This is a genomic window from Exiguobacterium sp. s64 (assembly GCF_018618035.1).
Taxonomy (GTDB): Bacteria; Bacillota; Bacilli; order Exiguobacteriales; family Exiguobacteriaceae; genus Exiguobacterium; species Exiguobacterium mexicanum_A.
In genome coordinates, this window is the sequence record NZ_JACSLH010000003.1 from 187,156 (window position 1) to 243,136 (window position 55,981).

Below are 55,981 nucleotides of genomic sequence, written 5' to 3' on the forward strand. Positions count from 1 at the left end.
CGTCTCGATATGGCCGAGCCACACTTGCCAATTCTCCCCGACGTACACGCCGACAAAGATGAGCACCGTGTTCCAAATGAGCGTCCCGAGTGTCGTCAGCATCAAAAATTTGACGAACGGCATGTTCGACATGCCGGCCGGAATCGAGATGAGGCTGCGGACGACGGGGACGAATCGACCGAAAAAGACGAGTTTCGGTCCAAAGCGGTCGAACCAGCGATCGGCCATGCGGACGTCATCCACTTTCAAATAGAGACGTTTGCCGTAACGTGCGACCCATGACTCGAGACGCTCCTTGTCGAAAAATAATCCGACGCTATACAAAACGATAGCTCCGATGACCGCACCGACCGTCGCGGCGAGAATCATCCAGACGGGTGTAAGCGTGGTCGTCGTCGTGAAGAAGCCGCCGAATATTAAAATGAGCTCGGACGGGATAGGTGGGAAGACGTTCTCGATAAAGATGAGGAAGAGGACGCCCCAATAACCGAACTGCTCAATCATTTGTTGAATCCATTGTTCCATGAATCGGTTCTCCTTGCGTATATGACATCTCTGTCTACTTTACCCGACGGCAAGGAGCACGCCCATACGACTTGAGGTTGAATTTTGACTCAAATCGCACCGACGACCGCGTGTGGGATGTACGGTTCTTCGAGCGAAGCGATCTCGTCCGCTGTCAGCGTGACGGTCAACGCAAGGGCGGCCTCGTCCAAATGACGTGCTTTCGTGGCGCCAATGATTGGAGACGTGACCGTGTCTTTTTGAAGGAGCCAGGCGAGGGCGACTTGGGTACGAGTGATCCCCCGCGTCTCAGCGATGGCGGCGACCCGCTCGATGATGAGCCGATCGGCGTCCATCGTCGCGTCATACTTCGAACGTTGAATCACGTCCGTCTCGGAGCGGTGGGTCACGGTCGATAGGTCGCGGGTCAAGCGCCCCGAGGCGAGCGGACTGTACGGTGTGACCCCAATTTTCTCTTCCCGACAAAGCGGCAACATTTCACGCTCTTCTTCCCGATAAATCAAGTTCAAATGGTTCTGCATCGACACGAACCGGGTCCAGTTGTTCCGTTCCGCCACGTGGAGCGCTTTTTGGAACTGCCAGGCGTACATCGCCGATGCACCGATGTAGCGGGCCTTCCCGGATTTGACGACGTCATGGAGCGCCTCCATCGTCTCTTCGATCGGTGTGTCATAGTCCCAGCGGTGGATGATATACAGATCGACGTAATCGGTGCCGAGCCGCTTCAAGCTATGGTCGATTTCCGACAGAATCGCCTTCCTCGATAAGCCGCCACCGTTCGGACCGTCGTGCATTCGACCGTGAACTTTTGTTGCGAGTACGATCTCGTCCCGGTTCGCATAATCCCGAAGCGCACGTCCGACGTATTCCTCGCTCGTGCCTTTCGAGTAGATGTTCGCCGTGTCAAAAAAGTTGATACCGAGGTCGAGTGCTTGTTTGATGATCGGACGGGTCGCCGCCTCATCGAGTACCCAGTCGTGAATCCATCGGTTCGCGTCGCCAAAGCCCATACAGCCGAGACAGAGCCTTGAGACGTCGAGTCCCGTATTGCCAAGTTTTACGTATTCCACGAAAATGCCTCCTTCAAAGTTGATACGTGGAGAGGAACCGTTCGAACTCATCCACGGTGCTGTCGTCGTTGACGGTCAATCGTAATTCGGTATGGGTGCCGATTGGAAGCGCTAGCGCCTCGACAAGTGCCTCGGGCGTCGGTTCGAGTTGGAATGAATCGAGCCGAACCGCCACGTTATGGGCAAGCGCGTAATGCGCACAGCGGGTGAGAAATGTCGCGAAGCCGCGTTCGACCGTCACGTGATACGTCTTTTCCATGTCGATTCCCCTCCTTTGCCACCAGTATGACGCGAGATGTGGGGCGAGTGTTAGCGCGTTCATGTCGTGTTTTTGCCTAATCCTCTCAACAGGTTGGACAGGCCTCGTCCAAGAAAACGATCTACCGTATACTGAAGGGGAGAAAACTGAGGGAGGATGGACGACATCGAGACACGACTGCAACTGATTGACGTCATCACACGACACATACCGGGGGACGGGGTGCATCCGACGATCGTCCCGGCGATGACGTTCATCCATGAATCGATGGTGACCGAGCCGATCACTCGCGTCAATGAACCGTCATTTTGCCTAATCCTGCAGGGTGGGAAAGAGATGTTGTTCGGTGACGAACGGCTCGTCTACGAAGGCGGGCATTACCTCGTCGCTTCGGTCGACTTGCCTGTGACGGGACAAGTGACGAAAGCGAGCGCTGACGTCCCATACGTGGCGCTGAAACTTGAGTTGACGATTGACGACTTGATCGATGCCGTCGGGCACGTCGAGCTGACCGAACCGCGTGACGTGAGGCGGGGCATGTATATCGCCGATGCCGACGAGGCGTTGTTCGATGTCGCGCTCCGCCTCGTCGACACACCGGATCATGTGGCACTCGCACCGCTCTATAAGCGCGAACTCCTGTATTGGGTGGCGCAAGGGTCGAACGGGGAGATGCTGCGGCAGTTGGCGTTCGAGGGGAGTCAGGCGTTCCGGATCAAGCGCGTCATCGACCACATCATCGCGAACTTCAACGAGACGATTCGGAGTGAAGAGTTGGCCCGCGTCGCCAATATGAGCGTCTCAACGCTCCACCGTCATTTCAAGGAAGTCACGGCGATGAGCCCGCTCCAGTTCCAAAAGCAGTTACGGCTCCAAGAGGCGAGACGGTTGTTACTCATGCAGGCGACGGACGTGGGCGAGGCGGCGTTCCAGGTCGGCTACGAGAGTCAATCGCAGTTCAGCCGCGAGTATGCCCGGTTGTTCGGGCTGTCGCCACGGGCCGACGTGCGGCAACAACGACAGCTTTGACAAAGGAAATGTGCGAGCGGTATGCTTGAGGGGAAAACGACATACATCAGGATTGTTACTGGATGACCAGGCAAAACCTAAACTGGGCGCACATGTTGCGTCTAGTTTAGGTTTTTCTTGTGTTCAGGACAAAAAGGAGGACATTATGCAACACATCATCTTTCTAGACGTCGACGGCACGCTCGTCGATGACCACGGCAACATCCCGGAATCGGCCAAAGAGGCCGTCCGGAAGGCGCGACAGAACGGCCATCTCGTCTTCTTGTCGACCGGGCGCTCGAAGGCCGAGCTGTTCTCGGATATTCTCGACGTCGGCTTTGACGGCATCATCGGGGCAGCCGGGGGCTACATCGAGCTCGAGGAGGAAGTGCTGTACCATCAACAAGTCTCCGTCGATGATTTGAGTCATCTCATCTCGTTCTTCACCGAACACGGCATCGACTTCTATCTCGAGTCGAACGACGGCCTGTTCGCCGGCGGCAACGCCAAGGCACGGGTGGCGACGATGATCGACGAGTTGATGGCGAACAATCCGGAAGCGAGCGCGACGATTGAACGCGGCTTGAAGCCGTTTCATGACGCAATGATGGAAGGGGTCGACCTCGTCCGTCCCGACGTGAACAAAATCTCGTTCCTCGGCTCGTCTGTCCCGCTCGACGTCATCCAACAAGAGTTCGCATCCCGCTTCACCGTCATCCCGAGCACGGTCGCCGTATTCGGGGCCAACAGTGGGGAGCTGTCCATCCCGGGCGTCAATAAAGCGACGGCGATTGCGACGTTGCTCGAACATCTAGGGTTGGAGCGAGCGCAGACGTTCGCCTACGGGGACGGGTTGAACGACATCGAGATGCTCGAATACGTCGAGGTCGGTGTCGCCATGGGCAACGCCAAACCCGAGGTCAAGCGTGTCGCGGACGACGTGACGGATGCGTGTGATCAAGACGGGCTCGCGAATAGCTTCAAAAAATATCGACTCATCTGAAAAAAAGCCAAGCAACCTCTCTTCAGGTTGCTTGGCTTTTCGTTGCGACATCGTTCACGACATCGGAGAGGGTCACATGCTTCAATACCGATTCCATCGCCGATTGGGCGTGGATAAAGATCGGCTCGATCGTCGCTTGGATATGTTGGCCGACGGGGCACGCCGGGTTCGGGTTGTCATGGATACTGAACAGCTCGTTCTCCTCGACGACACTGACGGCGCGATAGACATCATAGAGCGAAATCTCGGTCAAGTCTTTCGTCAGTTTGGCTCCGGCGACGCCAGGCTTCACTTCAATCAAGTCGGCCTTCTTCAACATGGCCATGATTTTTCGGATTAGGGCCGGGTTCGTGTTGACACTGCCGGCCAAAAAGTCAGACGAGGTGACGCCGTCCTGATTGACCTCGATCAACGTCAAGATATGAATGCCGACCGCGAAACGGCTACTGATGGACATAGGCTACCACCTTTCTGCACAAGTCATGTAAGTGAATTGGTTACATCTTCAGTATAACAGGGAACAAACAATTGACAAACGAAGATGCTGTAACTATGATGGTTACATGTAACTGATTTAATTACAGGTTAAAAGGAGGAAATGATTCATGAAATACTTAGTCACAGGTGCGACCGGAAAACTCGGTTCGAAAATTGTTGATGTGTTGCTCAAGTCGGTACCCGCAAGTGAACTCGCGGTCAGCGTCCGCAATCCGGAGAAAGCGGAAGCACTGAAAGCGAAAGGGGTCGATGTGCGACATGGGGACTTCGACAAGCCCGAGACGCTCGATGAAGCGTTCAAAGGTGTCGAACGATTGCTCATCATCTCGGCGGACGGCGACAACGACACGCGCATCCGTCAACATGCGAACGCCGTCGAGGCGGCCGAACGCGCAGGCGTATCGTTCATCGCCTATACGAGTCTCGCCGACGCGACAGAGAGCCAAAACCTCATGGCACCGCCACATGTCGAGACGGAAGGCGCAATCGAACGGACGGGCATCCCGCATGCGTTTTTGCGCAACAACTGGTACTTAGAAAACGAACTCGGCAGCATCCAAGGCGTGCTTGCCGGTGCACCTTGGGTGACGGCTGCCCGTGATGGGAAGGTTGGTTGGGCGTTGCAAGACGATTACGCTGAAGCGGCAGCGAACGTGCTCCTCGCGGATGACTTCGAACAGAACATCTTCGAGTTGTCCGGCCCGCTCCATACGCAAGCCGAACTCGTCGAGGCGCTCAGTGAAGTGCTCGGGCGCGAAGTGATGCTTCAAGAAGTGAGTACCGACGCGTACGCTGACGTCATGCGCGGCGCAGGGGTGCCGGAAGGGGCAATCCCGATCGTTGTCGGCATTCAAGACAGCATCCGCAACGGATCACTCGAAGTTGAGTCGAACGATTTCGAGCTATTGCTCGGTCGTCCGGTGACGCCGCTCAAAGAGGCGCTTCAAAAGCTCGTATCGACGTTATAAACGATCGTGACGTCACGTTTTCGAACATCGAGAACGTGACGTTTTTTGATGAATATTAGTGATTTGTCTTCACATATTTGTGCACACGTCATCCCCATCCGGTATACTAACAATAAATGGATAATCATAGACGTACATAGGAAGAATCGATTACATGAAAAACGTGATGTTCTTAATCGGCGTTGTCTTAGGATTAGGATTATTGTTCGGGCTGAGATATGAATTCAATGTCATCGGGGATATGGGCTTTAGAATCGTGGCCATCCTCATGCTCGTATCGGTACTCATCATTCGGTCGACTGCAAAAATTTCATTCTTCAGCCATTCATAAAACAGACCGCGAGTTTCCACATTCGCGGTCTGTTTTTTTAGTTCGCTCGGGCTTCGAGCTGACCGGTCACGTCTTCTAACGTGCTCGCGGTCGAGGCGAGGCGGTCCGACATGTGGCTCAACTCTTTTTGGATGGCGACTTGTTCCTCGGTCGCGGCGGCGACGTGCTGAATCTGTTGCTGCAGTTCGCTCGCCGCTCGTTTCGTCGTCGCGAGGCGCGTTTCGAGCGTCTCCATCTGCGACGTCACGCGTTGACGTGTCTCTTGAATCGAACTGATTTGACCATCGATCTCGGAAACATCCTCGGTCAAGCGGTGGAAGACCGCTGTCACGTCGGCCGAGACGGTTTGGCAGTTCTCGGTCGCACGTTTGAACAACTGTGCCGAATCGCGGACGACGATCGTGTCATCCATCAGCCCGCCGAGGACGCGTGTCATCTCGGCTGCATAGTCACGTGACTGGACGGCGAGTTTGCCGACCTCAGAAGCGACGACGGCGAAACCGCGCCCGGCATCACCGGCCCGTGCGGCTTCAATCGAGGCGTTCAAGGCAAGCATGTTCGTTTGGTCGCTGATTGTCTCGACGTGTTGCAGGATGGCTTGAATCTCGGTTGATCGATTCGACATCGTCGCAACGACACGTTCGAGCCGCTCCGACTCACTGATGATCTCACCGACTTTCGTCTCCATCCGTTGCATGTCACTGTTCCCAGCGATGGCATCGGACGCGATGCGTGACGAGGCGGCAGCCGTCTGGGCCATCCGTTCTTGGATGAGAGCGGTGAGGGAGCGAATCGATTGAATCTCATCGGCCCCATGGTTCATCGACGTTTCTTGCTCGGTCGCGTGGGCGACAATCGGATCGACGGTGACGGCGATTTGTTCACCGGACTCGAGCGACTGGTTGGCCGCCGTCTCGAGCTCGGTCGCATGGTTTTTGAGTGTCATCACGAGTTGACTCGCATCGTTGACGGCTTGCTTCAGCAAACGGCGAGTCTCGTCTTCCTGTGCTTTGACACGCGACGACTCAAGGTTACGGAAATGAATCTGCGCGATGAGCACGGCACTCAGTAAGATGAGATAGACCGCATGGACGAGCAACAAGCTGAACGGATAGTCGGCCGTCCCACAGATGATTTCGGGGACGAAGAAATAGCCGGCCAGATGCTGCACGGCGAAGATAACGGTACTGTAGACGATTAAGTCGATACGACGCATAAACGACAGAATCGCCAAGACGACGAAAATCGAGAAGTGATACTCGACGAGCCCTTGCCCGCCGGCGACGGTCGAGATGCTCGAAAACGTGAGCGTGAGCATCATCAAGTGCGGGAACAGTTGTGGTTTCACACGTTGGCTGACGACCATGGCGATCAATAGCACGATTGGAACGGCGAACACGACCCATGTCGTGATGGGATATGCGTAACCGACGGCGCCGTTTCGGAGCACGGTATACGTATAGGCGAAATCCGTGAAGCGATGGAGCAGATGGACGGTGACAGACGTCAAGACGATGACGAACGTGGTGATCAGCATCAAGTGATTGCGTTTCGTAGAACTCATATAGATTCCTCCTGGTGATGGGTCAATATAGCTACTAGAGTATCGTCCGATTGACCCGAATGTTTATCGTTTTTACACGCCGAAGCAAAAAAAAAGAGAAGCGATTGCGCTTCTCTAGTCTGACGTGAGCCCGAGCCACCGTTTGACGGGTTCTCGGAAATAGTAAGTGACACCGATCAACGTGACGAAGACGAGGGCGGCGATGACGACCAAGGTGATGCTTCCCGAGGCGAGACTCGCACCGAGAAAACTGTAGGCGAGTGTCCCTGGAATCATGCCGAGCACGGTCGCAAGGAGAAACGACTTGAATTTGACTTTGGCAATGCCGCCGGCGTAACTGAGTAAATCGAAGCTGACGAGCGGGATGAGCCGCAAGACGAACACGTATAGGAAGCCACGTTGCTCCATCTGCGTGAACAGCTTCTCCGACCACGGATAGCTCTCGACCTTGAGTACGGAACGGCCGAACAGTCGGGCCATGACGTACCCGGTCACGGCCGCCGCCGTCGCCCCGAACAAGATATAGAGGACGCCGGGCCACACCCCGAAGGCGAGACCGGCCCCAAGTGACAGTACGGATGTCGGCAAGAAGATGATGGGGCCGACCGCATAGATGAGGAAAAAGACGACCGGACCCCACCAGCCGAATGACAGGACGATGTCGCGGACGCCGGATGGACGGAGTTCATAGTGGAAATGAGTAATATAGAAGATGCTCCCGAAAACAATGAGCATGAGACTAAGTTTAAGCCAGCGGGGCACGGCGGACACCTCCTTTCTATTGATTCTTTTGTTTATCGTATCGCATTCCGTCTTCGAATGAAGGTGAGCCAGCCTACAAATGCGTCGGCAATGTGCGATTATGGTCAACAGTATGGCTAAAAATGGAAATTTAGGTCAACGCATGTGTAAAGTTACTTCATTTCAAGCCTCTTTCCTACGATAAATCAGGTAGGGAGGGATCACGATGAAAAATTTGAAGATGTCCAAAAAGTTAATGGTACTGATTAGCGTATTTATCGGGACGCTCGTTCTCGTCGCCACACTCAGCCATGTCTTCATGGGACGCATGGCCGATGCGGGTGAATCGATTTATGAGGACCGGTTGTTGCCGATTCGCGCGCTCGGTCAAATCCGGACGGACAACCGTGCGCTTGACGGTTATTTGCTCGAAATGATGCTGACGGATGAAACGAATCGAATCGAAGAATTACAAGGCAGTGTCACTGAGCGTCGCGACAGCATCGGGAAGAACCTGGCTTTGTTCAACGAGACGTTCGCTTCAACCGACGCCGAGATGCAAGGACTCGTCGATGACTTGAACAGCCAAATCGAAGACTATTTGAAAGGGACAGAACTCGTGCTTCAGCCGGCCGCGCGCGCCGAGAACGCTGCGGCATACCGTGTCTATTTAAGTGACTTGCGACCGATTCGACAAAAGCTCGTCGAGACAGCCACGACGCTCATGGATGGGATCAACCAAGAGGCCGAGACGGCAAGCAAAACGATGCAGAACGATCGAACCGAATCCGTTACGTGGTTCTGGGTGCTCGTCGCCATTGGGGCATTCGTCTCGATTGGGCTCGGCGTCTACATCACGCGCCTCATCGTCCGTCCAATTCGAGAATTGAATGGACTCATGAGCCGTGCCGGGGCCGGTGATTTGAGAGTCGACAGTACGTACACCTCGCGCGACGAGATTGGTTCTCTCGCTAACTCGTTCAACGAGATGAAAGACAGCTTGCGTGACTTGATTGGAAACGTCACGACGACAGCGGGACGCGTCGCGACGTCATCAGATGATTTGAAATCGAACGTCGAAGAGACGACAAAAGCGACTGAGATGGTCGCAGTGACGATGGAGGAGATCGCCTCCGGTTCGGTCCGTCAATTGACGCGTGTGAAGGAATCGAGCAACACGCTCACTGAACTGACGAACGGGATTCATCACGTCTCAGACAGTGCCCAGCATATGACTGAACTGTCGGACGGGGCACTTCAAAAAGTCGGCACCGGCAACGAGTTGATTATGACGCTCGAGTCCCAGCTTGAGGCGATGAACGAAAAAGTGAAGGCGTTGCAGACGGTCATCGGTCAACTCGATGTTCGTTCGCAAGAAATCGGCAGTATCACCGGTACGATTTCTGGCATCGCCGAACAGACGAACTTGCTCGCCTTGAACGCGGCCATCGAAGCAGCCCGGGCCGGCGACCACGGACGCGGTTTCGCCGTCGTGGCCTCAGAAGTCCGGAAACTCGCCGAAGAGTCGGCCAGCGCGACGAAACGGATCTCCGGATTGATTGGGGATACGCAGACGGAGACGAAACAAGCCGTCCAGACGATGCATGTCGTCGAGAGCGAGATGGGCCACAGCGTCACGAACGTCCAACAGGCTGGGCTAGCGTTCGAGGACATCAAGCGGGCGATTGAAGAGGTCGGTCAAAAAGTCGAGGAAGTGTCAGGCGCTGTCCAAGAGATGGCAGCCGGGGCGACCGAGATTTTACAATCGGTGAACGAGATTCAAGGAATTACGGAGACGACGGCGACCGACACAGAGAACACGTCGGCGGCGACGGAAGAACAGATGGCGTCGATGGAAGAGATCACGGCATCGGCCCAAGAGCTGTCGAACATGGCAGACGAGATGCGCCAAATGACAAAACGATTCCACGTATGACGGACAGGCAGGTCGCCCATCGACCTGCCTGCTTTTTTAGATTGAACTCTGTTTTATAGAATCGTAGCAACTTAGGGACCCTAGGCGTTAGTCACATTAATCTATCAGGCGAGGGTCATTGAGTGGATGAATTTACCATAGGTAGTTCGTCATAATCGACTGAATACTTTTTATGTAAAATGAATCAAATTGTAATAATCTGTTATCGAATTGTTGAATTTAATGTGAACTATGCTAGATTTTATGTGTATCAACTCTTTGAATTTCAAAAATTTAACAAGAAAGAAGGAATGTGTGATGAACAAGAAGACAAAACGATTTGCGAGTTCAGCTTTAGTGGTCGGCGCGCTTTTAGTAGGCGCAGGGTCTGCCTCGGCAGCGACGTTCGGTACGGCATCTAGTGGGGCGTCTACAGAAGAATCATTCCAGATCAAGTACAATGGTGCTGCTTGGAACTACAGTAATTCAAAATACAAATCTACTTCGTTCAAATATACGCGCGACGGTAGAACGTTGTTAAGCAAAGTAGCCTACAGCACAAAAGTGACAGGCTCTGTTTGGGACGATTTGAGATGGGGAGACAAGTACACAACGAAGTTCAGCTGGGCTCGAGGCGCACTGAAATAAGTCTTCTGGTGAAGGTAGAGGGTGTGAATCAGACCCTATAGGTATGTTCCTACAGGGTCTGAATTCATGTCTACATGATGTGATGGATTTCTATGTTTAATGGAGTGGCAGCTTACTTTTTTAACTCATAAATTATAACTTACTGTTTTTTTTAGTTAGGTAGTTGGCATTTATTCATACGTGTTACCATAAATTTATAAATGCCATCTGTAAGGAGTAGGTCATGAAATATTCTTTATTTAGATTTAATGATGTGTTTGAAGCTTCTGCCATCTATCTCTTTTGTTTTGTCTCAAATTTGATATTGATGTATGTGCAGACTGTAGATTTAGAAGGTTCGTTTATCTTAATGTCATTCATTGAGAGCATTGTTGACTATCAATTGATCATCAGCATTCTTCTCACGTTTATTATGATGATCTTCCATTATCAATTTTTAAATCGGAGAAAAACAGAGATTTCTTGCCGCATCCTTGTCGGAGACACGAAACAAAAAGTGATTCGTCGCTACATGTTAAATAGTCTAGCGATCCTGGGGTTCAGTTTTTTATTATCCCTTTCATTGAACTTTTACTTAGATTTGAATGTAACCAGCAACCTTTATCTCGTCTTGCTGTTTATCGTATATATATTAATTAGTGCAGGTCAGGTGAAAAGAGAATGAGAATTTTACACTTTTTTATAACAAGAATATTTTTGAAGCGATGGATCCTTGTTCTGGGAATGATCTTATTACTTTTCCTAGCGAATTACCTCTCTTTTAGTGCCACGCGTTCCATTATTTCGACTGCTCAAGGCTATCAAGAAATTGAAACGTTCAATCGAGAAGGGAATTATATCGCCAATTTAAATCCAGAGAGTGAAGCCGATTTTGATCGAATCGACATCAAGGAAACGCGAAAGCTTTATGAGTATTTAAATAACAATCATACATATGCCTTACAAGCTGACGGCTTTACGACCTCTTTAGAGAATGAACATGATATGGAAGTGTCGTTTAATTACATCAATGAAGAGGCGTACCAACTCAATCAATTCAAGTTGGCGCAAGGCGATCAGTTGAACTTTGATTATCAATTTAAACAAGATGACATCCCGGTTCTGATAGGTGGAGGTCTGGCTTCAACGTATCCGGTAGGATCGAAAATCGAAATCACGGATCCGGTCACCCAACAAGCGGTCGATTTGAAAGTGCAAGGGGTCTTGGAGAAAAATACGCACCGCTCGAACTTTTATGCACCGAATTCAAAGAACTACTACAACTTTTCAGTCATCGTCCCCGTCAACGAGCCATTTATTCAAAACGCGGGTCTTGACCTCCACTTGAACGGTTTGATGGACATCGTACTGCTTGATTCGACGAAAGAAGAAGCAACGAAGTTGAATGAACAGATTCAGAACAATCTAGGGTTGGACTTTAACTTTTTTAGCCAACAAGAAAATTTTAAGTACTTTGAAGATTATTATGTAAGCTCTTTGAAGATGATTAGTGCGATTACGCTCGTGTTACTCGTTGTCATTGTGTGTCTGGCGACTTGGAATACATTAATCAGTGTTCGACTCATGATTAAAGATTTTACGGTCAATTTATTAGTGGGATTAAGTTATTCCAAACTGAGAACCATTTTTTACAGCTACTTTGCGATTTTGTTCTCGATCAACCTCGTCATCTTATTCGCAATCACTGCGTTCAATCGATACGGTTTTTGGATGAGAAAAGATTCGATTTTTGCCACGTATGGGGTGTTTGGCTTAATCAGTATGGATTGGATCGCCTTCTTAGGCGTTCTATTGATTGACGTGATTATCGGGGTGATGATTGTGGAACTGGCGCTCAAAAAAATCAAGGGTATTCCAATCTCGGTGGGGGTTTTGCAATGAGTAGCATCATCAAGTTAGAAATTCAGAAAAAAGCGTTCGATAAGAAAGGATTTTCCATCCTGCATGATTTTGAATTAGAGGTTCAACCGGGGGAAAAGCTCTCGATTATAGGGGAGTCTGGCGTCGGGAAGACCTCGTTGCTCAATATAATCGGGTTGCTGGATACACGCTACCAAGGGAGCTATGAGCTATTTGATTCATCTGTTCAAGGGCTGTCACGGGATACATTAGCGAAATGGCGCAATCAAAAGATTGGATTCGTGCTTCAGGAATCGGCACTCATTGATTCGCTGACCATCGAGGACAATATTAAGTTACCGCTTATGTATGCCAATCTTGAAAAAGACCCACGCGCCCAGGAACACTTCAAGCGGATTGTGAGTAAGATTGGAATCGAGTCCATTTTGAAGAAGAAACCGTTGGAATGTTCGGGCGGACAACGGTCGCGAGCTGTTTTTGCGAGGGCTGTCATTATGAATCCCCAAATCATTTTATCCGATGAACCGACTGCGTCACTAGACCCGGAAAACAAAGAGCGCATCATCGATTTATTGTTTGAGATGAATCGCGAGTTCAATACGACAGTGATTACCGTGACACATGATTTGGACGTGGCCAATCGTCACGAGCGAATCATTAAGCTGAAAAGGAGCGAATAAAATGGGATTCATCGCAATGGTCTTGTCCTTCCTATTCGGTATCTTCTTTACCGTGATTGGTGTGGTTCGTAGAAAACAAAACATGTTTTACAAATTGTTGATTGTCTTAGGGGTAGCTCTCCTAGTTGTAGCAGTATATCTGGCAAGGCCGCAATGAGGACGGACTCAATCCGTTTCCGACTATGGGAAAGCGGGGAAAATAAGGAATGCCAAACAGGCAGGTCGACAATCGACCTGCCTGTTTTAACGTGACTCGTACGCAGCAATCCATTGCTCCGGTGTCATCTTCGAGGCGAGTTCACCCATCAACTCATATGGGATATGCTTCACGTTTTTGAAGCGGATACAGCTCTTGCCCATGTCGAGCTTCGTCGGCACTTGGGCGGCGTATGACTCCTCGAACCAGCGGAGCAGTTCCGGGTCGCTATAGACGCCCATATGATACACGGCGACATGGTTCTTCTGGGCGATGACGCTCAAGAACGGGAGCGGGGTGCCCGGCGTGACGTGATACCCGGACGGATACGCCGATAGCGGGACGACATAATGGATGCCGTTCCCGTCGGTCGTCTTCTCGAACCCGGCCGGTAAGTTCGCATCGATGACGTCAATTAAACGGATGAAAGCGTCGAGCCGCTTGTCGTCGACGAGTGTCGTATAGTCCATTACTGTTCGCCTCCTCGTAAAATCTTCGCCATCGCCTTGCCTTTGGCCAGTTCATCGACGAGTTTGTCCAAATAGCGAATCTCGCGCATGAGCGGCTCCTCGACATTCTCGACGCGGACGCCGCAGACGACGCCTTTGATGAGGGCGCGGTCTTCGTTCATCTTGGGCGCAGCGGTGAAGAATGTGTCAAAGTCGACCTCGGCAGCGAGTTGGCGCTCGAGTCCAGACTCGTCATAACCGGTCAACCAGCGAATAATCGTATCGACTTCGTCTTTCGTCCGGCCTTTCCGTTCGGCTTTCGCGACGTAAAGCGGATAGACGCTCGCAAAGCTCGTCGTGTAAATACGGTGTGCCATGAGATCCCCTCGTTTCGTGGAATGATACCTCCATTTTCTCACATAATCAAAGTTCATATCCAAAATACTTTTTGTTGCAAATGCAACTAAATGGATTATACTAAACGTAACATATTGTAAATACAACAATCAGGAGGATTGTATGAGAGACCAGTTGCGTGAAATCGGGATGATTGCCCGCGCCCTCGATTCGATCAGCAATATCGAGTTCAAAGAGCTCGAGCTGACGAAAGGGCAATATCTGTATTTGGTCCGGATTTGTGAGGAGCCGGGCATCATTCAAGAGAAGCTCGCCGAACTCATCAAAGTCGACCGGACGACGGCGGCGCGGGCGATTCAAAAGTTGGAGACGAACGGGTTGATCATCAAGCAGGACGACCCGCACAACAAGAAAATCAAACGGCTCGTCCCGACCGAACAGGGGCAGGCGCTTTACCCGGTCATCATCCGCGAGCACGAACATTCGACGGACGTCGCGCTCGCCGGGCTGAGTGACCAGGAAGCCGAGCAGCTGCTTCGGCTGTTGAAGCGGGTCCGCCACAATATCGAAGGGGACTGGGATGCCGTGAAAAAAGGGAAGAAACGAGACTACTAGGGGGAACAATCATGATCACCATCAAAGCTTGTACAATCGAAGACGTTGACGCACTTCGCACCATCAGCATCGAGACGTTCACGGAGACGTTCGAAGCCGAGAATGACCCGGCGCATCTGGCCGCGTATCTCGAGCGGGCGTACAACATGGCGCAACTTAAAAAAGAGCTTTCGAATCCGGACTCGAGGTTCTTCTTCGCCATACTCGACGGGGAAGTGGCCGGCTACTTAAAAGTGAACGCCAACAACGCCCAGACCGAGGCCATGGGCGAAGAGGCGTTCGAACTCGAACGGATTTATGTGCGACGGAAGTTCCAAGGAAGTGGCGTCGGGAAGGCGTTGTATGACCAGGCCATCACGTGTGCGGGTGAGCTGAACAAACGTGAGATTTGGCTTGGTGTGTGGGAACATAACCATAAGGCACTCGCCTTCTATCGAAAGCACGGCTTCGTCCAGACCGGGGCGCACACGTTTTATATGGGCGACGACGCCCAAGTCGATTTGATTATGGCCAAGCCGCTTCGTCCGTGACCCATTCCAGTATCCCGGACAAGTCCTCATAGACGGCGTCAGGGACCAGGTCAAGCATATCGACCGGTTTGCCGTCGCGGTTGATCCAAGCCGTATGGAACCCGAAGTTCTTCGCACCGGCGATGTCCCATCCGTTCGAGGACAGGAACAGCACCTCGTCCCGCTTCAACCCGCTGTTCTTGAACCAATGCATGTAGGCGGCCGGTGACGGCTTGGCTTGTTTGATACCGTCGATGCTGACGAGCTCGTCGAACAGGTCGGTGAACCCGGCGTTGTGGATGAGCGCCTCGAGCATCGCGTCCGTCCCGTTCGAGAGAACGATAGTCTGTTTATGATGCAGCTGGTGCAAGACATCCGCGACCTCTTCATATGGTGACAGGTCGGCGTACGTGGCAATCAACGCATCCTCCGTCTCGGTCGTCCACGTCACTTCGGCCGCCGACAATGCATACCGGAGCGCGTCGCGCGTGACGACAGAGAAGTCCTCATAACGCCCCATGATGTGGCGGGTAAAGAAGTAGTCGAGCTGTTTCGTCCGCCACGCCTGGCTGATTTGGTCACCTTTTCCGGGGAACTGTTCGTCACACGCCGTCTTGACGGAATGGACGTCGAACAAGGTCCCATATACATCGAACACGAATGCTTTAATCGTCGGTTTCATAGAGATCCCTCCTTAGTTGAATCGCGTCATCTACTCTTTACCCTAGTTGGCATGAATTATACGGGAGGGCCAGTCAGTTGATGAACGAACTAGACAGGAGGAATACGATGTACGTCCCAAAACTTTACGCCGTGAACGATCCGAGAGAAGTGCACGATTTCTTGAAGGCGCATCCGTTCGGCACCGTCGTCACGTATGATGGCCAAAAACCGATCGCGACGCACGTGCCACTCAGTTTCCATGAGGAAGAGGGCCACGTCTGGTTCACGACACACATCGCCAAAAACAATCCACAGTGGCAAACGATTGAAGACCAGACCGTCCTCTTGATCGTCCAAGGCCCGGACGCCTATGTGTCGGCGTCGTGGTACGGGCATGAGGACGTCTCGACATGGAACTATCAGGCGGTGCATGCCTACGGACAGGCGACGATTATGAACGAGACACAACTTGAGGAAGATCTGGCCGGACTGCTTCAAGACCATGAAGGGGACCGTGAGCACGCCGTCGTCTGGGAGGAATTGTCCGAGCCGGTGCAGCGACAGAAATATGGCGTCGTCGGGTTCCGCATCGACATCGAAGAGATGCAGGCCGCGTTCAAGCTGAGTCAGAATCGAAACGAGACGGACTATACACGCATCGTCTCCGAGCTCGAGCAAGCAGGGTGTCCAATGGCGGATGTGATGCGGCGCAACCGTTGAAGCCTGTGTCTCTCATCGAATGAGAGACGCGGGCTGTTTCTATTTTTCCTCGAATATCTTGAAGTTCAGATTGACAGCGCTCCCGGATTCATCCTATACTCATAAATGATAATGATTATCAATGTCGGCGTAAAACGTTGTCATACAGAAAAAAGGGGACTAGGACATGAACAGCTACAAGAAAATGCTACATATGTTCATCATCATGTCTGCTTTCGTGCTCGTGCTCGCAGGATGCGGCTCGAACAACGAAGATGCAGCCACGACAGATGAATCTGCCGAAACGGCAGAAGGCTATCCAATCACAATCAAACACGCGTTAGGCGAGACGGTCATCGACAAGAAGCCAAAACGTGTCGCAACGGTCGGTTGGTCGAACCAAGACGTGGCGCTCGCGCTTGACGTCGTACCAGTCGGTTTCTCGGCTGCGAACTACGGTGTCCAAGACGGCAGCGGCATGTTGCCGTGGACGGCTGACAAGTTGAAAGACCTCGGTGAAGAAAACCCGAACATCTACCAAGATACGGACGGTCTCGACTTCGAAGCGATCGCCGACTCACAGCCGGACGTCATTCTCGCTGCCTACTCAGGCATCACGCAAGAAGATTACGACACGTTGACAGAGATTGCACCGGTCGTCGCATACCAAGAGACGCCTTGGGTGTCATCATGGCAGGACACGGTTCGTTTCGACTCAATGGCCATAGGCATGGAAGAAGAAGGCAAACAGTTGATTGAAGATACAGAGAAGCTCATTGCCGACAAGGCAGCTGAAGTACCGGAGATGAAAGGGAAGAAAGCGGCATTCGTCGCGCTCAGCCCGGACGACCTGTCGAAGTTCTACATCTACACGACGGGTGACCCACGCGGTGCCTTCATCGAAGAGCTCGGCATGGAGTACCCTGAGAACATCACGAGCCAAATCAAAGATGAGAACAGCTTCTACCTCGAGCTCAGCTCAGAGAACGCTGACATCTTGAACGACGTCGACATCTTCGTCGCCTACGGGAACGAAGAGACGTTGAAAGCACTTCAAGCTGACCCGCTCTACAGCAAAGTGCCGGCCATCAAACGCGGTTCGGTCGTCATGATCGAAGACAACACGCCGCTCGCGGCTGCTGGGACACCATCACCACTCTCGATCGAATACACGATTGACGACTACGTGAAACTCGTGTCAGAAGCACTCGCGAAAGTCGAGTAATCAAATGAATATGCCGAAGAAGTTACACACGCCGAAACGGTTCGGGCTCCTCCTCGCAGGGGCGCTCGTCCTGCTCGTCGTCTGTATGCTCGCTTCGCTTGCTTTCGGCTCACGGACAGTCGGATGGGATGAACTGCTTGACGGTTTATTCCGTCCGGCTGTTCAGTCGTATGAAGCGGACATCGTCCGGCAGCGGGTCGTTCGGACGGTGTTCAGCTTCATGTGCGGGGCGGCACTCGGTGTCTCAGGCGCATTGATGCAGTCGGTGACGCGCAACCCGATCGCCGACCCGAGCATTCTCGGAGTCAACACAGGAGCGGCGCTGTTCGTCGTCGTCGGGATTGCCTTCTTCAACATCTCGACCGCGAGCGACTATATCTGGTTCGCGCTCGCCGGGGCGCTCTTGACGGCGGCGTTCGTGTTCGGCATTGGGTCGCTCGGTCGGGGCGGTTCGACGCCACTCAAACTCGTCTTGGCCGGCGCGGCGACGAGTGCGGCGTTGTCGTCACTCGTCATGGCCATCATGATTCCGCGCTCGAACGTCATGGACCAGTTCCGGTTCTGGCAAGTCGGTAGCGTAGGGGCCGGGACGATGGATTCGATTATGACGTTCCTGCCGTTCTTTATCGGCGGTATCGTCATCGCCATCTTGGCGGCACCGTCCCTCAACATCTTGGCGCTCGGGGAAGAGCTCGCCACGGGTCTCGGTGTCCGCATCGGCACGTTGAAAGGGATCGCCTCGTTCGCAGGTGTCATCTTGTGCGGGGCGGCGACGGCACTGGCTGGACCGATCGGTTTTATCGGTTTACTCGCGCCGCACCTCGTCCGCTTGGTCATCGGAGCAGATGAACGGTATATCATCCCGATGTCGGCACTCACCGGCGCGATTTTATTGACGTTTGCTGACGTGGCAGGACGGTTGCTCGGTAGTCCCGGGGAACTCGAAGTCGGAATCGTCACGGCGTTCGTCGGAGCCCCGATTTTGATCGTCTTGACGATGAAAGTGAAGGTGCGTGGCGTATGACGAACCAATCGATTCAACCCATCATCCATAACAGTCGCAAGCGTCGGCAACGGACCGTCTTCGTGACGCTCGTCTTGTTCGCGCTGGCCCTAACGTTGAGCGCGACGATGCTCATGCTCGGCAACACGATTTATCCGGTCGCGGACGTCGTCCGTGTCTTGTTCGGGGAACAAGTACCGGGCGCCTCGTTCGCCGTCGGCACGATCCGTCTGCCGCGCATGCTCGCCGGCGTCTTCGCCGGACTCGCGTTCGGGATCGCCGGGACGGTGTTCCAGACGATGCTTCGTAACCCGCTCGCCAACCCGAACGTCATCGGCATCACGACCGGTTCGAGTGCGGCAGCCGTGTTCGGCATCGTCGTCTTACAGGCGAGCGATACGTTCGTCTCCATCATCTCGATCATCGGCGGGCTGTTGACCGTCCTCACCATCTACTTCTTGTCGAAAGGCGCCGCCTTCTCGATCGGCCGGCTCGTCTTAGTCGGCATCGGGATTCAAGCGATGCTGACGGCGGTCATCAACTATCTGCTGCTCATCAGCCGCCAAAACGATGTCGGGACGGCGATGCGCTGGTTGAGCGGTAGCTTGAACGGGGTGAAGATGGAGACGCTCCCGCCGCTCATGATTGCGGTCGCGCTCTGCCTCCCGGTCATCCTTCGGCTCAGCCGACAGCTCCAGATTTTAGAGCTCGGGGAGATGACGGCGACGTCGCTTGGCGTTAAGACAAACCAGACGCGCGTGCTGCTCATTGTCGCCTCGGTGCTCATGCTGGCGCTCGCGACGGCGACGACCGGACCGATTGCCTTCGTCGCGTTCCTCGCGGGGCCGATTGCGAAGCGGCTCGTCGGGGATGGACGTTCGACCATCATCCCGGCGGCACTCGTCGGGGTCATCTTGGTGCTCGCGGCCGATCTCATCGGTCAGTTCGCCTTCACGGCCCGCTACCCGGTCGGTGTCATCACCGGCATGGTCGGGGCGCCGTATTTGATTTATCTCTTGATCCGGATGAACCGGAGAGGGGAGCTATAACGAGAAATGAGCCATATCCGGCGTCGGATGTGGCTCATTTTTTTGATTAGTAGGCGGTCCAACCGCCGTCGATGGCGACGACTTGACCGTTGATGAAACTCGATTCGTCCGAGCCGAGGAAGAGGGCGAGCTGAGCAATCTCTTCTGGTTGTCCGATGCGTGGGTTGATGGCCATCCCAAGTTGCTGGCGACCGAACCCGGCCTGGCTCATGTTCGTCATCGTCGAGCCGATGTTCGTCGCGACCGCGCCCGGCGCGATCCCGTTACAACGGATGTTTTGGTCGGCATACATGAACGCCGTGTTCTTCGTCAATCCGACGACAGCGTGTTTCGACGCCGTATAGGCCGCACCGGCTCGAGCCCCATACAAGCCCCCGGCCGAGATGTTGTTGACGATGACGCCGTGCCCTTGCTTCGTGAACAAGTCGACGGCGATGCGCATCGATTTCATGACCGACACCGTGTTGACGGCAAAGATTTTCTCCCAACGGTCGTTCGAGATCTCACCGACTGGCTCCATCCCGTCCATGATGCCGGCGTTGTTGACGAGGATGTCGACTTGACCGAACGTCTTCATCGTCTCGTCGAACAACTGCTGCAACGCTTCTTCGGACGTGACGTCCGTCTGGATCGCGAACGCCTCGCCCGAAATCCCCTCGACGACGGCCTGCGCTCCGTCGAGATTCATATCCGAGACGACGACGCGGGCTCCTTCCTTCGCATATAGTTCCGCGATTGCTTTCCCCATTCCTGATGCTGCTCCTGTGACAATCGCCACTTTCCCCGATAACCGCATGACTGACTCCTCCTTTTATTGTACATGTGTTCAATAACTATTATAATGAACGTTAGAAAACGCTTACAATCATCAAAAAATGAAGAATTGTTGAGTAATCAACACTTTAGGCCATAACTGTTGAGAGGAATGTGCGAATCATGAAGCCCGACTTGCGTGTTATCAAAACAAAACGAGCGCTCCATGAGGCGCTCGTCGAATTATTGAAGAATCGGCGACTCGAACAAGTGACGATTTCGGAACTTTGTCGTGTGGCAAATGTCAATCGGGGCACGTTTTATTTGCACTATGCCCGGGTCGAGGACGTATTCGAGGAGTACTTCCAAGAGATCACCGCCGACCTCGCCAAGTCGTATGAGGAGCCGTATCGTCATGTGAAGCTGCTCAATCCGCGTGAGCTCGAACCGTCGACGATTCGCATCTTTCACCACGTCCAGACGTACGTTGACTTCTATCGCATCGTCTTCTCGAAAAACGTGCCGCTCGCGTACTATTACATGTTGTTCGACGAGGTGCGCAAGTTGCTCCTCCGCGACACGGCGGCACACAAGCAAGATGAGATTGACCATGAGTTGTTCTGTTCGTATCAAGCGAACGCTATCGTCGGGATGATCATCCATTGGGCCGAACGTGATTTTACAGTTGAACCGAATGAGATGAACGAACAGCTGGCAAGAATTTTGCGACTAAAGTGAAAGCGTCATCAAAAAGTCGTTGACGTGGTGATAGGTGGCGGTGTATGCTAAGAATCCTGCCCAAAAAAGAGAGGCCGGGAACTGGCATCAGTTCATTTCGAGTCAGAGAGGACAATGATCCCATGAACCAACAACAATTAGTCGAGCGTGCCCGCCAATTGAAAGAGAACGCCTACTCGCCGTATTCAAACTTCCGCGTCGGAGCGGCGCTTCTTATGAAGGACGGAACGGTCATCGACGGCGTCAACGTCGAGAACGTCTCGTTCGGTGCGACGAACTGTGCCGAGCGCACGGCCATCTTCACAGCGGTCGCGCAAGGTTATAAAAAAGGCGACTTCGAAGCCGTCGCGGTGTCAGGTGACACGGTCGACTTCTTGCCGCCATGCAGCATCTGCCGCCAAGTGCTCGTCGAGTTCGGCGACCCGGACTTCAAAGTGTTGCTCACGAACGGCAACGCCGACGTGAAAGAAGTGACGTTGGAAGAGCTCGTCCCGTTTGCATTTACGGAACTCGAAATGTAAGCAAAAACGCTGAGTTGCGCGACTCAGCGTTTTCTTATTCATTCGGTTCCCACGGATTGAAAAAGTTGTACGGGGGATGTACCCCTTCTAACGTCCGGAACTCATAATTGCGTTCTTTCGCATAGCGGATAATCGTATCGAGCGCTTTCGGTGTCATCGAGTGATCGTGCGCCAGGATGATGGAAGCAATATTCATCTCGTAATTCGCCTCGAGCCGATTGAACACACGCTGCTCGATCGGGTCGTTGTCTTTCTTATAAATATGATCGAGACTGCCGACGTTCCAATCCCAAATCTCAAAACCAGCCTCATCCATAGCTTGCCAGTGCGCAGGCGTCATGCCTGCGTCACTACCGTAAATCGTGCGAGCCATATTCGTATGAATGCCGGTCACTTCATAAATGAGACGTTGCACGTCCTTCATTTGACGCACGGCCGTCATCGGCGACGCGTAAAACTCCTCGCGCACGTGTGTCATCCCATGCAAGGCGATCAGATGGCCTTCAGCGACGATGCGTCGGATGAGGTGCTCATTTCCCTTGATATTTTTCCCAAGGATGAAGAAGGTCGCCTTCACCCGATGCTTCTTCAAGACGTCAAGCAACGCGCCCGTCTTCCGATTCGGCCCGTCATCGAGCGTCAAATAGATGAGACTGCGGTCGTTATAGGCTTTCGGTTTCGGGATCGCCGCCTGAGACAGGGAGCTGATCAACAAAAAAATCGACATGAGCAAAATGACGCGTTTCTTCATCTTAACAAAACTCCCTCGAGGCAAAAAACGGGTGACATGGCATCGGTATGAAGCATAGAATACCACAAACAGGAGTCAAAGATGAAGCTAAAAATGCCCCTGACGTGGAAGGTCAGGGGCATCGTTTCGTTAGCGTGAAATCGTCTCGCCGTCTTCAAGAACGATGAGGCGATCGGCGAAGCTGTGTGATGCCGCATAGGCGCGTAAGTCGGGACGCGACAGCTTCCAATGATTGACCGCTTCCATGTGGACCGCGATAATCGTCGCCGACGGGGCAGCCTCGTGAACATGGCGGACGTCCTCTTCGTTCATGACGAGCGACCCGCCTTCGACGAATTGGTTGTCCCCGGCGTTGACGACGATGACTGCTGGTTGATGCGCTTGAATCGTCTTGGCGACTTCGTCATACCAAACCGTGTCCCCGGCGACATAGAGCGTCTGTTCCGTAGGGTGGGTGAAGACGACACCGCACACGAGACCGGCCATTTCTAAAATCGGACCGCGCCCGTGCTCCCCGGCTGTCTTCGTGAGTCTGATTCCTTCGAATGCTGTCGTGTCGCTCAACACGGTCACGTTCGTGAAGCCGTCGCCTTCGATGACAGTCAAATCGTCCTCGTTTTGCACGAACAGCGGGATCGCTTTCGGAAGAACTTGTTTCGCGACCTCGTCGTAGTGGTCGAGATGCAGGTGGGTCAAGATGACGGCGTCGATGCCTGTCAGAATGTCATCGATCGCGATTGGCAGGTCGGCCAATGGATTAGCGTCTTGCCGTTCCGAGTTCGGGAACGGGGGATAGGCGCCTTTTTCCCCGAGGAACGGATCGATGAGGAACGTTTTCCCGGCGTATTCAACGCGGAGTGTGGCATTACGGATCAGTTGCACGTGCATAGAAAAATCTCTCCTTTTAACTATAATGTATGTACAGTCTAACAAGCAGCCGTCTTTTCATACATAACACGAATCAAGTGTTTGGACGGATTGGCTTGAATCGTGAAAGGAGCCACCTATGCTCGATCCAACAGACCGCCTCATCATCGAGGCGCTACAGGCGAACAGCCGGATAACGATGAAAGAACTCGGGGCACACGTGCACTTGACCGGGCAGGCGACGGCGACGCGCGTCAAGAAGCTCGAAGACCTCGGTATCATCGAAGGGTATACGATTCGCGTGAACGAGGACAAGCTCGGGTTACCGGTCCACGCGATGATCACCATCTTTACGTCGAGCACGTTTCACGACCCGTATCTCATGTTCCTCGAGGAGCACCGGCCGTACGTCCGCAATAACTACAAGGTGAGCGGGGACGGCTGTTACGTCTTGGAGTGCCGATTCCCGTCGAACCAAGAACTGAACGCCTTTTTGGACGGGCTCAGCAAGTTCGTCAATTATAAGTTGTCGATTGTCATTAACTGACGAAGGACCTGTGAATCGTTTGATTCACAGGTCCTTTTTAATGTCTTCGTCCGGCGCGGATGATGAAGCGGTATTCTTCACTCTTGAAATACGTTTCTGTGAACTCAAACCGACTGCCATCCATAAGAAACGAATAGAGTTCGACTTTGAGTACGGGCGTTCGTTCACTCACTCCGAGCATCTCGGCAATCTCTTTTGTCGGGAGCACCGGGATGAACTCTTGGACGCTGTCCGCAATCTTGAACTGTTTGATTTCTTCGATATAAGCGTACTTCGATTGCGACATCACTTCGTACGTCAAGTCGGGGAACAGCTTTAGCGGCAAGTATGTGTCCTCGACGATGAGCGGTTCGCCGTCTGCGAATCGTTGGCGCCTCACGTAGAAGACGAGCTCGCCATCTTCGAGTTCGAGTGCCTCTCGCACTTTCTCACTCGGTGGCTGCAACGTGAAGGTGAGTACTTTGTTCGTCACTTCTTTCCCTTCTCGTTTCATGTCTTCCGTGAAGCTTTTTAATTCGTACATGTTGTGTTCAATTTTTTCGGACTGGACGTATGTGCCGCTGCCCTGTCGTTTCCATAAGAGACCTTCCTCTTGGAGTAATTTGACCGCCTGCCGGACAGTCACTCGACTGACGCTAAACTCTTCGACGAGTTGAGCCTCGGTCGGGATCGCCTCACCGGGCGCCCACGTGCCGGACTCGATAAACGTGCGCATTTTGTGGGCGACTTGTTGGTAGAGCGGTGATTTTGCTTTCATGACTGACCCTCCGATTTCGACCTAAATTCATACTTCTAGTATACACAAAGTAAAATGTTTTCAAAAATATTGTTGACGTTTAAAATAATATGTATTAAATTTGTATTGTAATCAATTAAATATGTATTCGAAAGGGGAACGCACACATGAAACAAGGACAACGCCTCGTCGTCGTCGGTGGCGGCAGCACGTACACAATCGGTATGATTATGAGCTTGATCGAAGAGAAGGGTCACTTCCCACTACGTTCCATCACGTTTTACGATACGGATGGTGAGCGCCAGGAGCGTGTCGCCAAAGCGACTGAAATCATCTTGCGTGAGCATTACCCAGAGCTCGAGCTGTTCGAGTATACGACGGACAAAGAATACGCCTTCCGCGACAAGGACTTCTTCTTCGTTCAAATTCGAACGGGCGGCCTGGAAATGCGCGAGAAAGATGAACAGATTCCGCTCCGTCACGGCGTGGTTGGACAAGAGACGTGTGGACCGGGCGGGATGTCGTACGGGATGCGGTCGATCGGGGACATGATTGATCTCGTCGCAGACATCCGCCAAGGCTCACCGGACGGTTGGATCTTAAATTATACGAACCCGGCCGCAATCGTCGCCGAGGCGTTGAAGCGTGCCTACCCGAATGACAAAAAGATTTTGAATATCTGTGATATGCCGGCCGCAATCATGGTGAGCTACGCGAAGATTCTCGGCAAAGAGGTTTGGGATCTCGTGCCGGAATACTTCGGCCTCAACCACTTCGGTTGGTTCACAGGCATCTATGACAAAGAAGGCAATGAGTTGACGGAAGACATCAAGCGCGCCATCTTAGAGGACGGGTTCATCCCAGAAGACTCAGAGATCGCAAACGATCCATCTTGGATCAAGACGTTCAAGCAAGTCGAGAAGATGCTCACCGACTTCCCGGAATATTTGCCAAACACGTATCTTCAGTATTATTTGTATCCGTCCGACATGGCGGAGAAGGAAGACGTAGAGAACACGCGGGCCCGTCAAGTCATCAACGGCCGCCAGCAACGGGTCTTCTCGATGTGTGATCAAATCATCGCTGACGACTCACTTGAGAACGTGCATCTTGAAGTCGACATCCACGGTTGCTACATGATTCGCGTCGCAGCGTCACTCGCCTACAACAATGGCGACATCTTCATCGTCATGGTGAAGAACGACGGCATCATCGCTAACTTGCCGGATGATGCGATGGTCGAAGTGCCGGCGATGCTCACGAACCGTGGACCGAAGCCGTTCGCTGTCGGACACATTCCTCGCTTCTACAAAGGGATGATTGAAGGACAGCTCGCCTACGAACAGCTCGTCGTCGACGCCTATTTCGAGAACAACTATGAAAAGGCACTCCAGGCACTCACGCTCAACCGGACCGTCGTCGATGCGCCGGTCGCCCGTCAAATCCTTGACGATTTGATTAACGAGAACGAAAACTATTGGCCGGCCCTCAAACAACGGGAGACGGTCGCACGCTAAAGACGAAGGGGAGTTATTCCCCTTTGTTCGTTTTGTGAATTGATAACGCTTACACATGAGGAGTGACTCAAATGAGTCAATAGTTCGGGGTATTTCAAAAATTCGGGAAGGCGCTCATGGTACCAGTCGCGCTCTTGCCGGCGGCCGGTGTTTTACTTGGTCTCGGCGCGGCGCTAACAGGTCCGCTTGCAGAAAGTTGGACGTTTTTACAGAACGGGACGGTCGAAGCGATCAGTGCCGGGATGCTTCAAATCGGGTTGAGTATCTTTGCCAACTTGCCAATCATCTTTGCGATTGGCGTCGCGGTTGGTCTGTCCGGCGGGTCGGGAATTGCGGCACTTGCCATTCAAGAGGCGCTCGGTGGCCGTGACAATATCATCGACATCGATGCCTGTTTCACACGTCTCCGTGTTGAATTGAAAGACGTGTCCCAAATCGATGAGGACGAGTTGAAGGCACTCAGGGCAGCCGGGGTCGTGAAAGTGAAAAACAACATTCAGTCCATCTTTGGGGGACGCCCGGATTTGTACAAGAATGAGTTGCTCAAACTGCATAAAGAGATGGACCAAGCGAATTGAAAAAAGAGCTCAACCGATTTACGGTTGGGCTCTTTGTCCGAGATGAGAAGGTTAGTTCGTAACCGACGAGGCACGATAAAATTGAGCGCCTTTGATGAGTGTCGAAGCGACGAGACCGATAGCGAGCGGCAGCGTGATGACGCCAATCCCTTGCTCGGTGACGATCAAGTTGCCTTCCTCATAATAGCCTTTCAAGTAGAACAGGCCAGAACCAATCGTCTCGTTTAGCTTGAGCGTCGAGACGTTGAGGTACACCATGATAGCGAACAATGAGATGACACTGATTGAGACAAATAATTTTGAAAACGATAACTTGGTCATGCGAACGCTCCTTTTTATGTAGCAATATGGACTCGTATTTCCATATAAAGACAATTCTCACATGAGGCCAAAGCATCGATTTAATCACCGATACAGGTCCCACAACCGCTCCGCTTGCTCCCGCATCATTTCCCGCAGTTCAATCGGCTCGACGACCTTGACTTCCGCCCCGGCCGCGAGTAATTGCCGCGACAAGAACGAGAGCTCGGCTTTCGGCACGTCCCACTCATTCTTTTCGCTGATATCGGGTAATACGTCTTCAAGCAGACGGCGGCCGAGCGGGGTGAGCTTGAGCCGAACGGTCACACCGCTTCGTTCGTCACTCGCCTCGAGGAGCGTCGCCAAGTCGTCCGCTTCGAACGTCTCATCGAGCAGGCGCATCGCTTCAATCCGGTCGATGCGATATTGGCGCAGGCCGTACTCCGAGAGACCGAATACGTACCATTTCATATCGAGAAGCGCCATCCCGACCGGCGCGACAGTGAACGTGCGGCTGCCTTTCGTCGTGGCGTATGTCATCTCGATGTTCCGTCGTTGATCGACGGCACGATAGATGTCTTTCGTGAACGGCGCCGATGGGACGGTCTTGTTCCCGAGCCAGAGGATGTTCTTTTCGAGCCGACCGATTTTCGTCTCGAGGTCGTGCGGCAATTCGTTCACGTACCAGTCGGACAACGTGTCCCGCATGTCCCCGAACGGCACGTCCGGGATCTGTTCCATCCATTTGAGGGTGAGGTAGAGCGCGACCGCTTCTTGTTCCCGGAGATGGAGCGGTGGCAAGAGCCGGTTCGGCAACATCTCATAACCGCCGCCCGTGCCGGGGACGCTCCAAATCGGATAGCCGAGTTCTTCGAGCGTCAACATGTCGCGCTGAATCGTCCGGACCGAGGCACCTGTCTCAGTGGATAGCTCGTCCGCCGTGAACCGGCGCCCGCGATTCAACAATCGAATCAAGTGAAGATGTCGTTTTTTCATCTTATCCATTCCCGTCATGTTTTGTCGTGTTTGTCGAGTAAGCTGAATGTATCACGAATCACGGAGGAATTCATTATGGCAAACGTCGTCTTATATATCGCGACGAGTTTAGATGGAAAGATTGCCCGCCCGAACGACCAACTCGATTGGTTGTTCGCGGTCGAGGGGGAGGGGGACAACGGCTACGCCGACTTCTTTCAGAGGGTCGGTGCCGTCATCATGGGGCGGAAGACGTACGAGGAAGTGCTCGTGCTTGAGCCGGACGGTTATCCGTATGACAAGATTCCGAACTACATTTTGACACGCAGCCCGGACCGAGAAGCCGAGCACGTCACATTCACGGATGAGCCGATCGAGCAGCTCGTCAAACGGTTGAAGCAAGACATCGACGGAGACATTTGGATCGTCGGAGGAGGCGAGGTCATCAAGGCGGCGATGGAGCACGACTTGATCGACAGCTATGAGATTGCTATCGCCCCGGTCGTATTAGGCGAAGGGATTCCGCTCTTCCCGGAAGGCACGAAAGAGACGAAGTTGAGACTGACGAGCCAACGCGCGTCCGGACAGTTCGTCATGGTGACGTACGAGCGATAAACGAAGGGCCGAGTTCACGATGAACTCGGCCTCTTCTTATACATGCTTCCGCTGAAACGCGGCAATCGCTTCGTACTCTTCTGCGAGATGGCGGGAGAGCCGGATATAAATCGGCAGCAGCTCCCGGTAAATCGTGGTCGCTTCATGATTGGGTGCATGTTCATGCGTCACTTGCGGCACGGCCGTGAAGTCGTCGATATCGCCGAACGCATACTCTCCGAGCATGACCGCCCCAAGACATGAGCTTTCATGGCTCTCCGGCACGACGACCGGCGTATCGAAGATGTCGGCCATCATCTGGCGCCACAGGCTCGACTGGGCGAACCCGCCCGTCGCGTGAATCCGATTCGGTGCGCCCGTCAATTCGTCGAGCGCCAGCATGACCGTATACAAGTTGAAGATGACACCTTCTAACACTGAGCGGATGAAGTGCTCGCGCTTGTGGTGGATGCTGAGGCCGAAGAACGAACCACGTGCGTTCGAGTCCCAGAGCGGGGCCCGTTCACCCATCAAGTACGGATGGAACAACAAACCGTCCGAGCCCGGTTTGACCGTCTCGGCGATGCGTGTCAACACGTCATAGGCGTCCATACCGAGCCGTTTCGCTGTCTCGACCTCGCTCGCCGCGAACTCGTCGCGGAGCCAGCGTAGGATGATGCCGCCGTTATTGACCGGTCCGCCGATGACCCAATGCTTGTCGGTCAAGGCATAGCAGAAGATGCGTCCTTTCGGGTCCTCGACCGGTTCCCGGACGACCGTGCGGATGGCACCGCTCGTGCCGATCGTGACGGCGACGACACCTGGTTCGAACGCCCCGACCCCGAGATTGGATAACACACCGTCACTCGCCCCGATGACGAGCGGGAAATCCCAGCCGAGTGTCTCAACAACATCCGATTTAAGCGTCAAAATCTCCGTCGTCGGTACGAGCTCGGACAGTTGCTCGGGCGTTACTCCGGCGACGTCGAGCGCCTCCGCATCCCAGTCAGAGTTCTTCAAGTTGAACAGCCCGGTCGCCGATGCGATCGAGTGGTCGATGACGAAGCGACCGGTCAGGCGATAGAAGATGTACTCTTTAATCGAGACGAACTTGGCCGCCTGGTTGAACACGTCCGGGTGCTCGGCTTTCAACCAACGCAGTTTCGACAGCGGCGCCATCGGATGGACCGGTGTGCCGGTACGAATATGGAGCGCGCTCGCATCGAAGTCGCGTTTGATTTCTTGCGTATACGGGTTGGCCCGGCTGTCGGCCCAGGTGATGCTGTGGGTGAGCGGGCGACCTGACGTATCGAGCGCGATCAGGCTGTGCATCGCCGAACTGAATGAGGCGAAGCGGACCGGACCATCGGCTTTGGCGCGGACGGCGGAGATCGCCTCTAGCACGGCCCCGTAGATGACGACCGGGTCTTGCTCGGCCGTCTCCGTGTCGGGGGTGAGGAGAGGGTACAACACGTTATGTACCGCGAGTTGTTGCTGGTTATGGAACAGGACGGCTTTCGTGCTCGTCGTCCCGATATCGACGCCAATCGTGTACACACACATCACTTCCTAACTTAAATAATGAACAAGCTGATCAAGAAGACGACCGCGAAGCCGGTCAATCCGATAATCGTTTCCATGACGGTCCACGACTTAAGCGTGTCTTTCACGTCAAGCCCGAAGTAGCGGTTGACGAGCCAGAACCCTGAGTCGTTGACGTGAGACAACACCGTCGCACCAGAGGCGATCGCGATGACGATGAGGCCGAGCGCGGCACCGGTGATATTCTGGATTTCGAGAAGCGGCGTGATGAGTCCTGCCGCCGTGACCATCGAGACGGTCGCCGAACCTTGGGCGACACGGACGACGGTCGCGATCAAGAAGGCGAGCACGATCGCCGGCAGCGGTGACCCGGCCATCATTTCCCCGAGCACATCACCGACACCTGAGTCGATCAACACTTGTTTGAACACGCCACCGGCACCGGTGACGAGAATGATGATCCCGGCCGGTTCGAGCGCTTTCGTCGCAATCTCTTGCACTTCGTCACGCGTATAGCCGCGGCGTGTGCCGAGGAAGATGAACGTGAGCAACGTCGCGAGCGTCAAGGCGACGAACGGGTGACCCATGAACGTGAAGAACGTGCGGATACTGTTGCCTTCTTCTAATAAGACGGCAGACAACGTGTTCGCGAGGATCAACACGAGCGGGATCGAGATGAGCGAGACGATCATCTTGAAGCTAGGCAGCTCTTTCGACGTGTCGATCTCTTCGAATTCCATATAGTCCGGAATGTTGACTTGAATCTTGTTCGCGATATATTTTCCGAAAACCGGACCCGCTAAAATCGCGGCCGGAATCCCGGCGATGACCCCAAACAAGATGACCCAGCCGAGCTCGGCGCCGATCAAGTTGGCGACGGCGATCGGACCTGGCGTCGGTGGGATGAAGCTGTGCGTGACAGCGAGACCTGCAAGCAGCGGGATCCCGTAGTAGAGGAGCGAGCGGCCCGTCTTTTTGGCGAGACCGTAGACGATTGGCACGAGAATGATGAAACCGACGTCGAAGAAGACCGGCACGGCGACGATGAAGCCGGTGATGGCGAGCGCCCATTGCGCCTTGTCCTCGCCGAACTTGTTGACGAGCGTCTGGGCGAGGCGTTCCGCTCCACCCGATACTTCTAACATCTTCCCGAACATGGCCCCGAGACCGACGACGACGGCGACGAAGCCGAGCGTGCCGCCCATCCCGTTCTGAATCGAGGCGATGACGTCCCCGAGCGGCATGCCGGCCGCGATCCCGACGAGTAGACTGACGAGGAGAAGCGAGACGAACGCGTGAAGCTTCGTCCGCATGACCAAGAATAAGAGCAAGAAAATCCCTGCGACCGCAATTAAAATGAGTGTCGAACCCGACATATGTATTTCCCCCTTTACCGTATGTGTAACCGTTTACAAATATTACCAAAGAAAAAGGCCACCCCTGACCTTTTCCTTGCGGTTATTTCTTGACGACCGCGTGGCCCCCGAACTCGTTACGGAGCGCCGCGACGACTTTCCCCGAGAACGTGTCTTCCTCGAGTGAGCGATAGCGCATCATAAGTGACATGGCGATGACCGGGGCCGCCGCCTGCAACTCGAGCGCCGTCTCGACCGTCCATTTTCCTTCCCCTGAGGAATGCATGACGCCGCGGATGTCATCGAGTTTCGCGTCTTTCGAGAACGCGTTTTCCGTCAACTCCATGAGCCATGAGCGGACGACTGATCCGTGGTTCCAGACGCGGGCGACTTGCTCGTAATCGTAATCGAACGGGCTCTTCTCCAAGATGTCGAACCCTTCGGCAATCGCCTGCATCATGCCATACTCGATACCGTTGTGGATCATCTTCAAGAAGTGGCCACTGCCGGCCGGTCCCGTATACAGGTAGCCATTCTCGACCGAGAGGTCTTTGAAGATCGGCTCGATCGTCGGCCAGGCGTCGGCGTCACCACCGACCATCGTGCAGGCCCCGTTGCGGGCACCTTCCGTGCCGCCGCTCGTCCCGCAGTCGAAGAAGGCGATGCCTTTGGCACTGAACTGTTCGGCGCGTGCGACCGACAGCTTGTAGTTCGAGTTGCCGCCATCGATGACGATGTCACCCGGTTCGAGTTTTTCAAGCAGTTCTGCCAGTACGGCCTCAGTGATGTCACCGGCCGGCACCATCGCCCAGACGACGCGTGGTGTCTCGAGCGAGTTGACGACGTCCTCAAGCGTCGGCACGATCTCAAACTTCGATGTCGCCTCGACGTTCCCGGCGTCCGTCCCGACGACGTTGTGACCGTGGTCGCTCAAGTTGAGCGCCAAGTTGTATCCCATCTTGCCTAATCCAATCAAACCGATTTGCATATCGTCACCTCTAAATCGAATTTTTTTCCATCTCTCCACTATAATATCAAATTAAATTCGATTTACAAGTCGAATGACGGAATTTTTTTCGAATAACAAAGAAAGGCGTCCCGACCTAACGAGTAGACGGGACGAGGGTCAGACACTTTTCTTATATGGATACAGGAACGAGTCAAGATCTTCGGCGGGCATCGGCTTGTTGTAATAGTAGCCTTGCGCTTGGTTGCAATCCTCGGCCTTGAGGAAGGCGACTTGTGCTTTCGTCTCGACCCCTTCGGCGATGACGTTCAGACCGAGCTCGTGCGCCATCCGGATGATCGTCTTGACGAGGGCGGCGTCCTTCGAATCCGTCTCGATGTTTTTCGTGAAGTGTTGGTCGATTTTCAGCGTGTCGATCGGGAACAGCTTCAAGTAGCTGAGAGACGAGTAGCCGGTGCCAAAGTCGTCAATCGACAAGTGGACGCCAAGGGCGACGAGTTCCTCCATCGTCTCGATGGCACTTTGCGCGCTCTGGATGACGGTCTCGGTCAACTCGAGCTCGAGGTATTCCGGTGCGAGCCCGCTCGCCTCGAGCGCCTGGCTGACAATGTCCGGCAAATCCTTTTGCGCGAACTGGAGCGCCGAGATGTTGACGGCGACGCGGAACGGTTCGACGCCCGCATCCTGCCACGCCTTGTTCTGCCGGCAAGCCTCGTTCAAGACGTACTCGCCGAGACGATGAATGCTGCCGGTCTCCTCGGCAATCGGGATGAACTCGGCCGGGGAGATCATGCCGAGCTCGGGATGTGTCCAACGCACGAGCGCCTCGACACCGATGAGCACCTCGGTCTCGAGATGTACTTGCGGCTGATAATGAATCGAGAACTCGCCGCGACCGATGCCTTTCCGGAGCGCCATCGCGAGATGTGACTTGCGCGCGACAGACTCGTTCATGTCTTTCGTGAAGAACTGGAAGCCGTTCTTGCCGTCCTCTTTCGCCCGATACATGGCGATGTCGGCGTTCTTCAACAAGTCATCGGCCGTCCGCCCGTCGGACGGATAGAGGCTGATGCCAATCGATAGGCTCGTGAACACGTCCTCACTTTCGAGCAAGAACGGTTGGTTCAACGCGTTCGTAATCTGTTGGGCGCGGTGGGCGGCTAAGTTGCTGCCGGTGTTCGGCGACAGGATGACGAACTCGTCCCCGCCGAGACGGGCGAGCGTGTCGCTCTTATTGATCGTCGTCAACAGCCGGTCCGTCACTTGGCGCAAGAAGACGTCGCCTGATGAGTGGCCGAATCGATCGTTGATGACCTTGAAGTTGTCGAGGTCAATGTAAAACAACGAGAATGTCGACTCGCTGCCTTGGGAAAGCAAGGCGTCGAGCCGGTCGTTGAACAGGCGTCGGTTCGGTAGGCCGGTCAGCGTGTCCAAATAGACGAGGTCGTTAATTTGTTCTTCGATTTGCTTCCGTTCACTAATATCTCGGATGATGCTGCTAAAGAAGAGACCCGCCTCTGTCTCCCACGTCCCGAGCGACATCTCGAACGGGAACTCGGTCCCGTCTTTTCGCAAGCCGACGAGCTCGACCGTACGGCCGATGACGTTTGCTTCGCGCGTCTCGCGATAGCGTTTCATGCCTTGTTCGTGTGCGACTTTAAAGCGCTCGGGCATGATGAGCGTGATCGATTCCCCGAGCACCTCGCATGCAGCATATCCGAATAGGCGCTCAGCCCCGTGGTTCCATTGCACGATGCGCCGTTCGGCATCTGCGACGATGATGGCATCGTTCGCCGACTCGATGACGGACTGGAACTTCGTTTCGAGTTCGATGGACTGACGCTCAAGCTGCTTCTCATTGCGAAGCGAAATCAGCATCAGCACGAACAGCGTCGTGACACTGCCGCCGATCCAGAAGGCGAGGAGCGTGCTGTCCATCGAGAAGCCAGTCAGTACTTGTGGCTTCGCGAGCGGGGTGAATTCGGCCGCGCCCATGCCGATGTAGTGCATCCCCGAGACGGCGAGCCCGATCAAGAGCGAGCAGACGAGTCTCCGCCAATGGAACCGTGACACGTCCGGGAGTGAGAACAAGAGATACAGTCCGACGAGCGAGGCAATGAACGCGACGACGGCCGATAATAGCCACATGACCGGGTCGTACGTCAATACAGCGTTCATCTGCATCGCTTCCATGCCGACGTAATGCATCGACACGATGCCGATGCTGATGAAGACGGCGCTGATGACGAGATCGCGCGGTCGCGCCGTCTGTCGGCTGACGATATAGAAGGCGAACCCGGCCGAGATGATGGCTGGAATGATTGAGGCGATGACGATACCGATATGGTAGGATACGTCGGCCTCTAAATGGAATGCCAACATCCCGATGAAATGCATCGCCCAAATGCCGAGCCCGAGACTGAGGGCTCCGGCGCTCACCCAACGGATGCGCGAGACTCGTTCGGCATATTTGAGCCGACTGCTAATATCGAGCGAGACGAAGGCCGAGAAGACGGCGACGGCGATGGATAACAAGACGAGGGGAAGACTGTATGTACTATGGAGATGGTGTTCGATGGGGACCAAACCTTTCTTTAATAATATCGGGACAAATGGACGAAAACGGACAGTTTCTCAAAAATGAGCTTTCCTAGCATAGCATATTTGTCTTGACGTGAAGGGAATATTTTCCCCGGTGGGTCAATGGTTTGGCACATTGTCCGAAGGAACGATCAGTCTTTGATTGCGGAATTTTTTTCGAAACGGTATCGTAAAAAGAAAAAGGGTGAGACACATGGAATCGATGAACGGCCTGGCCCGCATCCGTGGGGCCTATACGACACTGAGCAAGAAAGAGCAACGCATCGCCGACTATATCTTGAAACAGCCCGAACGCATCATCCACCATACGATCAACCAAGTTGCCGACGACCTAGACGTCGCCGAGTCGACCGTGTTCCGTTTCTGTCAGCGCGTCGGCTTTAAAGGCTATCAGGCGCTGAAAATCGCGCTCGCCACCGACGTCGTCGCGCCGCTCCAAGATATCCATGAAGACATCTCGAACAAAGACACGCCACATGAGATCGCCGAGAAAATTTTCACCTCGAACGTAAAGACGCTCGAGGCGACACGGCAAATCTTGGACGCAGCCTCGCTCGACAAATCGGTCGCCCTGCTGCTGTCGGCAAAGCGCATCGAGTTCTTCGGGAGCGGGGGCTCGGCCGTCATCGCGCTCGACGCCTATCATAAGTTCGTCCGGAGCGGTCTGTTCGTCACGGCGAACCTCGAGTCGCACATGCAGCTCATGTCGGCGTCCCAGCTGACGAAAGATGATGTCGCCGTCCTCATCTCACACTCGGGTGCCTCGAAAGACACGCTCGATGTGGCGAAAGTGTTGAACGAGCGCGGCGTGCCGACGATTGCGATCACGAACTACGCGAAGTCACCGCTGTCGAAGCTGTGTGACGTCGCCCTCTATACCGTGTCGCAAGAGACGGAGTTCCGCTCCGAGGCGCTCGCCTCCCGAATCGCCGAGCTCAGTCTGATTGACGCCTTGTTCACCGTCGTCATGATGCGACGCGGGGAAGAGGGGAGGGAATCGCTCCAGAAGATGCGCGAAGCCATCTCGCTCCGGCGCATGTGAAAAGGCTGACCCTCGGGCCAGCCTTTTTCTTATTTCCGTTTGATTTGATCGGCGACTTTCTTGACGACTTTCTCGACACTGCCCGGGGCGTCCAAATCGTGATGGAGCGTCTTGTCCGGGATGTCCATGACCGGCTTCTGGCCTTGCGGGGCCGGATCGCTCAAATAGACGAAGTCGCCGGCACCGTCCGGCGCGCTGCCGGTCGCCCATTTGCCTTGGCTCGACTCGTCGCCTTCCGACAAGTCCCAGAACTCGAGGCCGTGTTTCTCGGCTTCTTTCTCGTCTTTCGCCGGGAAACTTGCTGGCACGATGACGCCGTTCTTCTCTTCGAGCTCATCGATGGCCGCCATCCATTGATATTGGTGGTAGCGGTCACGGGCGAGCATCTTGCGGAACACTTTCCGGACGCCTTCGTCTTTCGTCATATGGTACAGACGGGCGACTTGGAGCCGGCCTTGCGTCTCGGCGTGTAAGTTCGAGCGCATGTCGGCGAGCAAGTTCCCACTCGCGACGATATACGACCCGTTCCACGGCACCCCATTCGAGTTCGTCGGCAGTCCGCCGAGCCCGCTGACAATCAAATGCTGGGGGTTCATCCCGCCAAGGATGGCTGCCGTCGCCGGGTCTTTCGCCGCCTCGGCCTGGTCGTCCGGTGACGCCCCGTCGAGCAGTTGCGAGATGAGGGCACAGAGCATCTCGACATGGCCAATTTCCTCGGTCCCGATGTCCATGAGCATGTCCTTATACTTTTCTTCTCCGCGGCAGTTGAAGCCTTGGAACAAGTACTGCATCATGACGGTCATTTCCCCGAACTGACCGCCGAGCACCTCTTGGATTTGCAGGGCGAGCTGTGGGTCGGGACGATCGACTTTCACTTCGAACTGCAATTCCTTCTGATGACGAAACATGGAACTCCTCCTTTTTTGAACAACTTGTGAATGAACGACAAAGATATAGTTCCACTATCAAAATAAATAAAAAACCTAAAATTTTGAAAAGATTTGGCAGATACAGGTGTGGGTATGAGCATTGTCAGAGGGTTATAAAGTGCAAAAGGGTGGAATTAGTATAAACAGATTGATTTTTGCTTACACAGAGAGGAACGACAGACATGAATAACCTTAACTTCTTGACGACCGAGCACTACGATGTGTTCAAACAGTTGGCCCAGCGCCTCGTTAATCCCGGAGACGTCAAGAAAGAGTATTTCTCCGCCCTTTATGTGATCGCCGGGAATGAGCGGGTGCGGAATCTATTGTTGCCGTATATGGATCTTGAGCAAGGCAAAATCAGTACGGCCAATATTATCGACGACAACACGTTCGAGAAGCAGGATTTCATTCTCGTCAAACTCGTCATCCATCTGTACAACAACAAGGAGTGGGTGCTCCCGACCGAGCTGATCACATTGCCGGAAGTGGACTACCAGCTTGCGATGCAAGCCATCACCCTTTGCCGTGACCAACAGTTCGATGAGATTGTCATCACGAGCGACCAAGAGACCTGAGCCAGGTCTCTTTTTTTGTTTCTCGTTCTCGAATGAAGGGTAATTCATCCATGCATTCGAAACCGTTGAATTTTCTTGGAGGAGGGACACGTATGTTACAAGATTTTCCGAAATCGTATTGGCGCGACGTCGAGGTGAAGACGCTGAAACCGCTCAATGAAGACGTACGGACCGAGGTCGTCGTGGTCGGGGCTGGCATCGTCGGCGTACTTGCCGCACTGCAGTTGGTTGAGCAAGGCAAGCAGGTTGTTCTAGTCGAAGCGGCCCGTTTCGCGACGGGCACGACTGGTTACACGACGGCGAAAGTGTCGGCCCAGCACGGCGTCGTCTACACCGAACTGGTCAAATCGCTCGGTGAAGACAAGGCGCGACTGTATTACGAGGCGAACATGGACGCGCTCCGTTTCCTCGAGGAGCAAGTCGACACACTGAACATCGACTGTGATCTCGAGCGCCAGCACGCCTATATGTATTCACTCTCCTCGTCGAGCTCGGCGAAACTGCTCGAGAAAGAAGAAGAGGCGTATGAACAACTCGGGATTGACGGCGGTGACGCCACGGACGAAGTGAACGGTCTGTTGCCATACGACGTCAAGAAGGCGACCGTCATGCGCGACCAGCTCCAACTCCATCCGGTCAAATACTTACAAGGGCTGATGGACCGGTTCCTCGAGCTCGGTGGGACATTCTATGAGATGACCCGGGTGACCGGCATCGAATATGGGACGCCGAACCGACTTGATACAATCACGGGCCACACGATCGAGGCACATGACGTCGTCGTCGCGACCCACTTCCCGTTCAACGACTTCAAAGGCCTCTATTTCGCGAAGATGGAAGTCGAGCGTTCATACGTCGTCTCGGCCGAGGTCGACATGTTCCCGGAAGGCATGTTCATCAGCGTCGACAAGCCGAGCCGTTCGCTTCGGCACGTCAAACTCGACAATGGCAAGAAGATGGCCATGTTCGGGGGCGAGAACCATTTGACGGGCCATAAGGAAGAGACGTTGGCCTGTTACGAGAAGCTCGGCGATTTCGGGACACGGCATTTCGGTACCGAGACGTTCAGCCACCATTGGTCGGCCCAAGATTTGATCACGCTCGACAAAGTGCCGTACATCGGGCGGATGACGAACGATACGCCGCATGTGTTTGTCGCGACCGGCTTCTCGAAATGGGGGATGAGCCAAGGCATCGTGGCGGCCCGTCTCATCGTCGATTTGATTTTGAACCAGCCGAACCGCTACGAGGACCTATATGACCCGACTCGGTCGAAATGGAAGCTCGCGGACGCGGCCCGGTTCATTAAGACGAATGCCGACGTGGCCAAGGAACTCGTCAAAGGCAAACTGAAGCCGACGGACAAACGAGTGGATGAGCTCGGGCTCGATGAAGGTGCCATCGTCAAACATAATGGCGAACACGTCGCTGCCTACCGGAATCCCGACGGCCACGTCTCGATGGTCGGGTCGGCCTGTACGCATATGGGCTGTACCGTCAACTGGAACCAGGCCGAGCGGTCGTGGGACTGTCCTTGCCACGGCTCGCGTTTCAAACCGAACGGGGAAGTCATTGAAGGACCGGCCGTCAAATACCTTCCGGACAAGGCATGAAATCAATTTGTAAATATTTCTAGAAAATCATGAGATCAAGTCATTACCGAAGCCGACTTGAGGTCCAGCATTTAACAGTCCACCTTTCCATTGTGATGGTTTGACTCTCATCATGTTCGTCCGATAATGACCGTGAAACTTTTCGTTTGAATAGTTATGGGAACGGAAAGAGGGTCCATGTACAAACGCCATCACGGGGAAAGGGGGAACATCGATGCAAGTGAATCATGGAAAAGCGCTGAGTCTGAAACTAGGGACGTTACTCGTCGTGTTCATCATGATTTTGACGCTCGGGTTCGATGTCCCATGGTACCACGCCGCTTGGATCTCGATAGCGGTCGGACTGATCGCCTATGGGGTGGGCGACATGTTCGTATTACGGAAATTCGGTAACTTGATTGCGACAGCGGCCGATTTCGGCCTCGTCTTCTTCTTGACGTGGTTCTTCCTGTGGATTCTCGACTTCGATATCGGGACCGAGACGAGTTTCGTATTGCTTGCGCTGTACACGGCGTTAGTGACCGCGGTCGTCGAGTTCGTGTTCCACGGTTGGTTGCTCAAGCATAAGCGCGAAGAAGCGCACATTCATTCGACACGCTAAAAGGAGGAACGGACATGGCTAAAAACAAACTCGCCATCCATGAAGTGTTAGAGATTCATGAGATGTTGACGCTGAAGCAAGCGGGGCTCGTCAAAGGATACGTGAGCGAACCGCTCATCAAGGACGAGAAGTTGCAGAAGATCGCCCGCAAACATTTGAAGAACACCGAGCAAGCGATCAGTGAACTGAAACAACTGTTGCCGAAGAAGGCATAAGGAGGAGAGACGGATGGGAATCACGGAAAACTTGAAACGGGCTAGCAAACAACGGGACGAATTGATTGCGACCGATCTGCTCATCACGGCGAAGTCGGCCGTCCGCGCCTATGCGGTGGCCGTGACCGAGACGGCGTCACCCGAGGTCCGGAAAGTGCTCATCAAACAATTGAACCAAGCGATCGAAGACCATGCCGAGATCGCCGACTATATGATCAAGAATGACATGTACATGGCGTATGATATCGAGAAGCAGTTGAAGCACGACAAAGCGAAAGTCGACAAGGCGAACGAATTGATCAAGAAGTAAGGGCCGACGGAAACGTCGGCTTTTTTCGTTTCATCAGGAAGGACCCGTGGTATCGGATAAGGACTATACGTGAGGGAGGAACCATTCATGTCCGTGAATACGACGATGCTCGCCATCGTGCTCGTCCTGATGGTGTCGACGATTGCCGCCCCGTTCCTGTTCATCTTGTACCTCTGACGGAAGGACCGCCACCAGCGCGAGCATTCCGTCCTTCGGAACTTCCCGATCCTCGACAAGGTGCGCTACATCTTGGAGAAGGTCGGACCTGAGATGCCCCAATACTTGTTCTTGAACGACAACGAGTCGAAACCGTTCTCCCGGAACGACTACAAGGCGGCTGTGATTTCCGGAAAATATAAGTCGCGCATCATCGGATTCGGTTCGGAGCGGGACTTCGAAGGCGGCGCTCCCGTATGTGCATCAACTACTCTTGCAATATGGGATTCGTGACCGTATCACCTTGTTCGCCTCCGGCAAGCTCGTCACGGCAGACAAAATTGCCGTCGCGCTCGCACTCGGGGCCGACTGCATCAATATCGCCCGTGGGCTCATGTTCAACGTCGGCTGTATCCAGGCGCAAGTGTGCCATACGAACCGATGCCCGGTCGGCGTGGCGACGACCGAACCGAAACTGCAGCACGCCCTCGTCGTCGACGAGAAGAGCTTACGCGTGACGAACTACATCATCTCGCTCCGGGAAGGACTCTACAACATGACGGCCGCGGCCGGCCTCGACACACCGACGAAGCTGTCGCTCGAGCATGTCGCTTACAAGTATCCCGACGGTCGGGTGAAGCGGGGCGAGGAATTATTCGATGGACAGGCGAAAGACGGATGACCGCGGTCATCCGTCTTGTTGTGTGAGCTGGTGGAACAGTTTGGCATACAGTCCCATCCCGATGAGCGCCGACAGCAAGATGAGTGTGAAGACGGAGAGCGGGGACACGAAACCTGAGACGAGTACCGTCACCGGCGCAAGGAACTTGCCGATCGTGTTTTGGAGCGTATCGGCCGCGAGATATTGGCCGCGTGATTCGGTCGGGGCGTAGCGGCTGACGAAGCTTTGGCTGACCGGAGAGCGGATCAACTCGCCGAACGTGAACACGGTCGTGACGACGAGCAAATACCAGATGTTCGACGAGAAGGCGACGAGGAACGTCCCGAAGCCGGCGAGGAACGTCGACAAAAGGAAGACACGTCGTTCGTCCCACGCTCGGAACACGCGCGTGACAGGAATGATGAAGACGACGAACAAGAGCCCGTTATAGGCGACGAGCCAGCCGAACAGGACGGTGTTCGAGACGTCGAACGTGGCCGGGGCCTGTTCAATCAAATAGACCGGTACATACACGTCGAGTTGCATGATGGGGATCAAGGCGAATATGCCGGCAATCAAATAGAGGCGGAACAACGGATCGCGCAAAATCGTCGCATACGAACGCCCTTGGGTGCGGAATGTTTTGGCGACCGTCTTCTCAGGTGAGCCCGGCCGTGTCTCACGGGTGAGCGCCGCGAGCAGCACTCCGTATCCGAACAGGACGAAGGCACAGCCTAATAGGAGCGCTTGGCGATGCTCGAAGAAGAGGACCGCCCCGAGGATCGGACCGAGCACGGCGCCGATATTGTTCGACGCCATGAACGTCGCGAACACGTCGCGTAAATGTTCGGTTGGCACGAGGTCGGCGACCATGGCCGAGCTGGCCGGTTTATAGATCGCGCCCATGAAACCGATGCCGATATAGGTGACATAGTCGACGTAGGCGTTCGTCGAGAAGGCGAACGCGAGGAATAAGACCCCTTGCGCGAACGTCCCGACGAGCATGACGGGACGGCGTCCGATCTCGTCAGCCAGCGAACCGCCGATTAAGCTACCGATTAGAAGAAACAGCGGTGGTACGGCCATGAGTAGACCGGCCAGCTCGACGCCGAGCGTTTGGGCAAAATAGACGGTGATGAACGGGAAGTACATCCAAAACAACAGATTGAACAGGCCTTCGCCGAACAAGCGGACCTTCAGGTTGAGGTCCCAGCGGTATGATTCCATCGTTTTGCTCCTTTCAAGAGTCTATCTTTACTGTAGGGAGTTGGACCGAGAAAGAATAGACTTATGTTGCGGGATTTGCTAAGATAAAAATAGAAAAAGCGAATATATAGGCGCTTGTTTGCGCTGTACCATAAAACGAACATATGTTTGTTTAACCTTGTTAAAACGACCCATCATCACATAGATGAAGGGTCGTTTTTGACATAACATGACGAATATCCCTTCGTTAAACCGGGAACACTTAACTGTTGATCATCTAAGGAGGGATTCGATGAAAGCCTTATTCTTGAACTGTTCGTTGAAAGGCGGGGACACGACCTCGCATACGGAAGGATTGATGAAGGATATCATCCCGCACTTCGATAAGCTCGGGGTCGACTCGGAGATCGTCCGTGTCGTCGACTACAACGTCGCGTTCGGCGTGACCGAGGATGAAGGGGACGGGGATGCATGGCCCCAGATCTTCGAGAAAGTGAAGGCGGCCGACATCCTCATCATCGGGACACCGCTTTGGCTCGGCGAGAAGAGTAGCATCGCCACGCAAGTCATCGAGCGGTTGTATGGGGGCAGCGCCTTAACGAACGACAAAGGTCAGGCCATCTACTACAACAAGGTCGGCGGTGTCGTCGTGACGGGGAATGAGGACGGGGCGAAACATGCCTGTGCTTCGATCCTGTATGGCCTGTCACATATCGGCTTCACCGTCCCACCGAACGTCGACGCATATTGGGTCGGTGAGGCCGGACCGGGTGACTCGTACATCGATGCCGGGCGCGACAACGCCTTCACGAAAAAGAATGGACGCGTCATGGCGTACAACTTGTACCATTTCGCGAACCTATTGAAGCAGACGCCGATCCCGGCGGAAGGCAATACAATGGAATGAGAAAGGCGGCCTCGGCTGCCTTTTTTGATGCTTATTCACCGAAGAATGGACGAGTGTCGCTTGGATGTTCAGGTTCTCCGTAGAGTTTGATTCGTTTCTCCATCCACGTTTTCTGCCGCATCATGTAATCGATAATGTGTTCGATAAAGTTCTCGTTGATTAAGCAAGGCTCGAACCGGAGGACATGTTCATAAGAATGCGGTCCGACGCACAGGAAGCCGGGCGGGAACCAGGCTGTTCTCAAACGACTTATTTCATCTAATACTCGAATGACAAAAAAAGCCTCGTCTACTTCCTGTTGATACATCATTTGGAACGAGATCTCCCCACCGTCGGGGAACGTGCGTGTTAATTTGAGTATGGTCATCGGTCCATACAGCATCGTCTCTCCTTCGAATTGGAAACGATGATCTTGTTCACTGATGCGAAGCGCTTGGTCGGCGATTCGATTGAAGGTGTAATCGACATCTCGCCAATCGTTCGTCTGTTGGCGAAAAAGGATTTCCCTTGTGGTTTTGTGTAGATTTTTCGAGACGTTTAACGGATATTCATGAAGTTTCAACATGTTTTTCCACTCCTTGTTCAACACAAGATACGGTGCTCCTTTCATCATAAGCTAGTTTTAAAGGTTAGAATTTTACAGATTATAGTATATTTAAGACGTTAATCGCTGTACTTTCCATTCGTAGTAACATTTTCCTTGAAAATTATAAAAGAGACATTTGCCACAGTAGAAAATATTGCGCAAAAAACAGAAATATTTCAGTCGAATCGTGGACTGAGATCTTTTTTTACAATCAGCGATGCAAACATAAAAAAAGACGCTCGAAGGCGCCTTTAAGAGATTTGCTCACGATCAGAGCGAGTACTAATTTGATCTCACTATTTTTTCTCAACCGCATGCCCGCCGAACTCGTTCCGCAGCGCGGCGACGACTTTCCCGGAGAACGTGTCCTCTTCGAGCGAACGTTGCCGCATCATGAGCGACATCGCGATGACCGGAGCCGGCACGCCGTACTCGAGCGCCGTCTCGACCGTCCATTTTCCTTCTCCTGAGGCATGCATGACCCCTTTAATCTCGTCGAGTTTCGCATCCTTATGGAACGCGCTCTCGGTCAGCTCCATCAGCCATGAGCGGACGACCGAGCCGTGGTTCCAGACGCGGGCGACTTGCTCGTGGTCGTATTCGAACGGGCTCTTCTCAAGAATCTCGAACCCTTCGGCGATCGCCTGCATCATCCCGTACTCGATACCGTTATGGATCATCTTCAAGAAGTGACCACTGCCACTCGGTCCGGCGTACAAGTAGCCGTTATCCGTCGACACGTCGTCGAGCAACTCCTCGATTTTGCCGAACGCCTCCAAATCCCCACCGATCATCGTACAGGCGCCGTGTCGTGCCCCTTCCATGCCGCCACTCGTCCCGACGTCAAAGAAGTAGATGAGCTTGTCTTTGAACTGCTCGGCCCGTCGCATCGACTCTTTATAGTTCGAGTTCCCGCCGTCGATGACGATATCCCCCGGAGACAACAACGCATGCAGGTCGTTCAAGACGTGCTCGGTCACGTCGCCCGCCGGTACCATCACCCAGATGACACGCGGCGCCTTCAGCCCTTCGACGACTTCTTCGAGCGAATGTTTTGTCTCGAACTGGCTCGTCGACACGTTGCCCGGGTCGTAGCCGAGCACGTGGTGTCCACTGTCCGTCAAGTTGAGCGCCAAGTTCAACCCCATCTTCCCAAGTCCGATCATCCCTAATTCCATATCGGTTCACCCCGTTCGTTGTAGTGGTTTCCTTATAAGGGTTACCCGAAATAGATGGACTTCAAAAGAGGGGCTTCACTTCATCGATGCGGTAGGCGAGGATTGACCCGACCTTCACTTGCTTCCCGTCACTCAAGTTGACGAAGTCATTCAAAGGACTCGCGACCTTTAACGTCTTCTCGAACGTGGATGATGCCTCATGAATCGAACCTCCATATACGATAAATGAACAAAGCTCATCTTTCTCTAAAAAACACGTGACGACATAACGCATCTGCCGATTCCTCCGACCATTAAATGGATTTATTTTTACAATTTTAATACGAACAATACAATTATTACAAAAAATCATCCATTTGTCCTATGATGCTTTTTAAATATAAGGAAACAGACCTAAAAAAACACACATTCGACTAAATATTGACATGAAATTGCAGAAGTCCTACTCCGAAAACAGGACCTTATACATATGAGTGAAAAGTGAGGACGGTTTCAGCTATACCAAGGCGTGGTACTCTTACAAAGGAATGTTGGCAGAAGGCTAAACTATTCATAAGGGAAATCCGATATTTAAAAACGAATGAATATTTCGACATCATTCAGCAATTATTTACCTTTTTTAGAAAAAAACATAGAGTCGAAATAAGTTGCGTGATAAACTAAAACCTGGTCTATTTCATTCAAGGGTTCGAGGAAAGGTGTTATGTCATGGAAGAGCAAAAGAAAAAGAGAGTTAAGAAACGTCGTAGAAAGAATTCGCCCGCCAAACGTATCGCGATGATTGCGGGAATCGTAGTAGGGTTGTTCCTGCTCATCGGAGTCGGGGTGGCTACATACCTATATAATCAAGTCGATTCGACCGTCGAACGGTTGAATGAGTCGACGGGCCTTAGCCCAGAACGTATGACGACAGAAGCCATCAAGGACAAGAAGCCGATCTCGGTCCTTCTCCTCGGTGTCGATCGTCGTGCCGACGAGCAAGGTCGCAGTGACTCGATCATTGTCATGACGCTCAACCCGAACACGGATCAAAGCGCGATGCTAAGCATCCCGCGTGACACGAAGACGGAAATCGTCGGCAAAGAGACGTCTGATAAAATCAACCATGCTTACGCGTTCGGTGGGGCCGAGATGGCGCTCGACACGGTCGAGAACTTGCTCGACATCCCGATTGATTACGTGGCTGAAGTCGACATGAAAGGCTTCCAAGACACGGTCGACCTGCTCGGCGGCGTCAACGTGACGAACAACTTGGCGTTCACGTCAGGTGAGCATACGTTCGAGCCGGGCGCACTGACGCTCAACGGTTCAGAGGCGCTCGCGTATACGCGCATGCGTTATGACGACCCGAGCGGGGACTTCGGTCGCCAGGAGCGCCAACGCGACGTCATCACGGCGCTCGTCAATAAAGGCAAAGACGACTTCTCGATCTCGAAATTCAACAACATGCTCGACGTGCTCGGCAACAACGCCAAGACGAACATGACGTTCAAAGACATCCGGACGCTCTCGAGCGACTACATGGCTGCTTTCAAAAACCAGGACGTCCTTCGCCTCGAAGGAACGGGCGGGAAAGAAAGCGACGGCATCTATTACTGGAACCCGGACGCCGCTTCACTCGAAGACGTGAAGTCGTATCTCGGACAATTGATGGAACAGTGACGCTTCGCCTCATCCAATCGGATGAGGCGTTTTAATATGTGCGATAATAAGAAGAAAAGGAGTGACCCGCGTGCTCGACCGCCTGATCCGTCTCGTCATCGACGTCCGCCATCGGTTCAAGGACCACCATATCAACGACTATAGCGCGACGCTCGCGTTCTTTTGGTTTCTTGCCATCTTCCCGACGTTCGTCCTCTTGTTCGCCGTCATGGCGTGGTTCGGAATCGACGATGCCTTGTTGATCGAACAGATCGAGATTCTCATTCCGGGTTCGAGCGTGCGCGACATGCTGTCAATCGTCTATGACGTCAGCGGCAACATCAACGCCGGTCTTGTCTCCATCGGGGCCATCATTGCCGTCTGGTCGGCGTCGAACGGGACGGCCCGTCTCGTCAAACTGACCGTGTTCGCCTACGGGGAGACGGAGGCCCGGAGCTACGTCGTCCGTCGTTTGATTGGTTTGCTCACGCTCATCGCCTTCAGCGTCGGTGCCGTCATCTTGATCGTGTTTCATATCTTCGGCCGTGAGTTTGTCGAGCTCATGTATACGTGGTTTCCGCGGCTCGAGGACTTCGACCGGTTGGCGACACTCACCCGGTATACGGTGTCGACCGTTATCCTCATCTTCGCGTTCTCGCTGTTCTATAAGATTGCCCCGCAGCAACGCGTCCGCTTCATCGAGACGCTCCCAGGTGCCGTCTTTGCCGTCATCTCCTGGCAGATGCTGTCGACGGGCTATAGCGTCTACGTCGACCAGTTCTCGATATTTGGTGATACGTATGGGACGATCGGCATCGTCATCCTGCTACAAATCTGGCTCTACTTGACGGCGGCGACGATGCTGCTTGGGGCCGAAATCAACGCGGCCTGGCCCGACCACATGCGGCGTGCTCGCTATCAGACACATTTCCCGTGAAAATTGAAAAGATATGGTTAGCATTTTTTGACAACGTGCTATAATACAACACGTGAAGCGGGAATTATATCCATATCTAACGATTTTGAAAGCAGGTGCACGCATGGCGAGACATAAGAAAAAATCACGCTGGAAAAAAGTGTTGGCGATTACGCTCGGCGTCCTGACGGTCTTCCTCGTCGCCGGGGGGTTGTTCATCTGGTCGATGTACCGGGACGTCAATGAGACGGTGACGAAAGTGAACGACAATTTGGAAATCAGCGAAGAACGGAAACAAGTCGAGACGATTGAGCAAAAAGAATCGGTATCGGTGTTACTGCTCGGGATTGACCGCCGCGACGGGGAGCAGGGACGGAGTGACTCGATCATCGTCATGACGCTCAACCCGACGACGGACGAAGGGGCAATGCTCAGCATCCCACGCGATACGAAGACGGAAATCGTCGGGAAGGGCATGAACGATAAGATTAACCACGCCTACGCGTTTGGTGGAGCCGAGATGGCGATGGATTCGGTGGAAGCGCTCTTGGATATCCCGATCGACTACGTCGTCGAGGCGGACATGGAGGCGTTCACCGAGGTCGTCGACGCGCTCGGTGGCATCACAGTGACGAACAACTTTGCGTTCTCGTCGGATGGCTACTCGTATCCGGTCGGACAGGTCGATTTAAACGGCGCCTCGGCGTTGTCATACGCCCGTATGCGTTATGACGATCCGAACGGGGACTTCGGTCGGCAGGAGCGGCAACGCGCCGTCGTCGCGGCCATCGTCGAGAAGGGGCGTTCCGACTTCTCGGTCGACAAAGTGACGAAGCTGCTCGACGTCGCCGGCAACCGGGCCAAGACAAACATCGAGTTCAATGAGCTCGTGGCATTATCGACGGACTATATGAAGGCGTTCCGTAACGCCAGCACGCTCCGCATCGAAGGAGCGGGCGGTCTGGAGTCCGACGGCATCTATTACTGGCATCCGAATGAAGCCTCGCTCGCTGATGTCCAAACTGAGCTGCAGCGCTTGATGAACTAAGCCATTCCTTGTGGGATGGCTTTTTTTGCGTTTGAAAATCGTTTATCGGTGGGAGTGATAAAGAGACACTGAGGAGGGATCACATGCTTTGGGAAACTGTTGAACCGATCATCAATCAATTAGAGGACGCCCATACATCGGAAGACTGGCAAGAGTTGTTCGCCAAGTGGGACGGCCATCATTGGCATGACGGGGAGAGTGTGAGTGAAAAGACAAGCGTCCTCATGATCGACGCAAATGAAGTCACGACGAACGGGAGCCCGGACTTGGACGCGCTCCATGACCTGTTGAAGGAACACGTCCAGGCGTCAATCAGCGACTTATATCTCGTCTCACTGTTCCCGTATCAAGCGAAACCGACCGATACGGCCATCAATCCGCGCATCCGGTTATACGAGGACCTCGGACGTTTCAAGCATGAGTTCGAGCTCATGTACGACATCGAGCCCGACGTCTATAACGAGTTACAGTTCAATTTGCTCGAGGAGACGGACGCTTTCATCGAGCGGCTCGCCCAAGGCGCGACGAAGCTGCGTGTCCATGTGCAGTCGTTCCGAGGTATGCCGGAGGAGAGCATCCAGCGCGTCATCGAACTATGGCACGCGGTGCTCCATCACTATAAGCCGCACGGCCAATTGATTCTCGCCTATGAAGGAGACGTCCAGGAGCTCGGCTCGTACATTAGCGTCGCCGATGCCATCTGTCACTTCGACCTCGCGTCGCATACGATGCTCGCCTTCGCGCAAGGCGACGCCAACAAGTTGTCCGCTTGGGCGAACCGGATTGAGACGCCAGGAGAAGGGAAGACGTACTTCAACTTCTTGTCGATCCATGAACGTGACCCGTTCGAGAAAAACTTGATTGAGCCGAGCGTCGACATGATTCTCGCAGCGCACAGCATCTTGTTCTCGCTCCAAGGCATACCGACCGTCGATTATCGGACGTTGCTCGGTGTCCAGACACCGGTCGACCATGACGCGCTCATCCAAGAGCTGAAAACCGATCCATATCGCCTGCAAGTGTTCTCCGGCATCATCAGCCAATTGAACGTCAAACGGACACATCCGGCGTTCTCGCCTTATGCCGAGCAGCGGATCGATACGTCCGATAAGCGCATCTTCACGGTCGAGCGGAAAGGTGAAGGAGAGACGCTCATGTTGTATACGAACGTCAGCAGTGAGCCGGTGACGGTGCAAACGAGCGGGACGAACCTGTTCACAGGTGAGCCGGTCGAGACGATTGACCTCGATGCGTATGGGTTTGTTTGGGTGAAATCTGAATAGGACTTTTGATTCAAATTTAAATTGTGTGATTTAGGTGTATTGACTCATGATTCATTTGGTAGGAGAATGGATATAGAAGGAATTTCCATGACAAAATCCTACATACACCAAGGAGCTAACCCCATTGAATCAGTCACTATTTATGCATGTCTTGAGCCTGACATTCCATTCATTTTCGTATTGGATGTTCGCGACACTATTCATCGCATTAGCGGGCTTCGTATTTTTCTACATGTGGGACCGTGAGTTTGCAATCGAGTACCGGACGGTTTGGCGCAAGTTCTATTATTTGATGTTCGCGGCGTTCGTCTTGTTTGGCTTAATCGTCGGAGAGTTCACGTTCGACACGGCGTGGGGGCTCGCGGGCATTGCCATCGTGATCGCCGTCCTCGACTTCGGGGTGCTCGTCACACCGGGTAAAGAACCAGAAATTATTGAAGTGGACATGACAAAACGGCTGACAGAAGAACCTTAAGGTTCTCGTGTCAGCCGTTTTTCTGTTTCCCGATAACCGTTCGGGTTGTTTGATTGCCACTTCCAAGCGTCGCGGCACATGGCGCGGACGTCATGTTTCGCTTCCCAGCCGAGTACACGTTTCGACTTCGATGGATCAGCGAAGCACATAGCGATATCGCCTGGGCGGCGCGGTGTCACTTGGTATGGAACAGCTTTTCCACTCTCTGCCTCGAACGCATGGACGAGGTCGAGGACGCTATAGCCGGTCCCAGTCCCTAAATTGAACGCTTCGGCGCCCGTGTGGTCCATGACGTAGTCGAGCGCTTTCAAGTGACCTTCGGCCAAATCGACGACGTGGATATAGTCGCGGACGCCGGTCCCGTCCGGTGTGTCGTAATCGTCACCGAACACGCTCAGTTCGCTCAAACGGCCGACAGCGACTTGGGTAATATACGGCATCAAGTTGTTCGGAACGTCGAACGGATCTTCACCGATTCGGCCCGATTCATGAGCGCCAATCGGGTTGAAGTAACGCAATAGGGCAATACTCCAAGATGAATCAGATACAGCAAGATCGCGCATAATGTCTTCAATCATCAGTTTTGTTCGACCATACGGGTTCGTCGCACTGAGCGGGAACGTCTCGTCAATCGGCGTACGTTCGGGAATTCCGTAAACGGTCGCCGATGAGCTGAAGACGATTCGCTTCACGCCGAACTCATCCATCACTTCTAACAGGATGGTCGTACCGACGACGTTATCTTCATAGTAGCGGAGCGGCTCGAACATCGATTCACCGACAGCCTTTAATCCGGCGAAATGGATGACGGCGTCAATCTGATGCGAGGTGAACATCTTCTCTAATAATTCGCGATCGCGAATATCGCCAAGGTAGAACGTGACCGACTTTCCGGCCAAAGACTCAACGCGTTTAAGCGCTTCATGACAGCTGTTGCAAAAATTATCGATGACGATGACGTTGTAATCAGCTTCAAGCAACTGTAAGACGGTATGGGTACCGATGTAACCGGCACCCCCTGTAACAAGAATCGTGTTCATGGGGATTGCTCCTTCCGTGAAACTCTCTTATTTTTCAGTCAGTCGTACCCGTGTCTGTCCGTTCGTACCTTCGAATAAGCGGAGTGAGTATGTCTCACTCTCATAAACCACTGCATCGTCCGTCGCAAGGACGGGTTCACCGAGCGAGCTAAACGCCTCGCGTGTCGTTTGCGTGTTCGTCCAGTCGATGGCGTGCACCTTGTCCTGTTGAATGACGAAGAAGCCGCCGTTATAGAACGCATAGGCGTTCAACGCATCCGTCTCACGGCCGTAAGGCGCACCGATTGTTTCTGTCAGCGTTGCCTCATTCATGGCGAAGAAATCAGGAATCGCTTCGCCGAGCCAATCATTGTTCAAGTTCGTGTTCACCCAGTCGAGCAAAGCATTATCCGTCAAGTCACGCGTTGGCCATTCGGTCGTGACCGCGTCGAGCGGGGCCCAGGCTGTCGTGCCATCCAAATTCACTTCGACATGGTTATCTTGTTCCTTCACAATCTCGTAGCGGTCGCCGATATCTCCTATATAGGTGACGGTCGTGCCGTTCGGTTCCGAGACGAGGTTGACGTTCTTCGAGGCGAGCCAGACATAGTTCGTTTCCGGTTCTTGAACGACCGGTTCAGGATCCGGCTTCGGTGTTTCCTCGACAACTTTGGCTTCTTGTTTTGGTTCCAACAAGTCCAATACATATGGATACCCGAAATAGCCGCCTCCTATGAGTAAAATCAGGAAGAAAAGCACAGCGATCCACTTACCGGATTTTCGACGTGGTCGAGCGGGTTCGATTGTTCGTTGGTACTTGGCTCGTTCGGCTCGTGACGGGACTGGCGCTTCTGGCATATAACGTTGCTTTGGAGTGGATGGTTTTTCTTTCACTTTTGGAGCTTCGACTACGGTTGCTTCAGGAACAGTTACGACCGTTTTTTCAATAGCTAACGTCTCGTTGACCGTTGTCTTGTCAACAGGAGTCGATTGCGTACTCGTCGCTTCTTGGTTCAATACATTCTCATGCAACCCAAGTAAAGACACATAGTATGGAAGAAACATGGCATCTTTCTTGCCGTCTTTGATCCAACCAGCGAAGTCAGCCGCCGATTTTTCTTCTGTCGGTAATGATTCTTGCGTTGCTCCGGTCAATTCTTCAAAGGACTTACTCAACGATTTTCCGTCCCCTAAATTTTGTTTAATGACATCTTGTAGTTTTGTACGTGTTGCCGCATTCGTGTCTGCGTACAACTGGAGTAGGCGCTCACTAACGTGCACTATTGTCTCCTCCTTTTGTTAAGTTCTTCCTAACAAAGTTTATCAGATTTACATACCAAAAAACCCAAATTTTAAAAAATGGGTCATCAACTGTGAGGATTTTTGCTATAATGTTTTGGTATTGGCATTGTTAAATATTATCTGCGGAATTTTTCCAGTAGTGAATTTAAAGAACAGAGGAGAGAAAACACGAACATGAAAGAAGAAACAATTTCTATTGGAGAACTATTCTCCATTGTAAAACGGAGCAAATGGCTCATCGCAAGTTTAGCCATCATCGCGGCACTTATTGCCTTCTTAGTTAGTTCATTCGTAATAAGTCCGACATATGAAGCGTCGACCCAGGTATTGGTAGCTCCAAAACAGGGCGAGAATATGCCTTTGGACAATAGTCAAATTCAGTCGTCAGTGACACTTGTGAATACATACCGTGTCATTATCCAAAGTCCAGCTATTCTTGAACAGGTTCAAGAAAATGTGATTGGAGCACCCGATAACATTAGTAATTTGATTACAGTTAATAGTGAACAAAATTCACAGGTCATTAATATTAAAGTCCAACACACGAACCCGGTATTAGCGACAGATATCGCTAATGAGATTAGTGATGTCTTTTCGAAAAAAGTTCCGGAATTGATGAGTGTCGATAATGTTAAAGTTCTTTCAAATGCATCTGTTCCTATGTTTCCAGTTAGTCCAAATATTTTATTAAATACAGCAATTTCAACGGTACTTGGTCTGATACTTGGGGTTGCCATCGCATTTCTTAAAATAGTGTTGGATCGTCGCATTAAAACGGAGCAAGATGTTGAAAATATTTTGGAGTTACCGGTTCTCGGGTCAATCCCTGTAATCGACAAAGTCGAAATGCGTCAACAACGTCAAGCTAATATGAAAGGTGAACAAGCCCATGTTTAATCTCGGGAAAAAAAAGAGTAAACACATCAAATATGATAAGACGGGTCGGGAATTGATTACGGTTCATAAACCGAAGTCACCGATTTCAGAGCAATATCGCACAATCCGAACGAACCTAGAATTTACGGCTGTCGATGACGACCTACAAACGATGGTCATCACGTCAGCATCATCAGGTGAAGGGAAGTCAACGACTGCTTCAAACCTTTCTGTGGTTTATGCGCAACAAGGAAAACGTGTCTTGCTTGTCGATTGCGATATGCGCCGTCCCACGGCTCACTTTACATTCCGCCTCTCAAACGGAATTGGGCTCTCGACAGTCTTGGCTAAGAAGACGACCGTCGAAAAGGCGACGCATTCGACTCAAATCGAAAACCTAGACTTAATCGCGGCTGGCCCAATTCCACCGAATCCTTCGGAATTGTTGTCTTCGAAAATGATGGATCGTGTCTTAGAAGAACTTCGAGCAAACTATGACATTATCATTTTAGATGCGCCTCCGATGATGCAAGTGGCGGATACGCGCCTCTTGGCTCGCAAGGTTGACGGTGTCGTTCTTGTCGTCGGTTGCGATAAATCGGATCGTCAGATGGTCGTCAAAGCAAAAGAACAATTGACGCTCGCAGAAGCGCATATCCTCGGTGTCGTCTTGAACAAACGTGAGCCACAGGGCAGCGACGATTACTACTACTATTACGCATACGAATAAAAGGAGAGCGTGCCATGATTGATATCCATTGTCACTTATTGCCGGCCGTCGATGACGGTCCGGAAACAGTTGAACAAGCTGTCGAGATGGCGAAACGCGCCGTAAGTGAAGGGGTGACCGCAATCGTGGTCACCCCCCACGCGTTTCACCCAAAGTTTGACACAAGCCAGCTGGATGTATCGAATGCCGTCACGAGATTACAAAACGTTTTGCGGCAAGAAGGAATCGACCTCGATTTATACACTGGACAAGAAATCCGGATTTTTGGAGACCTTGTTGAATCATTAGAGCAAGGTAAAGCGTCATCACTTGCTGGATCACGTTATGTCCTCGTGGAGTTCCCGAGTGACTCAGTCCCCGCCTATGCTGAACAATTATTCTTTGGACTTCAAACGGAAGGTTACACGCCAGTTATCGCCCATCCCGAACGTAATAAAGAGTTCGCAACCAACCCAAAACGACTGATGGACTTCGTCTCGTCTGGAGCTCTCTCGCAGATTACGACGAGTAGTTTGACCGGAGAGTTCGGTCAGAACGTGAAAGAGCTCGCATTCGCTTTCCTTCGTAACGGTCTCAGTCATTTAATCGCATCAGATGCTCATAGTACGGGTCGCCGAACATTTTATTGGATTGAAGTCGAAAAGGCTGTTCGTGAAGAGCTTGGGCAAGACAAGTGGGAGACTTACGTAGTTAATGCGGAAGCAATTCTGAAGGATGAATTCGTATTTATAGATCCGCCGACGTTACCGACAAAAAACTGGCGAGGAAAATGGAAAAAATAATTCACTTATTATTAAAGACTAATTATTGACAATTCATCTAAAAATATGATTCTTTTGTCGACAACTGTCGAACGATTTTAGGTTTAATTTACTTCTCGTATGTTTTTATATTAGGTCGAAAGTGATACCCTTAATTTATAATTTTGAAAGGATGTAAGTTACATCCTTTTTTCTATGAATCAGACAGATAATATATATTTATCCATAGAGGAGTGTAGAAGATGACAACAAAACGAGTAAAGAAAGCCGTGATTCCGGCAGCTGGTTTAGGCACGCGTTTTTTACCAGCCACAAAGGCGATGCCGAAAGAAATGTTACCGATTGTCGATAAACCAACAATTCAATATATCATCGAAGAGGCCGTTGAATCGGGGATTGAAGACATTTTAATTGTAACAGGTAAGGGTAAGCGAGCTATTGAAGATCATTTCGATTCGGTTCCAGAACTAGAGCAAACATTGATTGAAAAAGGTAAATCTGAATTTTTGAAACTTGTTGAAGAAACGACCAATATCAATATTCATTTTATCCGTCAGTCTAAACCAATGGGTCTTGGCCATGCTGTGCTTCAAGCTAAAGCTTTCGTTGGAGACGAACCATTCATCGTTATGCTTGGTGATGATATTGTGCAGGCAGAAACTCCATGTACGAAGCAGTTAATTGAACAGTACAACAAGACTGAGAGCTCCATCATCGGCGTACAACCGGTGTCTCATGATGTGACACACCGTTATGGAATCGTTGATCCTC

General features: G+C 52.9%; 63 protein-coding genes and 1 pseudogene (2 of these 64 running past the window's edge). 38 read left to right on the forward strand and 26 right to left on the reverse strand.

From position 1 onward, the window contains the following. The 3 genes from KNP64_RS06940 to KNP64_RS06950 all read right to left on the reverse strand — a co-directional run. On the reverse strand, window positions 1-525 hold the 5' portion of the coding sequence (locus KNP64_RS06940) for a DedA family protein (RefSeq protein ID WP_214792266.1). The gene continues 99 nt to the left of window position 1, outside the view; the window shows 525 of its 624 coding nt (coding positions 1-525); its start codon is at window positions 523-525; its stop codon lies off the left edge, out of view. A gap of 89 nt (window positions 526-614) precedes the next feature. Next, complete coding sequence (locus KNP64_RS06945) at window positions 615-1,595, reverse strand: aldo/keto reductase (protein WP_214792268.1); 981 nt, start codon at window positions 1,593-1,595, stop codon at window positions 615-617. A 13-nt stretch (window positions 1,596-1,608) separates the two neighbouring features. Then, on the reverse strand, window positions 1,609-1,854 hold the full coding sequence (locus tag KNP64_RS06950) for a hypothetical protein (protein WP_214792270.1): 246 nt from the start codon (window positions 1,852-1,854) through the stop codon (window positions 1,609-1,611). Between the two features lie 156 nt (window positions 1,855-2,010). On the opposite strand from KNP64_RS06950, the gene KNP64_RS06955 reads away from it, so the two are divergent. Further along, complete coding sequence (locus KNP64_RS06955; RefSeq protein ID WP_214792272.1) at window positions 2,011-2,883, forward strand: AraC family transcriptional regulator; 873 nt, start codon at window positions 2,011-2,013, stop codon at window positions 2,881-2,883. 145 nt (window positions 2,884-3,028) lie between these two features. Then, complete coding sequence (locus KNP64_RS06960) at window positions 3,029-3,865, forward strand: Cof-type HAD-IIB family hydrolase (RefSeq protein WP_214792274.1); 837 nt, start codon at window positions 3,029-3,031, stop codon at window positions 3,863-3,865. A gap of 22 nt (window positions 3,866-3,887) precedes the next feature. On the opposite strand, the gene KNP64_RS06965 is transcribed toward KNP64_RS06960, so the two are convergent. Continuing rightward, on the reverse strand, window positions 3,888-4,322 hold the full coding sequence (locus tag KNP64_RS06965; RefSeq protein WP_214792276.1) for an Rrf2 family transcriptional regulator: 435 nt from the start codon (window positions 4,320-4,322) through the stop codon (window positions 3,888-3,890). A 148-nt stretch (window positions 4,323-4,470) separates the two neighbouring features. Between KNP64_RS06965 and KNP64_RS06970 the strand changes: the two genes are divergently transcribed. Further along, complete coding sequence (locus KNP64_RS06970; protein ID WP_214792278.1) at window positions 4,471-5,331, forward strand: SDR family oxidoreductase; 861 nt, start codon at window positions 4,471-4,473, stop codon at window positions 5,329-5,331. 154 nt (window positions 5,332-5,485) lie between these two features. Next, window positions 5,486-5,662, forward strand: coding sequence for a hypothetical protein (locus tag KNP64_RS06975; RefSeq protein WP_214792280.1), 177 nt, complete (start codon window positions 5,486-5,488; stop codon window positions 5,660-5,662). 37 nt (window positions 5,663-5,699) lie between these two features. Here the strand turns inward: KNP64_RS06975 and KNP64_RS06980 are convergent, their stop codons facing one another. Together KNP64_RS06980 and KNP64_RS06985 are read right to left on the reverse strand one after the other, a co-directional pair. Continuing rightward, on the reverse strand, window positions 5,700-7,226 hold the full coding sequence (locus KNP64_RS06980) for a methyl-accepting chemotaxis protein (protein WP_214792282.1): 1,527 nt from the start codon (window positions 7,224-7,226) through the stop codon (window positions 5,700-5,702). 114 nt (window positions 7,227-7,340) lie between these two features. Next, complete coding sequence (locus KNP64_RS06985) at window positions 7,341-7,988, reverse strand: TVP38/TMEM64 family protein (protein ID WP_214792285.1); 648 nt, start codon at window positions 7,986-7,988, stop codon at window positions 7,341-7,343. Window positions 7,989-8,193: 205 nt separating this feature from the next. Here KNP64_RS06985 and KNP64_RS06990 point away from each other — a divergent pair, with 205 nt between their 5' ends. The 4 genes from KNP64_RS06990 to KNP64_RS07005 all read left to right on the forward strand — a co-directional run bounded on the left by KNP64_RS06990 (window position 8,194) and on the right by KNP64_RS07005 (window position 13,070). Beyond that, window positions 8,194-9,903: a methyl-accepting chemotaxis protein gene (locus tag KNP64_RS06990; protein WP_214792287.1), complete on the forward strand. Its 1,710-nt coding sequence runs from the start codon at window positions 8,194-8,196 to the stop codon at window positions 9,901-9,903. Between the two features lie 297 nt (window positions 9,904-10,200). Then, window positions 10,201-10,530: a hypothetical protein gene (locus tag KNP64_RS06995; RefSeq protein ID WP_029594741.1), complete on the forward strand. Its 330-nt coding sequence runs from the start codon at window positions 10,201-10,203 to the stop codon at window positions 10,528-10,530. 660 nt (window positions 10,531-11,190) lie between these two features. Next, on the forward strand, window positions 11,191-12,411 hold the full coding sequence (locus KNP64_RS07000; RefSeq protein ID WP_214792289.1) for an ABC transporter permease: 1,221 nt from the start codon (window positions 11,191-11,193) through the stop codon (window positions 12,409-12,411). Further along, the gene (locus tag KNP64_RS07005) at window positions 12,408-13,070 is read left to right on the forward strand and encodes an ABC transporter ATP-binding protein (RefSeq protein ID WP_029594744.1); all 663 of its coding nucleotides are present in this window, start codon (window positions 12,408-12,410) and stop codon (window positions 13,068-13,070) included. Before KNP64_RS07000 ends, KNP64_RS07005 begins: the two co-directional genes overlap by 4 nt. A gap of 243 nt (window positions 13,071-13,313) precedes the next feature. Here the strand turns inward: KNP64_RS07005 and KNP64_RS07010 are convergent, their stop codons facing one another. Both KNP64_RS07010 and KNP64_RS07015 read right to left on the reverse strand, forming a co-directional pair. Next, complete coding sequence (locus KNP64_RS07010) at window positions 13,314-13,736, reverse strand: DUF1801 domain-containing protein (RefSeq protein WP_214792291.1); 423 nt, start codon at window positions 13,734-13,736, stop codon at window positions 13,314-13,316. Continuing rightward, complete coding sequence (locus tag KNP64_RS07015; RefSeq protein ID WP_214792293.1) at window positions 13,736-14,092, reverse strand: DUF2200 domain-containing protein; 357 nt, start codon at window positions 14,090-14,092, stop codon at window positions 13,736-13,738. Before KNP64_RS07015 ends, KNP64_RS07010 begins: the two co-directional genes overlap by 1 nt. Before the next feature lie 142 nt (window positions 14,093-14,234). Between KNP64_RS07015 and KNP64_RS07020 the strand changes: the two genes are divergently transcribed. Both KNP64_RS07020 and paiA read left to right on the forward strand, forming a co-directional pair. Next, window positions 14,235-14,687, forward strand: a complete 453-nt coding sequence (locus KNP64_RS07020) for a MarR family winged helix-turn-helix transcriptional regulator (RefSeq protein ID WP_214764317.1) — start codon at window positions 14,235-14,237, stop codon at window positions 14,685-14,687. Window positions 14,688-14,695: 8 nt separating this feature from the next. Then, complete coding sequence (gene paiA, locus KNP64_RS07025; protein ID WP_214792471.1) at window positions 14,696-15,217, forward strand: spermidine/spermine N(1)-acetyltransferase; 522 nt, start codon at window positions 14,696-14,698, stop codon at window positions 15,215-15,217. Here paiA and KNP64_RS07030 read toward each other — a convergent pair. Then, window positions 15,192-15,878, reverse strand: a complete 687-nt coding sequence (locus tag KNP64_RS07030; protein ID WP_214792295.1) for a haloacid dehalogenase type II — start codon at window positions 15,876-15,878, stop codon at window positions 15,192-15,194. The genes paiA and KNP64_RS07030 overlap by 26 nt on opposite strands. 107 nt (window positions 15,879-15,985) lie before the next feature. Between KNP64_RS07030 and KNP64_RS07035 the strand changes: the two genes are divergently transcribed. The 4 genes from KNP64_RS07035 (at window position 15,986) to KNP64_RS07050 (ending at window position 19,835) form a co-directional block, all read left to right on the forward strand. Then, the gene (locus KNP64_RS07035) at window positions 15,986-16,579 is read left to right on the forward strand and encodes an FMN-binding negative transcriptional regulator (protein WP_214792297.1); all 594 of its coding nucleotides are present in this window, start codon (window positions 15,986-15,988) and stop codon (window positions 16,577-16,579) included. Between the two features lie 166 nt (window positions 16,580-16,745). Then, a complete protein-coding gene (locus KNP64_RS07040; protein ID WP_214792299.1) occupies window positions 16,746-17,783 on the forward strand; it encodes an iron-siderophore ABC transporter substrate-binding protein in 1,038 nt (345 codons plus the stop codon). A gap of 10 nt (window positions 17,784-17,793) precedes the next feature. Then, on the forward strand, window positions 17,794-18,807 hold the full coding sequence (locus KNP64_RS07045; protein WP_214792301.1) for a FecCD family ABC transporter permease: 1,014 nt from the start codon (window positions 17,794-17,796) through the stop codon (window positions 18,805-18,807). Next, window positions 18,804-19,835: a FecCD family ABC transporter permease gene (locus KNP64_RS07050; RefSeq protein WP_138858825.1), complete on the forward strand. Its 1,032-nt coding sequence runs from the start codon at window positions 18,804-18,806 to the stop codon at window positions 19,833-19,835. The genes KNP64_RS07045 and KNP64_RS07050 overlap by 4 nt, the downstream gene beginning before the upstream one ends. A gap of 46 nt (window positions 19,836-19,881) precedes the next feature. Here KNP64_RS07050 and KNP64_RS07055 read toward each other — a convergent pair whose 3' ends face one another. Further along, window positions 19,882-20,631, reverse strand: coding sequence for an SDR family oxidoreductase (locus tag KNP64_RS07055; protein ID WP_138858826.1), 750 nt, complete (start codon window positions 20,629-20,631; stop codon window positions 19,882-19,884). A gap of 137 nt (window positions 20,632-20,768) precedes the next feature. On the opposite strand from KNP64_RS07055, the gene KNP64_RS07060 reads away from it, so the two are divergent. Together KNP64_RS07060 and KNP64_RS07065 are read left to right on the forward strand one after the other, a co-directional pair. After that, window positions 20,769-21,326 (forward strand): TetR/AcrR family transcriptional regulator, encoded by a 558-nt coding sequence (locus KNP64_RS07060; protein WP_214792474.1) that lies wholly within the window; start codon window positions 20,769-20,771, stop codon window positions 21,324-21,326. A 122-nt stretch (window positions 21,327-21,448) separates the two neighbouring features. Further along, the gene (locus tag KNP64_RS07065; protein ID WP_214720315.1) at window positions 21,449-21,847 is read left to right on the forward strand and encodes a cytidine deaminase; all 399 of its coding nucleotides are present in this window, start codon (window positions 21,449-21,451) and stop codon (window positions 21,845-21,847) included. A 34-nt stretch (window positions 21,848-21,881) separates the two neighbouring features. Here the strand turns inward: KNP64_RS07065 and KNP64_RS07070 are convergent, their stop codons facing one another. Both KNP64_RS07070 and KNP64_RS07075 read right to left on the reverse strand, forming a co-directional pair. Further along, window positions 21,882-22,598: a polysaccharide deacetylase family protein gene (locus KNP64_RS07070; RefSeq protein WP_214792303.1), complete on the reverse strand. Its 717-nt coding sequence runs from the start codon at window positions 22,596-22,598 to the stop codon at window positions 21,882-21,884. Between the two features lie 129 nt (window positions 22,599-22,727). After that, on the reverse strand, window positions 22,728-23,486 hold the full coding sequence (locus KNP64_RS07075) for an MBL fold metallo-hydrolase (protein WP_214792305.1): 759 nt from the start codon (window positions 23,484-23,486) through the stop codon (window positions 22,728-22,730). Between the two features lie 118 nt (window positions 23,487-23,604). Between KNP64_RS07075 and KNP64_RS07080 the strand changes: the two genes are divergently transcribed. Further along, window positions 23,605-24,012, forward strand: a complete 408-nt coding sequence (locus KNP64_RS07080) for an Lrp/AsnC family transcriptional regulator (protein WP_214764308.1) — start codon at window positions 23,605-23,607, stop codon at window positions 24,010-24,012. 37 nt (window positions 24,013-24,049) lie between these two features. Here the strand turns inward: KNP64_RS07080 and KNP64_RS07085 are convergent, their stop codons facing one another. Further along, the gene (locus KNP64_RS07085; protein ID WP_214792307.1) at window positions 24,050-24,769 is read right to left on the reverse strand and encodes a GntR family transcriptional regulator; all 720 of its coding nucleotides are present in this window, start codon (window positions 24,767-24,769) and stop codon (window positions 24,050-24,052) included. 146 nt (window positions 24,770-24,915) lie between these two features. Here KNP64_RS07085 and KNP64_RS07090 point away from each other — a divergent pair, with 146 nt between their 5' ends. Both KNP64_RS07090 and KNP64_RS07095 read left to right on the forward strand, forming a co-directional pair. Continuing rightward, entirely contained in the window at window positions 24,916-26,265 is a 1,350-nt protein-coding gene (locus KNP64_RS07090) for a 6-phospho-alpha-glucosidase (protein WP_214792309.1), read from the forward strand. Between the two features lie 116 nt (window positions 26,266-26,381). After that, window positions 26,382-26,843 (forward strand): PTS sugar transporter subunit IIB, encoded by a 462-nt coding sequence (locus KNP64_RS07095; protein WP_214792311.1) that lies wholly within the window; start codon window positions 26,382-26,384, stop codon window positions 26,841-26,843. A 51-nt stretch (window positions 26,844-26,894) separates the two neighbouring features. On the opposite strand, the gene KNP64_RS07100 is transcribed toward KNP64_RS07095, so the two are convergent. Next, window positions 26,895-27,164, reverse strand: coding sequence for a hypothetical protein (locus KNP64_RS07100; RefSeq protein WP_214792313.1), 270 nt, complete (start codon window positions 27,162-27,164; stop codon window positions 26,895-26,897). A gap of 84 nt (window positions 27,165-27,248) precedes the next feature. Next, a complete protein-coding gene (locus tag KNP64_RS07105; protein WP_251126343.1) occupies window positions 27,249-28,139 on the reverse strand; it encodes a helix-turn-helix transcriptional regulator in 891 nt (296 codons plus the stop codon). Between the two features lie 75 nt (window positions 28,140-28,214). Between KNP64_RS07105 and KNP64_RS07110 the strand changes: the two genes are divergently transcribed. Next, window positions 28,215-28,733, forward strand: a complete 519-nt coding sequence (locus KNP64_RS07110; protein WP_214792316.1) for a dihydrofolate reductase family protein — start codon at window positions 28,215-28,217, stop codon at window positions 28,731-28,733. Window positions 28,734-28,769: 36 nt separating this feature from the next. Here KNP64_RS07110 and gntK read toward each other — a convergent pair whose 3' ends face one another. The 4 genes from gntK to KNP64_RS07130 form a co-directional block, all read right to left on the reverse strand. After that, on the reverse strand, window positions 28,770-30,269 hold the full coding sequence (gntK, locus tag KNP64_RS07115; protein ID WP_371815297.1) for a gluconokinase: 1,500 nt from the start codon (window positions 30,267-30,269) through the stop codon (window positions 28,770-28,772). A gap of 17 nt (window positions 30,270-30,286) precedes the next feature. Continuing rightward, on the reverse strand, window positions 30,287-31,630 hold the full coding sequence (locus tag KNP64_RS07120) for a GntT/GntP/DsdX family permease (RefSeq protein WP_214792320.1): 1,344 nt from the start codon (window positions 31,628-31,630) through the stop codon (window positions 30,287-30,289). An 82-nt stretch (window positions 31,631-31,712) separates the two neighbouring features. Then, the gene (gene gnd, locus KNP64_RS07125) at window positions 31,713-32,597 is read right to left on the reverse strand and encodes a phosphogluconate dehydrogenase (NAD(+)-dependent, decarboxylating) (protein WP_138858836.1); all 885 of its coding nucleotides are present in this window, start codon (window positions 32,595-32,597) and stop codon (window positions 31,713-31,715) included. A 138-nt stretch (window positions 32,598-32,735) separates the two neighbouring features. Further along, complete coding sequence (locus KNP64_RS07130; protein WP_256443280.1) at window positions 32,736-35,162, reverse strand: EAL domain-containing protein; 2,427 nt, start codon at window positions 35,160-35,162, stop codon at window positions 32,736-32,738. A 208-nt stretch (window positions 35,163-35,370) separates the two neighbouring features. Between KNP64_RS07130 and KNP64_RS07135 the strand changes: the two genes are divergently transcribed. Continuing rightward, the gene (locus KNP64_RS07135) at window positions 35,371-36,219 is read left to right on the forward strand and encodes a MurR/RpiR family transcriptional regulator (RefSeq protein WP_214792322.1); all 849 of its coding nucleotides are present in this window, start codon (window positions 35,371-35,373) and stop codon (window positions 36,217-36,219) included. Window positions 36,220-36,248: 29 nt separating this feature from the next. On the opposite strand, the gene KNP64_RS07140 is transcribed toward KNP64_RS07135, so the two are convergent. Further along, a complete protein-coding gene (locus tag KNP64_RS07140; RefSeq protein ID WP_214792324.1) occupies window positions 36,249-37,127 on the reverse strand; it encodes a manganese catalase in 879 nt (292 codons plus the stop codon). A 203-nt stretch (window positions 37,128-37,330) separates the two neighbouring features. Here KNP64_RS07140 and KNP64_RS07145 point away from each other — a divergent pair, with 203 nt between their 5' ends. The 7 genes and pseudogenes from KNP64_RS07145 to KNP64_RS14975 form a co-directional block, all read left to right on the forward strand. Then, entirely contained in the window at window positions 37,331-37,726 is a 396-nt protein-coding gene (locus KNP64_RS07145; protein WP_214792326.1) for a hypothetical protein, read from the forward strand. A gap of 92 nt (window positions 37,727-37,818) precedes the next feature. Beyond that, the gene (locus tag KNP64_RS07150; protein ID WP_214792328.1) at window positions 37,819-39,339 is read left to right on the forward strand and encodes an FAD-dependent oxidoreductase; all 1,521 of its coding nucleotides are present in this window, start codon (window positions 37,819-37,821) and stop codon (window positions 39,337-39,339) included. 214 nt (window positions 39,340-39,553) lie between these two features. Beyond that, complete coding sequence (locus KNP64_RS07155; RefSeq protein WP_214792329.1) at window positions 39,554-39,940, forward strand: DUF2512 family protein; 387 nt, start codon at window positions 39,554-39,556, stop codon at window positions 39,938-39,940. Between the two features lie 14 nt (window positions 39,941-39,954). Next, on the forward strand, window positions 39,955-40,155 hold the full coding sequence (locus tag KNP64_RS07160) for a spore coat protein (protein ID WP_214708958.1): 201 nt from the start codon (window positions 39,955-39,957) through the stop codon (window positions 40,153-40,155). Between the two features lie 13 nt (window positions 40,156-40,168). After that, the gene (locus KNP64_RS07165; RefSeq protein ID WP_214710790.1) at window positions 40,169-40,465 is read left to right on the forward strand and encodes a spore coat protein; all 297 of its coding nucleotides are present in this window, start codon (window positions 40,169-40,171) and stop codon (window positions 40,463-40,465) included. A 249-nt stretch (window positions 40,466-40,714) separates the two neighbouring features. Continuing rightward, window positions 40,715-40,915 (forward strand): hypothetical protein, encoded by a 201-nt coding sequence (locus KNP64_RS14970; protein WP_371815301.1) that lies wholly within the window; start codon window positions 40,715-40,717, stop codon window positions 40,913-40,915. Then, a pseudogene (locus KNP64_RS14975) lies at window positions 40,869-41,303 on the forward strand (glutamate synthase-related protein); the annotation flags it as partial. The gene KNP64_RS14970 and the pseudogene KNP64_RS14975, both read left to right, overlap by 47 nt. A 6-nt stretch (window positions 41,304-41,309) precedes the next feature. On the opposite strand, the gene KNP64_RS07175 reads toward KNP64_RS14975, so the two are convergent. Then, entirely contained in the window at window positions 41,310-42,509 is a 1,200-nt protein-coding gene (locus KNP64_RS07175; protein ID WP_214792331.1) for an MDR family MFS transporter, read from the reverse strand. 271 nt (window positions 42,510-42,780) lie between these two features. Here KNP64_RS07175 and KNP64_RS07180 point away from each other — a divergent pair, with 271 nt between their 5' ends. Continuing rightward, a complete protein-coding gene (locus tag KNP64_RS07180; protein ID WP_214710794.1) occupies window positions 42,781-43,395 on the forward strand; it encodes a flavodoxin family protein in 615 nt (204 codons plus the stop codon). A gap of 31 nt (window positions 43,396-43,426) precedes the next feature. Here KNP64_RS07180 and KNP64_RS07185 read toward each other — a convergent pair whose 3' ends face one another. The 3 genes from KNP64_RS07185 to KNP64_RS07195 all read right to left on the reverse strand — a co-directional run bounded on the left by KNP64_RS07185 (window position 43,427) and on the right by KNP64_RS07195 (window position 45,433). Then, window positions 43,427-43,960 carry a hypothetical protein gene (locus tag KNP64_RS07185; RefSeq protein WP_214792333.1) on the reverse strand — a complete coding sequence of 178 codons (534 nt, stop codon included), beginning with the start codon at window positions 43,958-43,960 and terminating at the stop codon, window positions 43,427-43,429. Between the two features lie 317 nt (window positions 43,961-44,277). Next, window positions 44,278-45,159 (reverse strand): phosphogluconate dehydrogenase (NAD(+)-dependent, decarboxylating), encoded by an 882-nt coding sequence (gene gnd, locus KNP64_RS07190; RefSeq protein ID WP_214792336.1) that lies wholly within the window; start codon window positions 45,157-45,159, stop codon window positions 44,278-44,280. Window positions 45,160-45,220: 61 nt separating this feature from the next. After that, complete coding sequence (locus KNP64_RS07195) at window positions 45,221-45,433, reverse strand: hypothetical protein (RefSeq protein WP_214754726.1); 213 nt, start codon at window positions 45,431-45,433, stop codon at window positions 45,221-45,223. A 434-nt stretch (window positions 45,434-45,867) separates the two neighbouring features. Between KNP64_RS07195 and KNP64_RS07200 the strand changes: the two genes are divergently transcribed. From KNP64_RS07200 to KNP64_RS07220, 5 genes are all read left to right on the forward strand, one after another. Further along, window positions 45,868-46,821: an LCP family glycopolymer transferase gene (locus tag KNP64_RS07200; RefSeq protein WP_214792338.1), complete on the forward strand. Its 954-nt coding sequence runs from the start codon at window positions 45,868-45,870 to the stop codon at window positions 46,819-46,821. A 70-nt stretch (window positions 46,822-46,891) separates the two neighbouring features. Continuing rightward, window positions 46,892-47,737 (forward strand): YihY/virulence factor BrkB family protein, encoded by an 846-nt coding sequence (locus tag KNP64_RS07205; protein WP_214792340.1) that lies wholly within the window; start codon window positions 46,892-46,894, stop codon window positions 47,735-47,737. A 103-nt stretch (window positions 47,738-47,840) separates the two neighbouring features. After that, window positions 47,841-48,764, forward strand: coding sequence for an LCP family glycopolymer transferase (locus KNP64_RS07210; RefSeq protein WP_214792341.1), 924 nt, complete (start codon window positions 47,841-47,843; stop codon window positions 48,762-48,764). Window positions 48,765-48,847: 83 nt separating this feature from the next. Next, window positions 48,848-50,047, forward strand: coding sequence for an alpha-amylase family glycosyl hydrolase (locus KNP64_RS07215; protein ID WP_214792343.1), 1,200 nt, complete (start codon window positions 48,848-48,850; stop codon window positions 50,045-50,047). A 124-nt stretch (window positions 50,048-50,171) separates the two neighbouring features. Next, the gene (locus KNP64_RS07220) at window positions 50,172-50,522 is read left to right on the forward strand and encodes a hypothetical protein (RefSeq protein ID WP_214792345.1); all 351 of its coding nucleotides are present in this window, start codon (window positions 50,172-50,174) and stop codon (window positions 50,520-50,522) included. On the opposite strand, the gene galE is transcribed toward KNP64_RS07220, so the two are convergent. Both galE and KNP64_RS07230 read right to left on the reverse strand, forming a co-directional pair. Next, window positions 50,519-51,562, reverse strand: a complete 1,044-nt coding sequence (gene galE, locus KNP64_RS07225; protein ID WP_214792347.1) for a UDP-glucose 4-epimerase GalE — start codon at window positions 51,560-51,562, stop codon at window positions 50,519-50,521. The genes KNP64_RS07220 and galE overlap by 4 nt on opposite strands. 27 nt (window positions 51,563-51,589) lie before the next feature. Next, window positions 51,590-52,822: a flagellar basal body-associated FliL family protein gene (locus KNP64_RS07230; RefSeq protein ID WP_214792349.1), complete on the reverse strand. Its 1,233-nt coding sequence runs from the start codon at window positions 52,820-52,822 to the stop codon at window positions 51,590-51,592. 195 nt (window positions 52,823-53,017) lie between these two features. Here KNP64_RS07230 and KNP64_RS07235 point away from each other — a divergent pair, with 195 nt between their 5' ends. The 4 genes from KNP64_RS07235 to galU form a co-directional block, all read left to right on the forward strand. Further along, complete coding sequence (locus tag KNP64_RS07235; RefSeq protein WP_214792352.1) at window positions 53,018-53,740, forward strand: YveK family protein; 723 nt, start codon at window positions 53,018-53,020, stop codon at window positions 53,738-53,740. After that, window positions 53,733-54,449, forward strand: coding sequence for a CpsD/CapB family tyrosine-protein kinase (locus KNP64_RS07240; protein WP_214792354.1), 717 nt, complete (start codon window positions 53,733-53,735; stop codon window positions 54,447-54,449). The genes KNP64_RS07235 and KNP64_RS07240 overlap by 8 nt, the downstream gene beginning before the upstream one ends. Window positions 54,450-54,463: 14 nt before the next feature. Further along, complete coding sequence (locus tag KNP64_RS07245) at window positions 54,464-55,231, forward strand: tyrosine-protein phosphatase (protein ID WP_214792357.1); 768 nt, start codon at window positions 54,464-54,466, stop codon at window positions 55,229-55,231. Window positions 55,232-55,452: 221 nt separating this feature from the next. Next, window positions 55,453-55,981, forward strand: partial view of a UTP--glucose-1-phosphate uridylyltransferase GalU gene (gene galU / locus KNP64_RS07250; RefSeq protein ID WP_214792360.1) — the 5' portion only. The gene runs 371 nt beyond the window's last position; only the first 529 of its 900 coding nucleotides appear in the window; its start codon is at window positions 55,453-55,455; its stop codon lies beyond the right edge, outside the window.

Coding starts and splice junctions, on each gene's coding strand:
- KNP64_RS06950 (WP_214792270.1), bottom strand. CDS start 1,854: ATGGAAAAGACGTATCACGTGACGGTCGAACGCGGCTTCGCGACATTT.
- KNP64_RS06955 (WP_214792272.1), top strand. CDS start 2,011: ATGGACGACATCGAGACACGACTGCAACTGATTGACGTCATCACACGA.
- KNP64_RS06960 (WP_214792274.1), top strand. CDS start 3,029: ATGCAACACATCATCTTTCTAGACGTCGACGGCACGCTCGTCGATGAC.
- KNP64_RS06965 (WP_214792276.1), bottom strand. CDS start 4,322: ATGTCCATCAGTAGCCGTTTCGCGGTCGGCATTCATATCTTGACGTTG.
- KNP64_RS06970 (WP_214792278.1), top strand. CDS start 4,471: ATGAAATACTTAGTCACAGGTGCGACCGGAAAACTCGGTTCGAAAATT.
- KNP64_RS06975 (WP_214792280.1), top strand. CDS start 5,486: ATGAAAAACGTGATGTTCTTAATCGGCGTTGTCTTAGGATTAGGATTA.
- KNP64_RS06980 (WP_214792282.1), bottom strand. CDS start 7,226: ATGAGTTCTACGAAACGCAATCACTTGATGCTGATCACCACGTTCGTC.
- KNP64_RS06990 (WP_214792287.1), top strand. CDS start 8,194: ATGAAAAATTTGAAGATGTCCAAAAAGTTAATGGTACTGATTAGCGTA.
- KNP64_RS06995 (WP_029594741.1), top strand. CDS start 10,201: ATGAACAAGAAGACAAAACGATTTGCGAGTTCAGCTTTAGTGGTCGGC.
- KNP64_RS07000 (WP_214792289.1), top strand. CDS start 11,191: ATGAGAATTTTACACTTTTTTATAACAAGAATATTTTTGAAGCGATGG.
- KNP64_RS07005 (WP_029594744.1), top strand. CDS start 12,408: ATGAGTAGCATCATCAAGTTAGAAATTCAGAAAAAAGCGTTCGATAAG.
- KNP64_RS07010 (WP_214792291.1), bottom strand. CDS start 13,736: ATGGACTATACGACACTCGTCGACGACAAGCGGCTCGACGCTTTCATC.
- KNP64_RS07015 (WP_214792293.1), bottom strand. CDS start 14,092: ATGGCACACCGTATTTACACGACGAGCTTTGCGAGCGTCTATCCGCTT.
- KNP64_RS07020 (WP_214764317.1), top strand. CDS start 14,235: ATGAGAGACCAGTTGCGTGAAATCGGGATGATTGCCCGCGCCCTCGAT.
- KNP64_RS07030 (WP_214792295.1), bottom strand. CDS start 15,878: ATGAAACCGACGATTAAAGCATTCGTGTTCGATGTATATGGGACCTTG.
- KNP64_RS07035 (WP_214792297.1), top strand. CDS start 15,986: ATGTACGTCCCAAAACTTTACGCCGTGAACGATCCGAGAGAAGTGCAC.
- KNP64_RS07040 (WP_214792299.1), top strand. CDS start 16,746: ATGAACAGCTACAAGAAAATGCTACATATGTTCATCATCATGTCTGCT.
- KNP64_RS07045 (WP_214792301.1), top strand. CDS start 17,794: ATGCCGAAGAAGTTACACACGCCGAAACGGTTCGGGCTCCTCCTCGCA.
- KNP64_RS07050 (WP_138858825.1), top strand. CDS start 18,804: ATGACGAACCAATCGATTCAACCCATCATCCATAACAGTCGCAAGCGT.
- KNP64_RS07055 (WP_138858826.1), bottom strand. CDS start 20,631: ATGCGGTTATCGGGGAAAGTGGCGATTGTCACAGGAGCAGCATCAGGA.
- KNP64_RS07065 (WP_214720315.1), top strand. CDS start 21,449: ATGAACCAACAACAATTAGTCGAGCGTGCCCGCCAATTGAAAGAGAAC.
- KNP64_RS07070 (WP_214792303.1), bottom strand. CDS start 22,598: ATGAAGAAACGCGTCATTTTGCTCATGTCGATTTTTTTGTTGATCAGC.
- KNP64_RS07075 (WP_214792305.1), bottom strand. CDS start 23,486: ATGCACGTGCAACTGATCCGTAATGCCACACTCCGCGTTGAATACGCC.
- KNP64_RS07080 (WP_214764308.1), top strand. CDS start 23,605: ATGCTCGATCCAACAGACCGCCTCATCATCGAGGCGCTACAGGCGAAC.
- KNP64_RS07085 (WP_214792307.1), bottom strand. CDS start 24,769: ATGAAAGCAAAATCACCGCTCTACCAACAAGTCGCCCACAAAATGCGC.
- KNP64_RS07090 (WP_214792309.1), top strand. CDS start 24,916: ATGAAACAAGGACAACGCCTCGTCGTCGTCGGTGGCGGCAGCACGTAC.
- KNP64_RS07095 (WP_214792311.1), top strand. CDS start 26,382: ATGGTACCAGTCGCGCTCTTGCCGGCGGCCGGTGTTTTACTTGGTCTC.
- KNP64_RS07100 (WP_214792313.1), bottom strand. CDS start 27,164: ATGACCAAGTTATCGTTTTCAAAATTATTTGTCTCAATCAGTGTCATC.
- KNP64_RS07105 (WP_251126343.1), bottom strand. CDS start 28,139: ATGAAAAAACGACATCTTCACTTGATTCGATTGTTGAATCGCGGGCGC.
- KNP64_RS07110 (WP_214792316.1), top strand. CDS start 28,215: ATGGCAAACGTCGTCTTATATATCGCGACGAGTTTAGATGGAAAGATT.
- KNP64_RS07120 (WP_214792320.1), bottom strand. CDS start 31,630: ATGTCGGGTTCGACACTCATTTTAATTGCGGTCGCAGGGATTTTCTTG.
- gnd (WP_138858836.1), bottom strand. CDS start 32,597: ATGCAAATCGGTTTGATTGGATTAGGCAAGATGGGATACAACTTGGCG.
- KNP64_RS07135 (WP_214792322.1), top strand. CDS start 35,371: ATGGAATCGATGAACGGCCTGGCCCGCATCCGTGGGGCCTATACGACA.
- KNP64_RS07140 (WP_214792324.1), bottom strand. CDS start 37,127: ATGTTTCGTCATCAGAAGGAATTGCAGTTCGAAGTGAAAGTCGATCGT.
- KNP64_RS07145 (WP_214792326.1), top strand. CDS start 37,331: ATGAATAACCTTAACTTCTTGACGACCGAGCACTACGATGTGTTCAAA.
- KNP64_RS07150 (WP_214792328.1), top strand. CDS start 37,819: ATGTTACAAGATTTTCCGAAATCGTATTGGCGCGACGTCGAGGTGAAG.
- KNP64_RS07155 (WP_214792329.1), top strand. CDS start 39,554: ATGCAAGTGAATCATGGAAAAGCGCTGAGTCTGAAACTAGGGACGTTA.
- KNP64_RS07160 (WP_214708958.1), top strand. CDS start 39,955: ATGGCTAAAAACAAACTCGCCATCCATGAAGTGTTAGAGATTCATGAG.
- KNP64_RS07165 (WP_214710790.1), top strand. CDS start 40,169: ATGGGAATCACGGAAAACTTGAAACGGGCTAGCAAACAACGGGACGAA.
- KNP64_RS07175 (WP_214792331.1), bottom strand. CDS start 42,509: ATGGAATCATACCGCTGGGACCTCAACCTGAAGGTCCGCTTGTTCGGC.
- KNP64_RS07180 (WP_214710794.1), top strand. CDS start 42,781: ATGAAAGCCTTATTCTTGAACTGTTCGTTGAAAGGCGGGGACACGACC.
- KNP64_RS07185 (WP_214792333.1), bottom strand. CDS start 43,960: ATGTTGAAACTTCATGAATATCCGTTAAACGTCTCGAAAAATCTACAC.
- gnd (WP_214792336.1), bottom strand. CDS start 45,159: ATGGAATTAGGGATGATCGGACTTGGGAAGATGGGGTTGAACTTGGCG.
- KNP64_RS07195 (WP_214754726.1), bottom strand. CDS start 45,433: ATGCGTTATGTCGTCACGTGTTTTTTAGAGAAAGATGAGCTTTGTTCA.
- KNP64_RS07200 (WP_214792338.1), top strand. CDS start 45,868: ATGGAAGAGCAAAAGAAAAAGAGAGTTAAGAAACGTCGTAGAAAGAAT.
- KNP64_RS07210 (WP_214792341.1), top strand. CDS start 47,841: ATGGCGAGACATAAGAAAAAATCACGCTGGAAAAAAGTGTTGGCGATT.
- KNP64_RS07215 (WP_214792343.1), top strand. CDS start 48,848: ATGCTTTGGGAAACTGTTGAACCGATCATCAATCAATTAGAGGACGCC.
- galE (WP_214792347.1), bottom strand. CDS start 51,562: ATGAACACGATTCTTGTTACAGGGGGTGCCGGTTACATCGGTACCCAT.
- KNP64_RS07235 (WP_214792352.1), top strand. CDS start 53,018: ATGAAAGAAGAAACAATTTCTATTGGAGAACTATTCTCCATTGTAAAA.
- KNP64_RS07240 (WP_214792354.1), top strand. CDS start 53,733: ATGTTTAATCTCGGGAAAAAAAAGAGTAAACACATCAAATATGATAAG.
- KNP64_RS07245 (WP_214792357.1), top strand. CDS start 54,464: ATGATTGATATCCATTGTCACTTATTGCCGGCCGTCGATGACGGTCCG.